Here is a 56,446-nt window from a genome sequence, read left to right on the forward strand (position 1 = left end):
CGATGCAGACCTCGATCGGGCAGGTCGGCGATGTGCGGATCACGGTGACGTCGATGACCTTCGGCGCGGGGCAGCCGGACGAGCAGGCCGTCGCGGAGATGTTCGCGACCGCCGTGCGCCGGGTGCGCGAGGCCTAGCACGCGGGGGTGACAAGTCCGGTCCGGGCGCGACGCCGGGACCGGGATCGCTCCACAGCCGCGACGCCGTCAACAGGGCGGCGGAATGCCCAGGTCGGCTGTCCGGCGCCGACGACGGCCCCGGGCACGGTGGAGCCATGACACCTTCGACGAACTCCACCCGCCGGGCCACCCGCTCCGGACCCTTTCCCCGGGCGCTCACCTGCGCCGAATCCACGCCCGGCTATCCCGCGCGCCTGCCGCAGCCGTCGCTGCGGGTGGACGATCCCGGCGAGCTCATCGCCGCCCTGCCCGCCATGCTCGGTTTCGTTCCCGAACGCTCGCTGGTCGTCGCGGTCCTGCGCGGCGCGGGTGGGGGCGATGCCACGGCGATCGAGGCGGTCGTGCGCTTCGATCTGGACGCACTGGCCGACCCGCACCGGATCGGCCAGTTCACCGCCTGTGTCGGGTCGATCTGCCTGCGTGAGCACGCCGGCGGGGTGCTGGCGGTCTTCGTCGACGAGGCCGGGACCGGGATGATGCCTGCGCTGCGGGCGGCGTCGCTGCTCGAAGCGCTCGGTGACGAAGGCGTCGCCGTATGCGGGGCCTGGTCGGTGCCCGCGATCGTGGCGGGGGCACGGTTCCGCGACCTGTTCCAGCGCGGTGCGGGCGGGGTCGTCGGGGACCCGGCGGCGTCGATGGTGGCGCTCTCGCACGTCCTCGACGGCAGGCAGATCCGCGGCTCCCGCAACGAACTGACCGCCCTGGTCCGGCCCGACCGGCACCTGTGCGCCCGGGTGCAGACCCGGCTCGGGCCCGCGGTCGCGCGCTATCGCGAAGGCCTGTCCGCGGCGGCGCGCGCCGGGCACGCGGTGGCCTATCAGCGCCGGGCGCTGGAATGGGTGCTGTGGCAGATCGCCGACGCCGCCTCCGGAGCGTCGCGCGCCGATCGCGAACTCGCGCAGCTGGCCGCCACGCTGCGCGACCGGCCGATCCGCGACGCGATGTACGGGCTGGCGCTGGGCGATCACGCCGAGGCCGCCGAGCAGCTGTGGGCCCAGCTGGCCCGGGCCACTCCCGGCGCCGATCGCGCCGAAGCCGCCGCGCTGCTGGGATTCAGCGCCTACCTGCGCGGGGACGGCCCGTTCGCCGGCGTCGCCCTCGCCGCCGCGGTGGACGCCGACGCGACCCACCCGATGGCCGTGCTGCTGGAGACCTCGTTGCAGAGCGGTTTGCGGCCGGAACGGCTCCGCAAACTCGCGCACTGCGGTCACCAGATCGCGGCCGATCTGGGGGTCGACATCGGCCCACTCCGGTCATGACACCGGCGATCGGCGGAACTCAGCGCGCGCTGTGCGCCTTGTCACCGAGCGAACGCAGGAATTCCCAGGCGTCGGAGACGATCTCGTCGAGATCGTTGTGCGCGGGCTGCCAGCCCAGCTCGGCGATCGCCCGGTCGCTGGAGGCGATGAGGACCGCCGGATCGCCCGCGCGGCGCGGCGCGTCGATCGCCTCGATCGGCAGGCCGGTCACCCGCTCGCACGCCGAGATCACCTCGCGCACCGAGAAACCGGTGCCCGAGCCGAGATTGAGGATCCGGTGGCTGCCCGGCTGCGACGAGGACAGGGCGAGCAGATGCGCCTGCGCCAGGTCGCGGATGTGGATGTAGTCCCGCACGCACGTGCCGTCCGGTGTCGGCCAGTCGGTGCCGTAGACGGAGATGGCCTTGCGGTGGCCCAGCGCCACCTGCAACACGAGGGGGATCAGATGCGTTTCCACGACCCGGTTCTCGCCGAGACCGGCGTAGGCGCCTGCCACGTTGAAGTAGCGCAGGCTCGTCGCGGCCAGACCGTGCGCCACCGCGTAGGAGGTGATGGCGTGGTCGATGGCCAGCTTGCTCGCACCGTAGGGGTTCGTGGGGCGGGTCGGCGCGGCCTCGGTGATCGGCACCTGCTCCGGTTCGCCGTAGGTCGCGGCGGTGGAGGAGAACACCAGGCGCGGGGTGCCGGTCTCGCGGATCGCCTCGAGCAGGGTCAGCGTCTTGACGACATTGCCCTGCCAGTACTTCTCCGGCTGCTCCACCGACTCGCCGACGAGCGACTGTGCCGCGAAATGCAGGACGCCGTCGAAGGATTCGGCGCGCAGCAACTCCGGTGCCGCGACGGCGATGTCACCCTGGACGAAGCGGGCGCCGGCGGGGACGCCGTCGGCGTTACCGGTCGAGAGGTCGTCGACGACGACCACCTCGTTGCCGGCCTCGAGCAGGACGGCGGCGCAGACACCACCCACGTAGCCGGCGCCGCCGGTGACCAGAAGTTTCACGGATCAGACCAGCCTCACCTGGACGGCGTGCGCCATCTCTTCGGACAGTTCGAAACCACTGTGCCCCGGCACCGTGATCAGCACCGCACCCGGCTTGGTCTCGACGGTGACGCGCGCGTCGGGCACCACACCCGCCTCGCGCAGCCTGCCGATGACCTCCGGGTCGGTCTGGATGTGCTCGGCCAGCCTGCGCACCACGACGGCGTGCAGCGCGCCGTTGGGCAGGTCGGACAGCCGCACGAGCGTCTCCTCGGCTGCGGGGGTATCGCCGAGGCCGAGCTCGTCCAGCCCGGGGATGGGATTGCCGTAGGGCGAGGTGGTCGGGTGGTTGAGCACCTCGATCAGGCGCCGTTCCACCTCCTCGCTCATCACGTGCTCCCAGCGGCACGCCTCGGCGTGCACGTTCTGCCAGTCGAGGCCGATGATGTCGACCAGCAACCGCTCGGCGAGCCGGTGCTTGCGCATCACCGCGACCGCCATGGCGCGGCCCTTGTCGGTCAGCTCGAGGTGGCGGTCACCCGCGACCAGCAGGAGGCCGTCGCGTTCCATCCGCGCGACCGTCTGGCTCACCGTCGGACCACTCTGCTCGAGCCGCTCGGCGATACGCGCCCGCAGCGGCACCACGCCCTCTTCCTCGAGGTCGTAGATGGTACGGAGATACATCTCCGTGGTGTCGACCAGATCCTTCACCTGTTACCCCTTCGTCGGCACGAATTCTACCCACGCGCGAACGCCCGTCCGCCCGCCGGACCGGCGGCCCTATTTCTACTGCATGTCAACGCGTCACGGGGGTCGCTGCTTCCGACTAGCGTGGCGAGCATGGTCACGCCGCCGCGCAGCGAAGAGCCCGGGACCGTCGTGTGGACCGAGCGATTCCTCGGCTACACCTGGAGTCCGGAGCACCCGATGAAACCGGCGCGTCTGCAGTTCACCATGTCGCTGGCCGAAAGTCTGGGCGTGCTCGACGGTGTCGAGCCGTTGGCGCCGGCCGCGGCCACCCGGGCCGACCTGTTGCGGGTTCACAGCAGCGCCTACATCGAGGCGGTGCGGCGGGCCGGTGACGGCCCACCGACGCCCGAGGACACGGTGTACGGCTTGGGAACCGCCGACAACCCCATCTTCCCACGCATGCACGAGGCGGCGTCGGTCATCGTGGGCGGAACCCTCGCCGCCGCCGGGGAGATCGCGGCCGGGCGGACCCGGCGGGCGGTGAGCATCGGTGGTGGCATGCATCACGCCATGCCCGACGCGGCGGCGGGCTTCTGCATCTACAACGATGCCGCGATCGCGATCTCGTGGCTGCTCGATCACGGCTTCGATCGCATCGCCTACCTCGATGTCGACGTCCATCACGGCGACGGCGTGCAACGCGCCTTCTACGCCGATCCGCGGGTGCTGACGATCTCACTGCACCAGCACCCGGCGACGTTGTGGCCCAACACCGGCTGGCCCACCGAGACCGGCATCGGGGCGGCCGAGGGCACCTCGATCAACCTGCCGCTGCTGCCCGGCACCCGGGATGCCCAGTGGCTGCGCGGATTCCACGCGGTGGTGCCCGGCGCGGTGGCCGCGTTCCGGCCGCAGATCATCGTCAGCCAGTGCGGCGTGGACACCCATCGGGAGGACCCGCTGGCCGATCTCGAACTCACCGTGGACGGTCAGCGCGCGGCCTTCCTGGCGATGCGTGATCTGGCCGACACGTATGCCGAGGGGCGCTGGCTGGCCATCGGCGGCGGCGGATACGGGGTGGTCCGGGTGGTACCCCGGGCCTGGACACATCTGCTCGCCGCGGCCCTGGACCGGCCGCTGGCACCGGAGACCCCGGTCCCGGCCGACTGGATCGAGCAGGTGCGCGCCGCCGCGCCCCGGGTCCAGCCGCCGACCAGCATGGGTGACGGTGGCGACACCGCCTACCGGCCCTGGGACGGTCCCGGTGGCACCCCCGAGCTCGGTGACGCCGGCCAGATCCGCGCCCAGCGGGCCGTCGACACCGCCATCACGGCCACCCGGCGGGCGAGTTTCGCCCTGCTCGGGCTCGACCCGGAGGACCCTCGTGACTGAGCCGCTGCTCCCCGACACCCCCGATACGCCCGCGAATCCGCCTGCGCCACCCCAGCACTGGTACGGCGACGTGCTCGCCTCCGACGGCGGCGTGGTCCGGGTGCGCCCGATCGTGCCCGCCGACGCGCCCGCGCTGGCCGTGTTCCACGCCGCGCTGTCGGATCGCACCCGGTATCTGCGCTATTTCGGTCCGTACCCGCGGATCTCGCCCAAGGACATGTACCGCACCACCCACGTGGACTACCGCGACCGGGTGGGACTGGTCGCCCTGCTCGGAGACGCGATCATCGGCGTCGCCCGCTACGAGCTGCTCGACCGGCAGGGCCCGCGCGCCGCCGAGGTCGCGTTCGTGGTCGCCGACGAGCACCAGGGCCGCGGGCTCGGCTCGGTGCTGCTCGAGCACCTGGCGGGGGCGGCGGCCGAGAACGAGGTGGTGGCCTTCGTCGCGGAGGTGCTCGCCGAGAACGAGGCGATGATCACCGTCTTCCGCGATGCCGGCTATCAGCTGCAACGCAGTCGCGACGGCGCCGAGGTGCATCTGGAGTTCGCGATCGACCCCACCGAAGCGCTGCGCACCGTGCGGGATTCGCGCGAGGCCGCCTCGGAGGCGCGCAGCGTCGGCAACCTGCTCGCACCGGGCTCGGTGGCCGTGATCGGCGCGTCGCCGGAGGCCACCAGGGTCGGCGGCGCGGTACTGGCGAACCTGCTCGCTGGCGGCTTCAGCGGCCCGGTGTTCCCGGTGAACCCGCACCGGCGCTCGGTACGTGGGGTGCGCGCCTACGCCACGGTGCGCGAGATCCCCGACGAAGTGGACCTGGCGGTCGTCGCGGTACCACCGGCCGCCATCGGGTCGGTGCTCGACGACTGCATGGCCAAGGGGGTCAAGGGCCTGGTGGTGCTGACGGCGGGTTTCGGCGAGACCGGACCCGAGGGCCTGGCCGCCGAACACGAGCTGGTCGCCGCGGCCCGCGGCCACGGCATGCGCGTGGTCGGTCCCAGCGCGCTCGGCATCGCCAACACCGACCCGGCGGTGGGGCTCAACGCCACCCTGGCCCCGGTGCTGCCCGAGCGCGGGCGGATCGGGTTCTTCTGCCAGTCCGGCCCGCTGGGCGCGGCGATCCTCGGGGAGGCGGCGGCCCGCAATCTCGGCCTGTCGACGTTCGTGTCGGCGGGCAACCGCGCCGATGTCTCCGGCAACGATCTGCTGCAGTTCTGGGACACCGCAGCCGATACCGAGGTGATCCTGCTGTACCTGGAGAGCTTCGGTAATCCGCGCAAGTTCTCCCGGCTGGCCCGGCGGGTGGCGCGCGGCAAGCCGATCGTGGCGGTGAGCAGCGGCCGCCTGGCCGCCGGCGCCGATATGGATCGCACGGTGGTGCGTGACCTGTTCGCCCAGGCCGGGATCATCCAGGTCGACTCCATCTCGGAGCTGTTCGACTGCGCCGCGCTGCTGGCCAGTCAGCCGTTGCCGCGCGGGCCACGGGTGGCGGTGGTCGGCAACAGCGCCGCGTTGAACTGGCTGGCCATCGACGCCGCGCACAGTGAGGGCCTGCGCGTGCACCGGCCCGCCACGGCGCTGGATCGCGGTCCCAGCGCGCGGCCGACCGAGCGGGCCGCCAGCGCGCCGGTCGACGGGCCGGTGGATCTGGGGCCCGAGGCCACCCCCGCCGACTATCGGGAAGCGGTGCAGGCCGCGCTGCGCAGCGATGAGGTCGACGCGGTGATCGTCGTCGTCGCCCCGCCGGTGCCGGTGCCGATGACCGGCTTCGCCGACGCGCTCCGGGCCGCGGCCGCCTCGGCGCCCGGCAAGGACAAGCCGGTGCTGACCACCTTCGTCGCCGAATCGGGCATTCCGAAGCTGCTCGCGGTCCGCACCACCGGCGGCGCGCCGGCCAGAGGCTCCATCCCCTCGTATCCGGACCCGGAGCGCGCGGCCAGGGCGCTGGCCAGGGCCGAGCGTTACGCCCGCTGGCGGGACCGGCCGGTCTCCCCGGTCGTGCGGCCGCCCGGTATCGACACCGCGGCCGCGTCGGCCCTGGTGGCGGGGTGGGTGGCGGAATCGGGCGGGCGCTGGCTCACCGACGAGGAGACGGTGCGGCTGCTGAGCTGCTACGGCATCGACGTGGTCGAGTTCCGGGCGGTGCACGACGCCGAACAGGCGGTCGCCGCCGCCGAGGAACTGGGCTATCCGGTCGCGGCGAAGGCCACCGGGGAGCTGTGGCGGCGCAGGCCGGACCTGCTCGGGGTGCGCCTGGACCTGTGGACCCCCGACGCGGTCCGCCAGGCTTACACCGACCTGGTGGAGATCTGCGGCGATCCGCTGCTGCACGTGCAGAAGATGGCGACCAAGGGCATGGGGTGCGTGCTGCGGGTCACCGACGACCCGTCGTTCGGGTCGGTCATCGAGTTCGGGCTCTCGGGCCTGATCATCGAGCTGCTCGGCGACCGCGCCTTCCGCGCGCTGCCACTCACCGCGGAGGAATCCGTGGCCCTGATCGAGGCGCCACGGGCCGCGCCGCTGCTGTCCGGGGGTCAGGCCGGGCCCGCCGTCGACAAGGCGGCGCTGGCCGAGCTGGCGCAGCGCATCTCGGCCCTGTTCGACGACATCCCGCAGATGCGCGAGCTGTCCTGCGATCCGGTGCTCGCGGCACCGTCCTCGGCCGAGATCATCTACGCCAGGGCCCGGATCGGCCCGGAACCGAGCCGCTTCGACACCGGTCCGCGCAGGCTGGCCTGAGCGGGTCCCCGACGAACAACGCCGACCGGCTCGCGACCCCGGAGGGGTGAGGTCGCGGACACCGGTCGGCGTTTCGGCAGACGACCCCGCGGGGCCGTCGGGTTCTCGGGATCAGCTGGCGTAGGCGCGCAGCCGGTCGGCGCGCTCGCCCTTACGCAGCTTGGACATGACCTCGCGCTCGATCTGGCGGACCCGCTCGCGGGACAGACCGAACAGCTTGCCGATCTGGTCCAGGGTGCGGGGCTGGCCGTCGTCGAGGCCGAAGCGCAGGCGGATGACCTGCTGTTCGCGCTCGTCGAGGGTGGCCAGGACGCTGCGCACGTCGTGGTGCAGCAGGCCGGCGATGACCGCGCTCTCGGCGGAGGTGGCCTCGGAGTCCTCGATGAAGTCGCCCAGCGGGGCTTCCTCGTCGTTGCCGACCGGCATGTCCAGGCTGACCGGGTCGCGGCTGTGGTCGAGCAGGTCGGCGATCTTCTCCACCGGGATGCCCGACTCGTTGGCGAGTTCGGCGTCGGTGGCCTCGCGACCGAGCTGCTGGTGCAGCTCACGCTTGATCCTGGCGAGCTTGTTGACCTGCTCGACCAGGTGCACGGGGAGCCGGATGGTGCGGCTCTGGTCGGCCATACCGCGGGTGATGGCCTGGCGGATCCACCAGGTGGCGTAGGTGGAGAACTTGAAGCCCTTGGCGTAGTCGAACTTCTCCATCGCGCGGATCAGTCCGAGGTTGCCCTCCTGGATCAGGTCGAGCAGCGGCATGCCGCGGCCGGTGTAGCGCTTGGCCAGCGAGACGACCAGACGCAGGTTGGCCTCGAGCAGATGCGAGCGGGCGGCCTGCCCTTCGCGGACCAGAATCGCCAGATCACGCTTGCGGGTCGCCGATAACCGCTTACCGGTCTCGAGCAGGTGCTGGGCATACAGGCCCGCCTCGATACGCTTGGCCAACTCGACCTCGTCGGCCGCCGTGAGCAGTGCCGTGCGGCCGATTCCGTTCAGGTACACGCGTACCAGGTCGGCGGCCGGGCTCTGGGCGTCGATATCGGACTCGCTGGGGCGCACACGAGTAGTGGCGGGGCTTGTCATGACTTGCCTCCTGTCGGTGGTGTCTCACTCCGATCAACGGACCCGACTTAGAGAAAGTTCCCGATCGCGCCGGTGATAAACCGCTCTGAGCTGCGGGTTCCCACCGGTACGGCTGAGAAGTTCCTGAGAAGAGCACCGTGCCCGGAACTCGGCCCACCACCGGGCGGCTTACACGGGTCGGACCAATCCGTGGCGCACCAGACCGGCCACGACGCCGAGTGCCTGGGCGGCGAACTCCGGGGTCACCTCGTCGGCGCCCTCGGCGAGGGCCAGCAGTTCGAGCAGTTCGTACAACGGCAGACCATCCGGTCGCATTCCCGCGACCAGGGCCACCGTCGACTCGTCGACCTCGTGCTGCCAGCGCGGACCGTCGCCGCGATGCAGCCGCGCGACCTGCTCGGCCCAGCCGTGCTCACCGGGCAGATACACCCGCTCCAGCGCGGTGGCCGGGCTCGGCGCGAAGCGGGAGGTCCAGGCGAGGGTGTCGTCGGCGGCCACCGCGCGCAGCCACGCCGAGCGCGCGAAGTAGGCGGGCGCCTCGTCACCGAGCGGATCGTCGAAGCCGTGGGTGAGGTCCTCGGCCATCAGCTCGGTCGGTCCGTCGATGGCGTGCAGGTAGACGAACCCGAACCCGATGCCCTCGACGTCGGCGGCCTCGAACGCCGCCAGCCACGCCTCCGCGCGGGCCTGAGCGGCCGGGTCACGCGGGTCCAGGCCCGCGTCGCGCAGCCAGGTGCCCACGTAGAGCGCCGGATCGGCGACGTCGCGCTGCACGACCCAGGCGTCGACGCCGTGGGCGGGCAGCCACGACGACACCCGCTGCCGCCAGTCCTGGCCCTCGACGTGCACCCAGGCGGCGAGCATGGCCGCGGTGCCGCCGGGGGCCAGCAGGCCGGGCGCCTGCCCGATCACCAGTTCGCTGGCACCGTCCAGGGCCAGCCCGGAGTCTCGATAGGTGTGCTCGATGCGCGCCGGGCCGACCACGAACGGGGGATTGGCCACGATCTGATCGAACTTCCGGCCCGCCACCGGTTCGAACCAGGACCCTTCCCGCAGTTCGATGTCGAGTTCGTTCAGCGCGGCGGTGGCCTGGGCCAGCCACAGCGCCCGCGCGTTGACGTCGGTGGCGGTGACCCGGCCCGCGTAGCTCGCCGCGTGCACGGCCTGCACCCCGCAGCCGGTGCCCAGGTCGAGCAGGGTGCCCACCGGTTCGGTCGGTGTGGCGCGCAGCAGCGACAGCGACGCGTGCCCGACACCGAGGACATGGTCCTCGGTGAGGGTGCGCCTGCGCATCGAATCGTCGAGGTCGGACAGGATCCAGCGGGTGCCCGCGCCGGTGTCGAGCGGGCGCAGATCCAGTGCGGCCCTGAGGTCGTCGCCGTCCTGGGCCAGCAGCCCCGCCGCGACGGCGTCGTCGATCCGTACCGGCGACAGCGCGGCGGCGACCTCGCGTTCCGGCAGCGCGTCGCCGAGCAGCAGCAGCCGGATCAGTGTGCCCAGCTCCCCGGCCGCCCGCGCGGCCCGGCGCACCGGCACCGGCTCGGACCGGCCCAGCGCGGCGTGCACGTCGGGGCCGAGCGCGTCCACCAGCGTGTCGGCGTCGTAGCCGACCCGGATCAGCGCCGCGCGCAGGTCCGGGCACAGGGCGGTGAGCAGGGAACCGGTGGTCGTGGAGTTCGTAGGCACCCGCCTACTCTGCCAGGGCAACGCGCGCCCGGATCGACCAGCTACAGGCGCGTGTCGTACGGCACTGCACGCGCCCATCGCTGGAAGGGCCGCCTCCGTGCCGACGGTGCTGGCTGGCGGTCCCGGCGGGTGGTTCAGCCGGTGTACGGGTCGCGGCCGGTGACGCAGTAGAGCGCGGAACCGGGGTCGCGCAGGACGATCCAGCGTTCGCCGTCCGCGACCCGGGTGGCGCCGAGGGATTCGTGCCAGGCGGCGGTGGCGGCGAGGTCGGAGGAGGCCAGGTCCGGATGGGCATCGGCGGGACGGGCCTCGTCGAGGCGCTGGAGCAGGAAGTGCAGCGGCTGGTCGGGGCCGCGCAGGCGGGAGAATTCGGGGCGGCGGCCGGGCCGGTGAGTCCAGCCGGTCAGCGCCTGCCAGAAGGCGGTGTCGGTCGCGATGTCGGCGGGGGACAGGTCGAGGCAGATCTGATCGAGGCGGGTCACGGTGCCGTCGGGCGCGGTCGACACGACCACCGGTGGCGGGGGCGCGTCCTCGGGCGCTGCGGCGACCTCGCGGACCGGGGTGAAGCAGAACGTCTGTCCGGCGGGCGATTCCAGCACGGTGTAGTCGCGCTCGACGGTGACCACCCGGGCGCCGAGATCGGTGGCGGTCGCCACCGCGGCGGGAATGTCGTCGACGTCGAGGTCGAGGTGGATGCCGCCGCCGTCACCGACGCGCTGCATCTTCAGCCAGGCGGGACCGGTGGCGGGCAGCAGGGTGACGAATTCGCCCTCGGCGCCCCGGGGTTCGGACACGGTGGAGCCGGTGATCGTCGCCCAGAATCGCACGCAGTCGTCGAAACCGGTGGTGGGGCGGTCGAGAAAGGCCCACGTCCAGCGAATCATGCTGTCTCCGTTTCGGTGTGGATCGGGTCCCGGCGCGGCCGACCGATCGTCGGCGCGGGGGCGGAGGTCCTGTCCGCACGGTAGGCGGCAACGGGCGCGCTGTCGACCGCGATAACACCGGGCGGCGAGTTGGCAGGATGTCGACGAAAGATGTCATCGCGGCCACTCGTTCGTGCCGCGAAGTTCCGGCACCCTGTTCCGGTGACCGATCTCCGCGCGCCCCTGCCGCCCACCGGCGACGACCCGGCCGACCGCGCCACGCCCGTCCCCGGCGACGCGGAGGCCATCGATCGGCCGACCGACGCCGCGCCGGTGACCGCCCGGCGTGGTCGCGCCCCGCATCCCGCGTGGATCGTGGCTGGTGTCGGTTTCGTCGCCCTGCTCGGCGCCGCCGCCTTCCGCTCGGTGCCCAGCGTCCTGATCGACCCGCTGCACGCCGAATTCGGCTGGTCGCACGCGACGATCTCGGCCGCCATCTCCCTGAACATGCTGCTCTACGGCGTGATCTCGCCGTTCGCGGCCGCGCTGATGGACCGCTTCGGCATCCGCCGGGTGGTGTGTTCGGCGCTGGTGCTGATCGCGGCGGGCAGTGGCCTGACGGTGTTCATGACCCAGGCCTGGCAGCTGGTGGCGACCTGGGGCCTGCTGGTCGGGGTGGGCGTGGGATCGATGTCGATGCCGTTCGTCGCCACCATCACCGGCCGCTGGTTCGTGCGCAGCCGCGGCCTGGTCACCGGCGTGCTGACCGCCGCGGGCGCGACCGGTCAGCTGGTGTTCCTGCCGCTGGTGTCGATGCTGGCGCACGAGCACGGCTGGCGGCTGCCGTCGGTGCTCGTGGCGGGCGTCGCGCTGGCCGTGGTGCCGCTGGTGTGGCTGTTCGTGCGGGATTACCCGAGCGATGTCGGCGTGCGGGCCTATGGAGCGCCGGAGGGTTCGGACGCGGGGACGCGCGTCGCGGTCGCCGGGGGCGCGAGCCGAGCGTTGAAGGTCCTGGCCTCGGCCGCGCGCAGGCCCGGGTTCTGGCTGCTGGCAGGCGGTTTCGCGGTGTGCGGCGCGTCGACCAACGGCCTGGTCGGCACGCATTTCGTGACCGCGGCCCACGATCACGGCATGCCGCCGACCACCGCGGCGGGGCTGCTGGCGCTGGTCGGGGTCTTCGATGTGGCGGGCACGATCGCCTCGGGCTGGCTCTCGGACCGGGTCGATCCGCGCTACCTGCTGCTCGGCTACTACTCGCTGCGCGGGCTCTCGCTGCTGATCCTGCCCTCGCTGCTGGGTCCGCACACCCAGCCCAGCATGTGGGTCTTCGTGATCTTCTACGGCCTGGACTGGATCGCCACGGTCCCGCCGACCGTGCTGCTGTGCCGGGAGCTGTTCGGCGCCGACGGGCCGATCGCGTTCGGCTGGGTGTTCGCCGCCCATCAGGTCGGCGCGGCGATCGCGGCCACCGGCGCGGGACTCATCCGCGACCTGCAGGGTTCCTACGATCTGGCCTGGTATCTCGCCGGCGCGCTGTGCGGCCTGGCGGCGCTGATGTCGATGCTGGTGCGGCGCCCGCGGGCGTCAGCCGTCGATGGCCTTGTGCGGGCGTGAGTCCAACGCGATCTGGTTGGCCCGGCCGTCCCAGCGGCTCGGCTCGTCCTTGCTGCGCGGCGGCCGGTCGTTGGCGATGAGCACGGCGATCCACGGCAGCGGCACCGAGGCCACGATGATCAGGATCGAGATCAGCGGGTTCTCGAACGCGCTGTAGGCGATCGCGGCCAGGATCAGGCAGGGGATGCGGAAGGCCATGATGATCGTGTAGCGGCGGACGCGGGCGCGATGCTGGTCGTCGAGCGACGGCGCGGCCTCGGTGATGAGCACCGGGTGCTTGGCGTCGGCGCCGGGGAAATAGCCGCGCGAGGAACTCTGCGCGGCGGGCATCGTCACCTCCGGGGCCGGTGTCGGCTCGTCGGCGCCGGGGGTGTCGCCGTGGGACTGCATACCCCGAGTCTTCCACTCGACGCCGGCGAACGCACACGCGGCTGGTCAGCGGTACGCGCCCGGGATGCGGCATCATGGAAGGCGTGAGTACAGACACTCTGGTACGCCCGGAAACCACGACCGACGAGACGACCGGCGACGACGTCCCCAAGTTCTTCCACTACGTGAAGAAGGACCGGATCGCCGAGAGTGCCGTGATGGGCACCATGGTCGTCGCGCTGTGCGGCGAGGTCTTCCCGGTGACGCGTTCGCCCAAGCCCGGTTCGCCGGTCTGCCCGGACTGCAAGAAGGTCTACGACGGCTTGCGCAAGGGCGACTGAACCGGCTCCGCGTTCGGTGCGGTCGATGCCTCCGCCGAGGCGTCGGCCGCCTCGTCGCGTTCGTCGTCACCGCGCACCTGGTTGCTGAGCCACTCCTTGACCTGCTCCATCCGGGTGGCCCTGGCCGGCCAGAACTCCTGCACCGCGGCGTTGAACTCGGCGCCGAGGATCACCGCGAAGCCGAGGAAATAGGTGAACAGCAGGAACGCGATCGGCGTGGCCAGCGCGCCGTAGCTCACCCCGGTGGCGGTGATCCAGGCCAGATACCGGCGCAGCAGGTCGCTGGCGGCCAGGAAGAACACCCCCGCCACCAGCGCGCCGCCGAAGAGCCGGTGCCATGGCAGCGATCGGTGCAGCGCCAGCTTGTAGAGCGTGGTCAGCCCGACGATCAGCAGCAACCCGACGATCGGGTAGTAGAACGTGTCGATCAGGCGCAGGCCGGGTTCGCGCCAGGTGTCGGGCAGCACCCGGCCGATCCGGGTGGGCCCGAGCGCGATCACCGGCAGGATCAGCACCGCCGCCACCAGGAACTGCACGTACAGCAGCAGCGCGAAGATCCGCTGCCAGACCGGGTGCCGGGCGTCCTGCTGATCGTGGGCCTCCACGATCGCGTCGACGAAGGTCGCCATCGCCGAGGACCCGGCCCACAGCGACAGCACGAAGCCCACCGACACCACCGCGCCGCGTCCGCGGCCGAGCACGTCGTCGACGGTGGGTTCGATCAGGTCGGAGACGACCGACGGGCTGAAGAACTCCCGGCTGAACGCGATGATCTTGGATTCCACGATCTGCACCGTGTCGGGGCCGAAGAGCCCGCCCACGTAGCCGAGGCTGCCGAGCAGGCCGAGCAGCAGCGGTGCGAGCGAGAGCGTCTGCCAGAAGGCGGCGGCCGCCGATTTGGCGAAGATCGAGTTGTTCCAGCACTTCTGGGCCACCCGGACCACCAGCCGCCACGCCATGAGCAGCCACCGCGTCACCCGGGCGTGTTCGCGGGGACGTTGCCCGGCGGCCGCGGGCGGCGCGGGCGGACCGCCGGGCAGGGGTGCCCGCGGCGGGTGTGCCGCGTCGGCTGCCCGGATCTGGTCGTTGCTCATGGTGTCTCCAGCATCCCGCACGATGGTGGTCCGTGTGGTGCGGGCCGGGCATCGTGTCGGCGGGTAACAGGTAAATGGCCGGTGACCTCGGGCTCGTTTGTGATGCCTGTCGCCCACCCCGCGTCGGTTTGGCGACACGCCGCATCGGGCGGCTAGGGTCGTCTGCGTGACTGGGTCGGGTGGCGTCGCTGCGGCGAGAGAAGCGGGTACACCGGGCGATGCGGCCGCGGGGGGTGCGTCGGGGGGTTCCCTGCGCGCCTGGCAGCGGCGCGCGCTCACGAAATACCTGGCCACCAAGCCGCGCGACTTCCTCGCGGTCGCGACCCCCGGCGCGGGTAAGACCACCTTCGCGCTGCGGGTAGCCGCGGAGTTGCTGGCCGATCGGACAGTCGACCAGGTGACCGTCGTCGCGCCGACCGAGCACCTCAAGCACCAGTGGGCCGCCTCGGCCGCCCGCTCCGGCATCCAGCTGGACTCGCGCTTCTCCAACAGCACCGGCGGCACCTCCGGCGACTACCACGGCGTCGTGGTGACCTACGCCCAGATCGCGGCCCACCCCGCGCGGCACCGGGTGCGCACCGAGAATCGCCGCACCCTGGTGATCCTCGACGAGATCCACCACGCGGGCGACGCCAAGAGCTGGGGCGAGGCCACCGAGGAGGCCTTCGGCGACGCGACGCGCAGGCTCGCGCTGACCGGAACCCCGTTCCGCAGCGACGATTCCAAGATCCCGTTCGTCACCTACGAACCCGACGAGGCCGGTTTCCCGCGCTCGCGCGCCGACCACTCCTACGGCTACGCCGACGCCCTGGCCGACGGCGTCGTGCGCCCGGTGGTCTTCCTGGCCTACTCCGGTGACGCGCACTGGCGCGACAGCGCGGGCGAGGAGCACACCGCTCGCCTCGGTGAACCGCTCAGCGCCGAACAGACCGCGCGTGCCTGGCGCACCGCGCTGGATCCGGCGGGCGACTGGATCTCGGCGGTGCTGCGCGCGGCCGACACCCGGCTGCGCCAGCTGCGCGCCTCGGGCATCCCCGACGCGGGTGGCCTGGTGATCGCCACCGATCAGGAACGCGCCCGCGACTACGCCGAACTGCTCGAACACATCTCGGGGGAGCGGCCCGCGGTGGTCCTCTCCGACGACCCGCAGTCCTCGAGCCGCATCGACGAGTTCGCCAAGGGCACCCAGCCGTGGATGGTCGCGGTGCGCATGGTGTCCGAGGGCGTCGACGTGCCGCGCCTGGCCGTCGGCGTGTACGCGACCAGCGCGTCGACGCCGCTGTACTTCGCCCAGGCCATCGGCCGGTTCGTGCGTGCCCGCAAGCCGGGGGAGACGGCCAGCGTCTTCCTGCCGTCGGTGCCGGTGCTGCTCGACCTGGCGGCCCAGCTCGAGCTCCAGCGCGACCACGTGATCGGCAAGCCGCATCGCGAGAAGAACGCGCTCGACGACGAACTGCTGATCGACGCGAACAAGACCAAGGACGAGCCGGGCGAGGAGGAGAAGTCCTTCGTCGCCCTGGCCGCCGACGCCGAGCTCGACCAGGTGATCTACGACGGCTCCTCCTTCGGCACCGCCACCATCGCGGGCAGCGACGAGGAAGCCGACTACCTGGGTATCCCCGGCCTGCTCGACGCCGACCAGATGCGCGCGCTGCTGCGCGAACGGCAGACCCGTCAGCTCGCCGACCGCAGCGCCCAGGACGGCGCCGTCCCCGCGCCCGCCGCGGTCGTCGAACGGGTCGCGACGTCGGACAAGCTGGGGGAGCTGCGCCGCGAACTCAACAGCCTGGTCGCGATGCACCACCACCGCACCGGCAAGCCGCACGGCGTGATCCACGGCGAGCTCCGGCGCGAATGCGGCGGTCCGCCCACGGCTCTGGCGACCGCCGACCAGCTGACCGAGCGCATCGCGGCCCTGCGGCGCCAGTAGCGCGCGGACGCTACGTCGTCGACGCCGCGAGCACGTGCAGCGCGCTGTCGACGGCGGCGCTGAGCTCGGCATGGCCGACGTCGTCCCTGGCCTGGATCGAGAGCCCATACAGGACGGTGCTGTACAGCGTCGCCAGCGCGGCGGTATCGGTGCCGGGCCGCAGATCGCCGTCGGCGACACCGCGGTCGAGCCGAGCGTGGATGTCGGCGGTGGTGTGCCGGCGGGCCTCGGCGAGGAACTCGCGGACCGAGGCGTTGCGCGTGGTGTAGGTCGCGCCCGCCAGGACCACCATGCAGCCGTGCGGCAGCCCGGGGTCGGTGTAAGTGGTGATGTTGTCGCGCAGCATCGCCTCGATGGCGGCGTAGGCGGTGGATTCCTCGCGCAGCGCCCGTGCCGTGCGTGACCCCTCGGTCCGGCCGTAGAGCTCGACCGCGGCGCGGAACAGGGCTTCCTTGTCGCCGAAGGCGGCGTAGAGGCTGGGGGAGTTGATGCCCATGGCGGTGGTGAGATCGGCCATCGAGGCGCCGTCGTAGCCGCGTTCCCAGAACACCTCCATGGCACGCCGCAGGGCGACGTCGCGATCGAAACCGCGTGGGCGGCCGCGTTCTGCCATGGCGAACCTTTCTGTGTCGATCGACAAACATACCGCGTCGACCCCTCGTCCGTAAATTCTGTATCGATCGATAAGAAACTCTTGACGCGGCTCGGCGTCGTGCGCTTGGCTATTTGTGTATTGATCACTACACAAAGGAGCGAACCGATGACGAGCAGCACCGTGGCCCTGGTGACCGGTGGCAGCCGGGGGATCGGCGCCGCCATCGCCCGCAAGCTGGCGGGCGCCGGCGCCGACGTGGCGTTCACCTACCAGCGCGACGAGAGCGCCGCGAAGGCCGTCGCCGCCGACATCGAGGCGCTCGGCAGGCGGGCGCTGCCGCTGCGGGCCGACAGCGCCGACGCGGGGCAGATCGCCGCCGCGGTCGACCGGACCGCCCGGGACCTGGGCGGGCTGGACGTGCTGGTGAACAACGCGGGCATCTTCCCGGCCAAGCCCTACGAGGAATTCGGCCTCGACGAGATCGACCGGGCGCTGCACATCCACGCGCGCGCCCCGTTCGTCGCGGGCCAGGCCGCGTTGGCCCATCTGGGCGAGGGCGGGCGGATCATCTCCATCGGCTCGAACCTGACCGACCGCGCGCTCTTCGGCGGCCTGGCGCTCTACAACCTGAGCAAGTCCGCGCTCAACGGCTACACCAAGGCCCTGGCCCGCGAACTGGGCCCGCGCGGCATCACCGTCAACCTGGTCCAGCCGGGACCCACCGACACCGACATGAACCCGGCGGGCAGCGATCACGCGCCGGTCCAGCGGGAGTTCAACGCGCTGGGGCGCTTCGGCGCGCCCGAGGACGTCGCCGATCTCGTCGCCTTCCTCGCCGGTCCCGCCGGGCGGACCATCACCGGCGCGGTCATCACCATCGACGGCGGCACCAACGCCTGAGTGCGCCGGGGCACCGCGCGGCCGCGGTGCCCCAGCGCGTCAGACCGCGAAGAAGCGCGTGGGATCGAGTGCGTTGATGCTGGTCCAGCGCTGTTCCTGGACGGGCGCCGCGGTGTCGGTGGTCGCGTCGAAATAGCCCTGGAGTTCCAGGGCGAGCCGCGGATTCTCGTCGACCTGCCGGGCGATCGTGTACAGCACCGCGAGCACGTGCACGCACCGGTCGGTGCGCGCCGAACACGAGCAGTCGGTACTGGCCAGGGTCGGCGCGGGCGCGTGACCCGCGTCGAGCAGCGCGCGGTGCATCTCGTCGGTGACCACCGAGGAATCGGGCAGCGCACGCGCGATCGTGGTCACCTCGGCCCGGGTCAGCGGCACCACCTCGACATGGGCGATCGAGGCTTGCCCGCCCCGATGCAGATGCGCGCGGACCGTGCGTCCCTCGATCTCGGTGCGCACGCCGTGATTGCGGGCGATGCTGCGGGCGCGGGGCAGCAGCGGTTCCGGCTTGGTCTGGCGCAGCGGCTCGGCCAGCCGGACCCAGTCCTTGCCCCAGGGCGTGTAACCGAATTCGTTGTCGGCCATCAGTTCTCTCGCTTCCGGCGCAGGATGTCGACGAGGGCGTCGTCGTCGAGGCGGGCCAGTTCGGCGATGCCCGCCGCGTCGGACAGATCGGTCAGCGCCGATTTCCGGGTGTGCATCGCGGCGATGTGCTCCTCGACCGTGGTCGAGCTGGTCAGCGTGGTGACCGTGACGGTGCGGGTCTGCCCGATCCGGTGCGCGCGGTCGGAGGCCTGCGCTTCGACGGCCGGATTCCACCAGCGATCGAAGTGGATCACGTCGGCGGCGCGGGTGAGGGTCAGGCCGGTGCCCGCCGCGCGCAGGCTCAGCACGAGCACCGGCGGGCCGTCCGGTGATTGGAACGCGGTGACGATCCCGGCGCGCTGGTCGGCGTCGAGCCCGCCGTGGAAGAACGGCGCCGTCACCCCGAACTGTTCGGCGAGATGCCGCACCAGCAGCTCACCGGTCGCGCGGTACTGGGTGAAGATCAGCGTGGGGTCGCGGGTGTCGAGATTGGTCGCCACGATGTCGGTGCAGAGGTCGAGTTTGCCGGAGCGCCCGGCCAGTTCGTCCAGGTCGCCGGAGACCAGGCCGGGATGGTTGCAGACCTGTTTGAGCCCGGTCAGCGCCGCGAGCACGCGCCCCTGGCGTTGCAGCCCGGAGCCGAAGCCCTCGTCGAGCGCCTCGGCGAGGACCGCGTCGTAGACCCGTTCCTGTTCCTGCGTCAGGTCGCACAGCAGATCGCTGTGGATCTTCGCCGGCAGCGAGGCCGCGACCTGGATCTTCTTGCGGCCGAGGAGGACCGGTTCCACCGCGTCCCGCAACCGGGCCGCCGCCGTGGCCGACCCCTCCTCGATCGGTTTGACGAACCGGCGCCGGAACTGGGTGCGGTGGGCGAACAGTCGCGGCACGGTGAGGTGCAGCAGTGCGAACAGCTCGTCGAGATGGTTCTCCACCGGCGTGCCGGTCAGGGCGACCTTGGCGTCGGCGGGCAGGGCCTTGGCGGCCCGCGACACCTGCGTGCGCGGATTCTTCAGCGCCTGGGCCTCGTCGAACACCACGGTCGCCCACCGGGTCTCGGTCAGGGCGGTCCCGTGCAGCCGCAGCGTCGGATAGCCGGTGACCACGATCGTGCCGGGCGCGGCGGGCACCGCGCCACCGCGCCAGGACACGGCCGTCAGAGCGGGCGCGAACCGCGTGATCTCGTGGACCCAGTTGCCGACCAGCGAGGTCGGGCACACCACCAGTTGCGGGCCCGCGGACCGGCCGCGCAGGAATCCGATGGTCTGCACGGTCTTGCCGAGCCCCATCTCGTCGGCCAGCACCGCGCCGCCGTACGCCGCGACGGTCTCGTGCAACCAGCTCACGCCCCGCACCTGATACGGGCGCAGCGTGGCGTCGAGCAGGCCGGTGAGTTCGGTGGCGGCGAGCTCGGTCTCCCGCAGCACCCGCGCCGCCCGCTCCGCCGAGAAGATCGCGGTGCCGACGGCGTCGGGGACGGCGTGGGCGGCGATCGGCAGGGTGTCGGGCCGGACGTCGGTGTCCTGGGCGAGCACCGCGCGCCACGCCAGCGTCGACGGCGCGAGGTCGTCGGGAGCCAGTCCGGCCAGCTCGGCGGGCGTCACCACGGCGGCCGGGATCTCGGTCGGCTCGATCGCGCCGCGCTCGCCGACCGGCAGCGCGAGCGTGAGGTGTTCCCGATCGCCGAGGTCGGTGGGCGCGGGGCCCGCACCGTGACCGGTCCACGTCCACAGGGCGAACAGGTGGCGGTCGGGGAGATAGGTGGCCTGGGTGGCGGGCAGAGCGGTCTCCTCTGATCGGGCAGCGCGAACGACCTAACAACGTACACTGTACTGAGTTTGTTCCCGACCGCCAGAAAGGACCGCGCGTGCCCACCGACGGCGACGAGTCCACCGCGCAGGCCACCCGCATCCTCGAGCTGCTGTGGCGGCACGCGCTGCCCGCCAGACCGGGCGCCCGCGGCCCGAAACCCGGGCTCACCGTCGACGCCGTGGTCGCCGCGGGCATCGCCCTGGCCGATCGCGACGGGATCGACAAGCTGACGATCCGCGCGGTCGCCGCCGACCTCGGGCTGCGCGCCATGAGTCTCTACACCTATGTGCCCAGCAAGGAGGCGCTGCTGGTGCTCATGGTCGACGCCGTCGCCGCCGACGACCCGCCGATCCCGGCCGACCTGCCGATCCGCGACCGGATGATCGCGGTGGCCACTCGGATCCGGGCCGAGCTGATCGCGCACCCCTGGCTGCTCGAGGTCTCGCCGTGGCGGCAGGTGCTCGGGCCCGCCCGGATGCGCCGCTACGAAGGTCAGCTCGCCGCGATCGAGGGCATCGGGCTCGACGACCTCGCGATGGACCGCGCGATCGCGGTGCTCACCGACTTCGCCACCGGCAATGCCCGCCTCGCCATCGCGGCCGCGGGTGCGACGGCCCAGCTCAGCGACGCCGACTGGTGGCAGGTGCACGGCCCCTTGCTGGCCCGGGTGATGCCCGCCGCGGAGTTCCCGCTGGCAGGCCGGGTCGGCGCGACCGTGGGCGAGCACTACCAGGCACCGGCCGATCCCGACGGCGCCTTCGCCTACGGCATCGCGACCCTGGTCGACGGCATCCTCGCCGACGCGGCGGGCTGACCCGGAGACGGCGACAGCGGGCGTCCGGATTCCGGATCGCCCGCTGTCGGGGTGTTCTGTTGTCAGATGTTGTTGTTTCGGACGCGAGGAGTGGTCAGAGGGCGGGAGCGGATTCCGTGTCGATCACGGCTTCGAGCTCGCGCAAACGGTCCATGTGTTCATTCGCGTGGTGCTGGCAGAAGAGCAACTCGCCACCCGCGGGAAGAACGGCACGCACTCGGGCAGCCGCCCCGCAACGATCGCAACGATCGACCGCGGTCAGTGGGGTGCTGGTCAGGGTTCCTGGCATGACTCCTCCGTCCCGGCTCCCGGCGCTGCGTGGCCGTTCGCCTAGGTGTGGGCCCCGTGGTCACTCCACGTGGCTCGCGTCCGCTACTTCCCAGCAGTGGTACGACTACTCTCTCAGACGTTCGGGGTTCAGGCTTTGTTCCCGGAAGTGAATCTTTGTGTTTTCGATAACAGACCTGCGGTTTCGCTGAAAGCGAACACGTGCTGGTCATGCTCTCGAGCCCACGCCGACCACTCGCGGTGCCGTCGCTGCCACCTCCCACTCGCTCCCTGTCACTCATCGATATGTCGCTCGCTGCGGTGTTGCTCGTTACGTACCGGGCCGACCGCGTCTCGAGGGAGTTCCGATGATCCTGTGGCAGGGTCTTGAACGTCCGATCCTGTTGTCTACCCGGAGATTACCCGTGACGTCCGACACCCACACGCTTGTTCACCTGTGTTCTTCCCAAGAATGGGCCGACGCCCGACGGGTAGGTGAACGCCGACCGCCCTCGCTGTCGGAGAGCGGGTTCGTGCATCTGTCCACCCCGACGCAGGTCCACCTGCCCGCCAACCGGCTCTTCGCCGGACGCACCGACCTGGTGGTGCTCTGGCTCGACCCGTCCCGGTTCACCGGCGAGGTGCGCTGGGAGCCGGGGGTGCCGACCGATCCGGCCTCGATGCTGTTCCCGCACCTGTACGCGCCGCTGCCGGTCGCCGCCGTGCTCGAGGCCGTCGCGTACCTGCCCGGCCCGGACGGGCGCTTCGATACGCCCCGGCGCGGCACAGTGGCGTAGGCCACATCCGCGGTGGCGGCGCGACTACTGTGGAAGGTGTGAACGTCGACGTCACAGCGCTACCGGGAATCGGAGTGCGCAAGGATTTCGAGGTCAAGTCGGGTCGCCGGGTCGGGGTGGTCGCCCACCGCGACGGCGACATCGACCTGATCGTGTCCAAACACGACGACCCGGACGCGATCGCGGCCCAGGTGCCGCTGTCCACCGACGAGGCGTCGGTGCTGGCGAACCTGCTCGGCGCGCCGCAGCTGGTCGCCAAACTCAACGACGACCATCGCGATCTGCCGGGCATCACCACCCGCCAGCTCGCGATTCTCGACGAATCACCGTACGCGGGACGCACACTCGGCGAGACCGCCATGCGCACCCGCACCAAGACCTCGATCGTCGCGGTGATGCGCGCCGGTCAGCTGCACCCGTCGCCGGGGCCCGACTTCACCTTCACCGAGGGTGACCTGCTCGTGGTCGTCGGCACTCCGGACGGCCTCGACGCGGCCGCGAAGATCCTCGCGCACGGCTGACCGCCGTGACCTCGCAGGCCCTGGCTCTGCTCGAGCTCGGTGTGATCTTGTTCGCGCTGGGGATCTGCGGGCGGGTGGCGGCCCGGTTCGGCATGTCGCCGATCCCGCTGTATCTGCTGGGTGGTCTGGCCTTCGGGCGCGGCGGCTATCTGCAACTGGAGGCGGCCACCGAGTTCGGGCATCTGGCGAGCGAGATCGGCGTCGTGCTGCTGCTGTTGCTGCTCGGGCTCGAGTACACCGCCCCCGAACTGATGACCGGTCTGCGGCGCTCCTGGGCGGCCGGCGTGGTGGATCTGGTGGCCAACGCGCTGCCCGGCGCCGCGGTCGCGCTGATCCTCGGCTGGGGCGCGACCGGGGCCGTCGTGCTCGGTGGCGTCACCTACATCTCGTCGTCGGGGATCGTCGCCAAGGTGCTCGACGACCTCGGCCGGCTCGGTAACCGCGAGACCCCGGTGGTGCTGTCGATCCTGGTGCTCGAGGACCTGGCGATGGCGGTGTACCTGCCGATCCTGACCATGATGCTGGCCGGGCTGAGCCTGCTGAGCGGGCTGGTGTCGCTGGCCGTCGCACTGGCCACCATCTCGGTGGTGCTGGTGGTGGCGCTGCGGTTCGGCCGGGTGGTCTCGGCCGTGCTCGACAGCGCCGACCGCGAGGTGTTCCTGCTGCAACTGCTCGGTGCCGCGCTGCTGGTGGCCGGCGCGGCCTCGGCGCTGAACGTCTCGGCCGCGGTCGGCGCGTTCCTGCTCGGCATCGCGATCTCCGGGTCCACCGCGCGCGAGGCGGCGAAGCTGCTCGAACCGCTGCGCGATCTGTTCGCCGCGATCTTCTTCGTCGCCTTCGGGCTGTCCATCGATCCGGCCGCGATCCCGCCGGTGTTCGGCTGGGCGGTGGCGCTGGCGGTGGTCACGGCGGGCACCAAGATGGCGGTCGGCTGGTGGGCGGCGAGCAGGCAGGGGATCCGCCGGATGGGCCGGGCCAGGGCGGGCGCCGCGCTGGTGGCGCGCGGCGAGTTCTCCATCGTCATCGCCGGGCTGGCGGTCACCTACGGCAAGGTCGATCCCCGGCTGGCCGCGCTCGCCTCCGCCTACGTGCTGCTGATGGCGATCCTCGGGCCGATCGCGGCCAGGGTCGTCGAGCCGGTCGTCGAATTCACCCGGCGCCGTGCGGGTCTGGCGCCGAGCTGAGTCAGTCCACCACCCGGCGCGGCCAGGCGCCGACGCCGTCGTAGACCAGCTCCTCGGTGTGGTGTTCCACGTAGGGATGCGGCGGCATCGGTGCCACCGGCGCGACGTCCCGCTGCGGGCGCGACCGGGGCCCGCGCCGGGAGGTCAGCCACATCCGCGGCAGCGCCTCCTCGTTCTCGATCTCGGTGAGGCTCACGCTGATCAGCACCAGCATGGTGACGATGCTGCTCACCCCGATCAGCGGGGCCAGCAGGTCCATCGCGCCCGAGCCCGCGGGCGGTGCCGCGTGGTGATCGGAGTGGGCGTGCATGGCGGCCATGCCGGTGTAGTGCATACCGCAGACCGCGACGCCCATGATGATGGCCGCGCCGACCGTCGCCAGAAAACCCTTGACGCGCAAGGTGAACCAGAGCGCCACGATCGAGGCGACCACCGCGATCACCATCGACAGCGCGACGATCTTCGCGTCGTAGCTGACCGTCGCCGTCGACTTCATCGCGTACATGCCGGTGTAGTGCATGGTGCCGACGCCGAGCCCGGTGATCGTCCCGCCCGCCAGCAGCGAGCGCAGCGTGGGCTGGGGCTTGTTCACCATGAACAGCCCGATCCCGACGACGACCATCGCGGTGAGCGCGCTGAACAGCGTCAGCGGAATGTCGAAGCGGATCTCCGCGCCGCGGATCGAGAAGCCGAGCATCGCGATGAAATGCATGACCCAGATGCCGGTTCCGCCGATCGCGATCGCGGCGCCGACCAGCCAGCTGACCCGCCCCTCCACCGCGTTGCGGCCGCGGGCCGCGCACTGCAGGCCGAGCAGACATCCGGTGACGGACATGAAATACGCGAGAACGGGAGTGATCCACCCGTAGCTGAAGTGATAAATGTCGAGCACGCCGCGAAAACCCTCAATGCCAAGTACCGCGAACCGGCGGCGGTAGAACGAAAAACTGGGTGTGACGATACGGCGAAGATCGCGAATCCGTGTCGTTCACAGCGCAATCCGGCACTGTGGGTTTGGTCACGAAACGGTTACCGAGTCCGGTTTATTGGGAATACCGACCGATCGGAATGTGTATTCGGAAACAAAAAAGCCCGTGCCCATCCGAAGATGGACACGGGCCTCCGTGTCGAAACGCGCTAGTCGAGGTAGTCGCGCAGCACCTGCGACCGGCTCGGGTGGCGCAGCTTGCTCATCGTCTTCGACTCGATCTGACGGATGCGCTCGCGCGTCACGCCGTAGACCTGGCCGATCTCGTCGAGGGTGCGCGGCTGGCCGTCGGTGAGGCCGAAGCGCAACCGCACCACGCCCGCCTCACGCTCGGACAGCGTCTCCAGCACCGACTGCAGCTGATCCTGCAGCAGGGTGAAGCTCACCGCGTCGACCGCGACGACGGCCTCGGAGTCCTCGATGAAGTCGCCGAGCTGGCTGTCGCCCTCGTCGCCGATGGTCTGGTCCAGCGAGATCGGCTCACGCGCGTACTGCTGGATCTCCAGCACCTTCTCCGGCGTGATGTCCATTTCCTTGGCCAGCTCCTCCGGGGTGGGCTCACGGCCCAGGTCCTGGAGCAGCTCGCGCTGGATGCGGCCGAGCTTGTTGATGACCTCGACCATGTGCACCGGGATACGGATGGTGCGGGCCTGGTCGGCCATGGCGCGGGTGATGGCCTGGCGGATCCACCACGTCGCGTAGGTCGAGAACTTGTAACCCTTGGTGTAGTCGAACTTTTCGACCGCGCGGATCAGGCCGAGGTTGCCCTCCTGGATCAGGTCAAGGAACGCCATGCCGCGACCGGTGTAGCGCTTGGCCAGCGAGACCACCAGGCGGAGGTTGGCCTCGAGCAGGTGGTTCTTGGCCCGGTTGCCGTCGCGCACGATCCAGTTGAAATCGCGGCGGGTGGTCACCGACAGCTTCTCGCCCGCCTCGGCGAACTCGCGCATCTTCTCCGCGGCGAACAGGCCGGCCTCGATCCGCTTGGCGAGCTCGACCTCCTCCTCCGCGTTCAGCAGCGCGACCTTGCCGATCTGCTTGAGGTAGGCGCGCACCGAGTCGGCGGACGCGGTGAGCTCGGCGTCCTTGCGCGCCTGACGCAGCGCCTCGGACTCCTCCTCGTCCCACACGAAATCGCCGGAGGCCTTGTCCTTCTCGGACGGCTCCTCGGTCTCGGCTTCCTCGGTGGTGTCCTCGGCCACCTCTTCGACCAGGGCGTCACCGTCGGTGAGCTCGTCCTCGGAGACCTCCAGGTCGCCGAGATCGTCGAGCTCGATCGACTCGTCGTCGAGCTGTTCCTCGCCACCCTCGGCCGCCGTCGCCTTCTTGGCGGCGGCCTTCTTGGCGGGCGCCTTCTTGGCGGCAGCCTTCTTGGCCGGAGCCTTCTTGGCGATGGCCTTCTTCGCCGGGGCCTTCTTGGCAGCGGCCTTCTTGGCCGGAGCCTTCTTGGCCGGGGTGGTGGCGTCGGCGTCGGCGTCGGCCGAGTCGGCGGTCTGACGGGTATTCGTGGCTACCACGTACGCCCTTTCGTGACGGTCTCGTGCGGCGTCACGCCAGAGTGGTTTTCCGGCGGAGCGGTCGGTCGGGTTGCACCGGCGGTGCGTCGGTCGGGTGGAGCCGGTCTGTGCACCGGTCCGCGCGACCGGCCGCGGCCGGAAGGTTTCACCGGCTCACCGCCGGACGTGTTCCATTGTAACGATCCAACCAGGGTACTCATGGCACGATGCCACCCAGGCGTTGCGCCGACCTCCGCGCCGGGCTACGGCGCGATGCCCTTGTCGATGGCCATGGCCGCGCCGACGATACCCGCGGTGTTCTTCAACACGGCCGGGATCACCGGAGTTCGGTTGGTGAGCAACGGTATCCACTGCTCATGGTCGCGGCTGATGCCGCCACCGGCCACGATGACCTTCGGCCAGAACAGATCCTCGAGGTGCCGCAGCACGGTGCTCACCCGCTCGGCCCACTGCGGGTAGCTGAGTTCCTCGCGGTCCTTGACCGACGCCGCGGCCAGGTGCTCGGCCTCGTCGCCGGCGACCACCAGGTGGCCCAGCTCGGAGTTGGGCACCAGGGTGCCGTCGTAGAGCAGCGCCGAGCCGATCCCGGTGCCGAAGGTCAGCAGCAGCGTCAGCCCGTCGAGCTCACCGGCGGCGCCGTAGCTGTCCTCGGCCAGCCCGGCGGCGTCGGCGTCGTTGAGCACGGTCACCGCGCGCCCGCCCAGCGCCTTCGAGAACAGCTCGCGCGCGTCGGTGCCGATCCACGCGTGGTCGATGTTGGCGGCGGTCCTGGCGTGGCCGTCGAGCACCACGCAGGGCAGGGTGATCCCGACCGGGCCGTCCCAGTCCGCCAGCGCGACCAGTTCGGCCACCGCGGCCGCGACGGCGTCCGGCGTGGCCGGCTGTGGCGTGGCGATCTTGAGGCGCTCGTGGGTTAGCGTGCCGGTCGCCAGGTCGACCACGGCGCCCTTCACCCCGCTACCGCCGATATCGATGCCGAATGCGTGCCCCCGAGCGGACATGGTTCAACCCCTTGCTGACGCGCCGATGTGCCTGACAAAGAGTAGCGGTAGTCACCCTGCGCGCGAGGTGTCGCCACATGTGATCCGATGGAGTCGTGCCCGAACCCATCGTGTCCGAGACCGTCCTCGCCCCGACCGCCGCCGACCACGAGGAGTTGCGGCTGCTGGCCGTCGAACTCGCCGAGGCGGCGGCCGCGCACGTGCGTGCCCGCAGACCCGAAGTGTTCGCCGCCGACGGCCCCGTCGAGGGCGCGGTGGCGACCAAGGGTCACATCACCGATCCGGTCACCGTCGTCGACACCGAATCCGAGCAGCTGATCCGCGCGCTGCTGGCCGAGCGCAGGCCCGCCGACGCGATCCTGGGCGAGGAGGGCGGCGGCGATGTCGGCGCCACGGCGCCGGGGGCGATCACCTGGGTCGTCGACCCGATCGACGGCACCGTGAACTTCCTCTACGGCCTGCCCGGCTACGCGGTCTCGGTGGCCGCGGTGCGCGACGGCGAACCGGTCGCGGGCGCGGTCGTCGACGTGGCCGCGGCGACCACCTACAGCGCCGCGCGCGGGGCCGGCTCCTACGCCGTGCGCGCCGACGGCACCCGCGTGAAACTGGCGTGCGCGCAGGAGGATTCGCTGACGGTGGCGCTCGTCGGCACCGGCTTCGCCTACGGCAGGCAGCGGCGCGCGGCGCAGGCGCGCTTCCTCACCGAGGTGCTCCCGGAGATCCGCGACATCCGCAGGCTCGGTGCCGCCGCCATGGACCTGTGCCACGTCGCGGCCGGCGAACTCGACGCCTACTACGAGCACGGGCTCAACGCCTGGGACTGGGCCGCGGGCGCGCTGATCGCCGCCGAGGCCGGTGCCGTGGTGCACGTCCCCGACGTCACCGTCGGTGGCGCCGCGGGGGAGCTGACGATCGTGTCCGCGCCGGGCGTGGCGACCGAGCTGACCGCCCTGCTCACCCGGGTCGGCGCGACGACCGCCCTGCCCGACTGACGCGCACGCGCCGCGGGCCGACAGACCCGCGGCGCGTGGCTCGGCTCAGCACTTGACGGTGCGGGCGGCGTCCAGGAGTTCGGGATCGATGGAGGACGAGCTGGCGCCGGGCGCGAGGTTCTTCAGCGACCGCAGCACCTCCTCGGCGTCGGCGCCGGGGCGCAGCGATTCGCCGAAGGCCAGGCCGAGCACCAGGTCGACGGTGTCGTCGGTGCGCGGATCCTCGATCAGCTCGGCGCACGGCGCGACCAGCTGCACCGACGCGGCGGCGGGCCGCCCGTTGACGCCGTAGCGGATCTGACCGGTGCAGTTGAGGTCGCCGCTGACGTAGACCGGATCGTTACCGACCTGTGTCCCCGGCGCGCCCGCGAACCCGAGGTCGCCCAGCGCGGCCGCGATGTGGCCGGCCTGGCCGCTCTTGCCGTTGGCGTTGAAGACCCGCACCTTCGACTCCGAGAGGGCCGCGGGATCGACGTCGTCGAGCCGGGACGGGTTCATCCGGGTGCCCAGCGCGGCGGGCTGGGCCGCGTTGGTGGCCGTCGGCGTGCTCGGGGCGTTGCAGGCCATCGGCTCGTTGCTGTCGTCATGGGTCCGAAACGCCGTGATCCAGACGAACAGGCTCACCAGAGCCAGCACGAGGACGAGCGCGAGCCAGAGCTCGGGCCGCCGTCGCGGGAAGGGTTTGCCGTCGCGATCGGTCGCGCTGCCTTCGGTGATCAGTGAAACCACGCGCTCACTCTACGAGTCCGGTGGCGATGCGCGAGTGCGGGAGGTCTCGGCGAGTTTCCCACCAGGTGAAGATTCGTCGTCGGTTTCGACTCGGCCGGGTTTTGATTGCGACATTTGTCCGTAGGTCCGCTATTGTCTGGCCGCCCAGATCGAATAATCACCGGTGAAACGGTGGTCGGTCGCGGGAACAACAAGGGCATGTCCTGCGTTAACCGAACGCTGTCGGAGTCATCGATCCTCGATCGACGCTGATAGGCGGCCGGTGTACGTGTGAGGTGCACCACCGGCGGGGCGGTACGAACGCCGGACCCCAGTGGGGTACGGCTAACGAACCGATCCGGGATATACGGAGTAAGGACTGAGGGGAAGACGACATGGCAACCGACTATGACGCACCGCGGCGCACCGAATCCGACGAAGTGTCGGAGGATTCGCTCGAGGAGCTGAAGGCCCGCCGCAACGAGGCGCAGTCCGCCGTCGTGGACATCGACGAGTCCGATACGGCGGAATCGTTCGAGCTTCCCGGCGCGGACCTGTCCGACGAGGTACTCAGCGTTCGGGTGGTCCCGAAGCAGGCCGACGAGTTCACCTGTTCGAGCTGCTTCCTCGTGCACCACCGCAGCCGACTGGCCAGCGAGAAGGGCGGCCAGCTGATCTGCATGGACTGCGCCGCCTGACGCGACGCGAGACGGGTCAGCCCGCGCTCGGGAGCCCGAGCGCGGCCAAGACCCGGTCCGGCCTGCGCGTACTGATCAACCAGTACGGCGTCGGGTCGTCCGGGTCGTCCAGAACGAGCAGCGCCATCGGACCGATCCAGGCCCGGTGCTGCACATACGCGGCGGGGTCGAGCTGTCGGCCCAGCGCCGCACTCTTGGCCGTCGGTGCGACGGCCGCGGCGCGCGCGACGAAGCTCACCGGCAGGTGGGCACGGTCGACGCGCAGTTCCGCCGTACCGTCGGACGCGACGGTGACCTCGAGGCGATGCCGCGACATCCACAGCAGGATCCAGACCGGGATTGGCGCCAGCAGCACGTAGGGCAGCCAGGCTCGCAGACCCGGCGCGCCCATGTGGATCTCGGCGGCCAGCAGGCCCGCGATGGCGAACCCGATCGGCCACCACCACAGCGGCACCCAGAGGCGTTCGCGGTAGGGCGAGGCACCGTGTCCCGAGGACGCTGAGCGCTCGGTGTCGGCGGTGTCGGTGGTCGGCGAATGGGGCTGGTCGGGCACCCCTCAACACTAGGTCACCGCACCAGGGCGGCGACGAGAAGGTCCGGCGCCGACCGCGTAGGCTCGACCGATGTGAACGCACTTGCACCGATTCCGCTGCGGCGGCTCGATCCCGGCATCCCCGTGCCGACGCGTGCCCATCCGGGTGACGCGGGCGTCGATCTCTGTACCACCGAGGACGTGATCATCGAACCGGGCGAGCGGGTGCTGGTCGGCACCGGGATCGCGATCGCGCTGCCGGTCGGCACGGTCGGGTTGATCCATCCCCGGTCCGGGCTGGCCGCGAAGGCGGGATTGTCCGTGGTCAACACGCCCGGCACGGTGGACGCGGGCTATCGCGGTGAGATCAAGGTGTGCCTGATCAACCACGATCCCCGCACGGCGATCGAGCTGCGGCGCGGCGATCGCATCGCGCAGTTGCTGGTGCAGCGGGTCGAGCTGGTCGACTTCGCCGAGGTCGACGATCTCGACGAGACCGCGCGCGGCACCGGCGGATACGGGTCGAGCGGCGGGCATGCCAGCCTGGCCGGCGAGGAGGCGTAATGGGTCTGTTCGGGAAGAAGAAGCGCGCGCCCCGCGAGGACGCGGCCTACGACGACGCGGAGTACGCGGACGCCGACGACTACACCGATGCCGACGGCTTCGACGAGTTCGAGGACGAGTACGACACCGACGAGTTCCAGCGCCCCGACTTCGCGCACCTGGACTTCGACGACGCCCCGACCGACGAGCGCATCTACGGCAACTTCGACCACGAGCCGGATGCGGCCGCGGGCCCGTACGACATCAGCGAGGTGTCCGACGAGATGGTCGCGCGCCGCCTCGATCTGGGGTCGGTGGTCATTCCCGTCCCGGCGGGCGGGCAGCTGCAGGTCGAGATGAGCCCCGACGGCACCCCGCAGGCGGTGCACCTGGCCACCGAGCACGGCAGGCTCACCGTCGCCGCCTACGCGGCGCCGAAGTCGGCCGGGCAGTGGCGCACGGTCGCCGCCGATCTGGCCGAGTCGCTGCGCGGTGACGGCGCGAGCGTGGCGGTGGAGAAGGGGCCGTGGGGCCGCGAGGTCAAGGCCATCACCGAGGGCGCCGACCTGCGGTTCATCGGTGTCGACGGACCACGCTGGATGATCCGCCTGGTCGCCGCCGGTCCGTCCGGCGCGGTCGACGAGCGCAGCCCGCTGATCACCGCCGCTCGCGCCGTCCTGGCCGACGCGGTGGTGCGGCGCGGTGACGAGCCGCTGCCGGTGCGCGATCCGCTCCCGGTGGTACTGCCGCAGGAACTGGCCGAACAGCTGGCCGCCGCCCATCAGCAGCAGGTGCTCGCCCAGCAGCAGGCGCTGGCCGCCCAGGCCGCCGCCGCGCAGGCCGCGCCGGCCTCGGCGCTGCCGCCCAAGATGCCCGACGAGCCGCGCCGCGGTGCCGACGGGTCGGCCATGCAGCAGCTCGGCCTGAACTAGCGGCCGGCCCGCCTCTCCGTGACTTCTGCCGGTCGTGGGGAGGTACTCGGCTGCCGACCGGGCCGGCGGTCCGGGGTGGGTGGCGTGCTGGGCGTGCCCGGCGAGTTACCCGTGTGCTCGCGAGATCAGTTGTCCCGCAGGGCTGCCCGCTGCTTGTCCCGCAGCGGGCAGAGCGGGCGCCGAATCGGCCGATATCGCGTCCAGTTCGGCGAAGCCCGCGTGTCCGAGTACCGCAGGATCGGCACCGAGCTCGTCCAGGGTCACTCGACGCAGCCGCGCCTGGGGCAGCGTCGCGGCCCACTGTTCGGCCACGGCGATCGGGTGGATCGGGTCGTCGCTCGCGCCGACCACGGCGACCGGCACGCGGGTGTCCGCCAGCCGCTCGAGTGCCGGCCAGGCGTAGGCGGCGGCCTCGTCGAGCGCGCGGGGCAGGTGCGGCCACTGGCCGCGCCAGGACTGGGTGAGCGCGTCGGCCAGCCAGGCCGGGCTGGAGGCGCGCATCCGCTCGATCACCGCGTCCAGTCCGTCGGCGCGCAGTTGCTCGGCGGTAACCGACGCGCTGAGCGCGGCCGGGCAGGCGGCGGTTTCGGCACCCGTCCAGGCGGGTAATGCCGTGATGACACCGACCACCGCGGTCGGGTGCCCGGCTGCCCAGTCGAGCGCGATCGCGGCGCCGAGGGAGATCCCTGCGGCCAGGACGGGACCGCGGGCCGCGGCGGCGTCCAAAGCCGCGGTACAGCTCGCGATCACGGCCTGGGGGTCCGGTTCGACGGCCTGGAACGCCAGTCCGTGCGCGGCCGCTGCCGGTCCGAACGCACGGGCGGCGAAATCGGCGTCTGAACCGGTTCCGGGCAGGGCGACCACGGTGACCTGGGATGGGGAGCGCAACACGGACCGAGCGTAGCGGCCGATCGTTTGCCCATCTACAGTGGCGGTGTACGGCCAACTAGCGGGAGAAGCGTGCCATGTCGTCATCCACGGGCGGACGCAAGTCGGGATCGGGTCCGGACTCGGGATATTTTCGTCGACTCGGTCGCCGTTTGACCGCGGACATCGATCAGCTCGACGCCGAGGAACTGGCGGAGACCGCCGATGCCTCCGGCGCCCGGCGCGCGGTGGATTGTTGTCGCGGTGAGGAAGCCACCATCCTGGGCAGGCTCCGTAGCGTCGAGGCGTGTCCCAAGGCGGCGGGCGCCACGGTGCAGGCCGAGTTCTTCGACGGCACCGACGCGATCACCCTGGTCTGGATCGGCCGCAGGCGCATCCCCGGTATCGAGCCGGGCAGGCGGATCCTGGTCCGTGGCCGCGTCGGTGACCGCGACGGCCGCAAAGTGATCTTCAACCCCTACTACGAATTGCGCGGGAACAGCTGACGTATGCCCTCCAGCGACGACTACCGCATCGAGGCGGACCCCGAGCCCACCGTGGCGCTGCCGGTGGCGACCGATGAACCGGTCGACCCCGCGGTGGACGCCGAGGTCGAACAGGCCGAGCAGACGCTGCTCGAGCAGCTCGGCGGCATCAGCGGCCTGATCTACTCCACCCTGCCCGTGCTGGTGTTCGTCCCGGTGAACACCTTCGCCGGGCTCACCGTGGCCATCTGGGCCGCCCTCGGCGTCGCCGCGGGCGTGCTGGGGTGGCGGCTGTACAAGCGCAGCCCGGTGCAGCCCGCGATCTCGGGCTTCCTCGGCGTCGGCGTGTGCGCGTTCATCGCCTACCGGATGGGCGAGGCCAAGGGATTCTTCCTGTTCGGCATCTACACCAGCCTCGTGTACGGCGGGGTGTTCGCGCTGTCGATCCTGTTCCGCTGGCCGCTGGTCGGGGTGATCTGGGGTGCGCTCAACGGGCACGGCACCGGCTGGCGGGCCGATCGGCGCATCCGCAGGCTCTACGACCTGGCCACCGTCGTGTGGGTGGTCGTCTTCGGTGCCCGCTATCTGGTCCAGTCCCAGCTCTACGACACCGACCACACCACCTGGCTGGCCGTGGCCAGGATCGGCATGGGCTGGCCGCTGACCGCGGTGGCCCTGGTGGTCACCGTGTGGGCGGTGCGCCGGGCCGGCCACCTGCCGATCGAGAAATCCGGCGCCGGAACGGATTCCGCCCGCCCCTGAGGCGTGACCGGCCCCACTGTCGGAGGTGGGGAAGTACCCACCCTGGGGTGCCTGGTAGCACCGTCGAGTTCGTCGCACGATCAATGCGTACCGAAAAACGCAGTGATCGTGAAAGGACCGGCGACCATGATGGCTACCGAGCACCGCCCCGACGTCTCGAAGAAGTCGAACGCCTCCGTGCTGTCGGAGAGCAAGCGCATCGGAGCCGAACTCGACGCGCTGATCGGCCCCGCCGCGGCCGGTGACCGCGATGCCGTCGCCGAGATCGTGCGCCTGGTGCACCCGCTGGTCCGGCGCTACTGCTCGGCCCGGATGGGTGCCACCGGGCATCTCACCGTCACCGCCGACGATGTCACCCAGGAAGTGCTGATGGCCACCGTGACCGCCATCCCGCGCTACCGCGATCAGGGCAAGTCGTTCCTGGCCTTCGTCTACGGGATCGCCGCCAACAAGGTCTCCGACGCGTTCCGCCGGGCCAAGCACACCGCCTACCCGATGGCCGAACTGCCCGACGCCGCGTGCGGCGCCGCGGGCCCCGAGGAGTGGGCGCTGGCGCTGGAGCGCCGCGCGGCCACCCGCGACCTCATGCAGGTGCTCGCGCCCAACCACCGCGAGGTGCTGGTGATGCGGATCGTGCTCGGCTGGAGCGCGGCCCAGACCGCCGAGGCCATCGGCACCAGCCCCGGCGTCGTCCGGGTGATGCAGCACCGCGCGCTCAACAAGCTGCGCGCGGAGCTGAAGGTCGCCTGAATCGTCCGCGCCGCCCGCGCGCCGGGAACCGTATCGGGGAGTTACGGTTTGATGCCGTGGGTGGCCAGGGTGAGGCGCAGGTCCTCTTCGGCCTCCACCGAGGTGACGAACAGCAGTTCGTCGTCCCCCTCGAACGGGTCGTCGGGCTGGGGCACGATGACCCGGCCGCCGCGCAGGATGGTCACCAGGGCGGTGTCGCGCGGCATGACCAGGCTGCGGACCGGCTTGCCCGCGAGCTGGGTGTCGGCGGGCAGGGTGATCTCGACCAGGTTGGCCTGGCCCTGCCGCAGCGTCATCAGCCGCACCAGATCGCCGACCGAGACGGCTTCCTCGACGAGCGAGGCGAGCAGCCGCGGCGTCGACACCGCCACGTCGACGCCCCACGACTCGTTGAACAGCCACTCGTTGCGCGGATCGTTGACCCGCGCGACCACCCGGCGCACACCGAACTCGGTCTTGGCGAGCAGACTGTGCACCAGATTCGCCTTGTCGTCGCCGGTGGCGGCGATGACGACCTCGTAGGTCTCGAGCCCCGCGTTCTCCAGCAGCGACAGCTCACAGGCGTCGGCGTGCACCCACACGGCGTCCGGGATGGCGGGCGGGTCGATGTGGTCGAGCTGACGCTCCAGCAGCATCACCCGATGCCCGCCGCGTAGTAGTTCCCTGGCGATCGAGCGCCCGACGGCGCCCGCTCCGGCGATGGCCACCTTCATGTTCTTCAGTCCTCGCTCGTGGGAGCCTTGGCGGCCATGGCGACCGCCTCACCGACGCTGCCGGAGGTCGCCGCGACGTAGACCACGTCGTCGGCCTGGACGATGGTCTTGGACTCCGGCAGCAGACCCTGGCCGAAGCGCAGGATGAACGCCACGCGGACCCCGAGCTCGCGCTCCAGATCGCGCACCGTGCGGCCGGACCAGTCCTCGTGCAGGGTGAGCTGGGTGACCGCCACCGCGCCCGTGGGGTCGCGCCAGGTGGTGGTCGAGTTGTCGCCGATGAGGGTGCGCAGGAACCGGTCGGTGGTCCACGGGACGGTCGCGATCGTCGGGATGCCGAGCCGCTCGTAGACCTCGGCGCGCTTGGCGTCGTAGATCCGGGCGACGACCCGCTCGACGCCGAACATCTCCCTGGCCACCCGGGCCGAGATGATGTTGGAATTGTCACCCGAGGACACGGCGGCGAAGGCGTCGGCGCGTTCGATTCCCGCGCGGGTCAGCACATCCCGGTCGAAACCGACGCCGATCACTTCCTGCCCGGTGAAGCCCTCACCCAGCCGGCGGAACGCGCTGGGATCGCGGTCGATCACCGTGACCTCGTGTCCCACCCGGACCAGAGCGCGCGCCAGCGACGAGCCGACCCGTCCGCACCCCATGATCACTACGTACACCGTGCACCCTCGTTCCTGGCCAACCCGTGGCATCCGGCTTGGACCGTACCCGCCGGATGCTCCCATCGCCCATTTTCCCCCGGGCGACGCGGCACAAACAATCACGACACCGCCCTCGTGCGCCGCCGACGTGCGCGCGAAGGCGGCCGCGATCTCCTCTATGCTCAGCCCGGTGTCCAAGTTGACGACGGCAGCCAAGCGATTGCTGCTCGGCAGGCCGTTCCGCAGCGATTCGCTCGGCCACACGCTGTTGCCCAAACGTATCGCTCTCCCGGTGTTCGCCTCCGACGCGATGTCGTCGGTGGCCTACGCGCCGGAGGAGATCTTCCTGGTCCTCTCGGCGGCGGGTATCTCGGCCTACATGTACGCCCCCTGGGTGGGCGTTGCCGTCGCGTTCGTGATGGCCGTGGTGGTCGCCAGCTACCGGCAGAACGTGCACGCCTACCCCTCCGGCGGTGGCGACTACGAGGTCGCGACGAAGAACCTGGGCCCCAACGCCGGACTGACCGTCGGCAGCGCGCTGCTGGTCGACTACGTGCTCACGGTGGCGGTGTCGATCTCCTCGGCGGCCTCCAACATCGGCTCGGCGATCCCGTTCGTCGCGACGCACAAGGTGCTGTTCGCGGTGGTGGCGATCGCGATCCTCACCGCGATCAATCTGCGCGGTATCCGCGAATCCGGCACCGCGTTCGCGATCCCGACCTACGCCTTCATCGTCGGCATGTTCGTCATGCTGGGCTGGGGCATGTTCCGGATCTTCGTGCTGGGCGACGACATCCAGGCCGAATCGGCCGGGTTCGGGCTCAACGCCGAGGACGAGCACCTCTACGGGCTGGCCTTCGCCTTCCTCATCGCCCGCGCCTTCTCCTCCGGCTGTGCCGCGCTGACCGGTGTCGAGGCGATCAGCAACGGCGTGCCCGCCTTCCGCAAGCCCAAGTCGCGCAATGCCGCGACCACGCTGCTCATGCTGGGCACCATCGCGATCGTGCTGCTGATGGGCATCATCATCCTGGCGCAGAAGATCGGCATCGTCTACGCCCACGACACCGCGAACCTGGTCGGGGCGCCCGCCGACTACCACCAGAAGACCCTGATCGCGCAGATCGCCGAGAGCGTCTTCCACGGCTTCCCGATCGGCTTCTTCTTCATCACCATCGTCACCGCGCTGATCCTGGTGCTGGCCGCCAACACCGCGTTCAACGGTTTCCCGGTGCTCGGCTCGATCCTCGCCCAGGACCGCTACCTGCCGCGTCAGCTGCACACCCGCGGCGACCGGCTGGCCTTCTCCAACGGCATCCTGTTCCTGTCCGGCGCCGCGATCGCGTTCGTCGTGCTGTTCGGCGCCGAGGTGACCAAGCTCATCCAGCTCTACATCGTCGGCGTGTTCGTCTCGTTCGTGCTGAGCCAGACCGGCATGCTGCGGCACTGGACCCGGCTGCTGCGCACCGAGACCGATCCGGCGCAGCGCTCGAAGATGAAGCGGTCCAGGGTGATCAACGCGGTCGGCCTCACCGCGACCGGCACCGTGCTGGTGATCGTGCTGATCACCAAGTTCTTCGCGGGCGCGTACATCGCGATCATCACGATGGTGGCGATCTTCATCGTGATGAAGCTCATCCGCAAGCACTACGACTCGGTCTCGCGCGAACTCGACGAATCCGATTGGGACGGCGTGCTGCCCAGCCGCACCCACTCCATCGTGCTGGTCTCCAAACTGCACCTGCCGACCCGGCGCGCGCTGGCCTACGCCCGCGCGACCCGCCCGGACACGCTCGAGGCGATCACGGTCAACGTCGACGACGCCGATACCCGCCGGCTGGTGCGCGAGTGGGAGAACAGCGAGATCAACGTCCCGCTGAAGGTGATCGAATCGCCGTACCGCGAGATCACCAAGCCCGTGCTGGACTACGTCAAGCGGGTCCGCAAGGACGCGCCGCGCGATGTGGTCACCGTGTTCATCCCCGAGTACGTCGTCGGGCACTGGTGGGAGCAGGTGCTGCACAACCAGTCCGCGCTGCGGCTCAAGGGCAGGCTGCTGTTCGAGCCGGGCGTGATGGTCACCAGTGTGCCGTGGCAGCTCAGTTCCTCCGCCCGCGCCAAGCAGGCCGCCGAGGGGAACGCGCCGGGGTCGGTGCGGCGCGGGTTCGAAGAGCCGGGTCGTCGCCGATGAGCGAGTGGCGCGGACAGGAGTTCGAGATCCGGCTCGGGCCGCCGGGACACGGCGGATTCTGTGTCGGCAGGCACGAGGGCCGCGTGGTGTTCGTGCGCCACGGCCTGCCGGGCGAGCTGGTGCGCGCGCGGGTCACCGAGGATCGCGGCGGATCGTTCTGCCGGGCCGACGCGGTCGAGATCATCGAGGCGTCGCCGGATCGGGTGCCCGCCACCTGCCCGGTGTCCGGGCCGGGCGGCGCGGGCTGCTGCGATTTCTCCTTCGCGACCCCCGCCGCGCAGCGCGCGCTCAAGGCCACCGTGGTGGCCGAGCAGCTGCGCAGGCTGGCCGGGGTGGACCGGGAGGTGACGGTCGAGCCGATCGCCGGAGACGCCGGCACGGGCACCGGTGGCTGGCGCACGCGTGTGCGGCTGGTCGTCGACGGGGCGGGCCGGGCCGGGGTGCACCGGTTCCGCAGCACCGACGTGATCGCGGACCTGCGGTGCCCGCAGCCGGTGCCGGGCGCGCTCGACGGCATCGCCGACCGGCTCTGGACGCCGGGCTCGGACCTGGTCGTCGCCGTCGACGGCGACGGTGTGCGCCACATCGTGGAACTGGCCGCGGTGCCCGACACCGCGCAGCCCGGCGGCCGCCCGGCGACGCCACGGGGCGCCGGCCGCGGCCGTGGTCAGCGACCGACTCGTCGCCGGGAGTCCGGCGGCCCCGGCGGTGACGAGCGCGGCGCGGTCCGGGACCGGGCCGCCGCCCGCAAGTCGGCCACCAACGCGCCCCGCGAGGAGTGGGTGATGGCGGGCACCGGCCGGGCCGTGGAATACGTGGCGGGCCGGCGCTGGGAACTCTCGGCCACGGGCTTCTGGCAGGCGCATCGCGGTGCCGCGCAATGCTATTCGGACCTCGTCGCGGAGTGGTCGGGGCTGGCGCCCGGCGGCTCCGGCTGGGATCTCTACAGCGGTGTCGGGGTGTTCGCGGCGCGCCTGGCCGAGCAGACCGGGCAGACCGGTGCGGTCGCCGCCGTCGAATCGGCGCGCTCCGCTGTCGCCGACGGTGTCGCCGCCCTGCGCGATCTGCCGTGGCTGGAACTGAGCGCCGACCGCGTCGAACGCTGGGTGCGCACCCGGGGCGACGGGGGCGGGCCCGATGTCGTTGTCCTCGATCCGCCGCGCGCGGGCGCGGGCAAGGAGATCGTGGCCGCGGTCACCGACGCCGATCCCCGCCGGATCGTCCACATCGGCTGCGACCCGGCGTCGTTCGCGCGCGACCTCGGCTTGTATCTCGACGCGGGCTATCATCTGGCCGAGCTGCGCGCCTTCGACGCGTTCCCGGCCACTCACCACGTCGAATGCGTCGCGCTGCTCGACCGCTGAGGAGTCGGTGGACTACCGCGGACAATGGCCCCCGCTGGGCGCTCAGCGGACGCCGCCGCCGGGTACGGCCGGTCCCACGGCCACCGAACCCGGATCAGTCCAGAGCCCAGGTGACCCGGACAGTCGCGCCGATCTCGGTCTCGCCGGGAACCACCGGCACCGGGGAGCTCGCGCGGGCCATGAGCATCGGCGCGCTGTCCATCTCGGCGCTGATGTCGTAGGCGCGGGGGAGCGGCACGGCCGTGTCCTCTGTGATCTGCACGACCGCGCCCAGGCTGACGCCCGCGCGGGCGGCGTACTGCTCGGCCTTGGTCTTCGCGTCGTCGAAGGCGGCGTCGCGGGCCTGCGCGAGCAGCGGCTCGGGATCGGCGATCCCCCGGGTCAGGCCGCCCAGGCGGACATCGTCGCCGCCCGCGGTCACCGCGGCCGCCACGGTTTCGGCGGGCTCGGTGCCGGTGCCCTCACGCAGGGCGATGCTGAGCCCGGTGGTGGCCAGGTAGCCGGAGATCTCGCTGCGTCCCTGATCGGTGTAGACCGTCTCGGTGCGCACGCTCAGCCCGCTGGTGGCCATGTCGGCGTCGCTCACCCCGGCCGCGCGCAGGGCGGCGACGACGGCGCTCACCCGATCACCGGCGCGGCCGTAGGCGGCGGCGACGGTGTCGGCGCGCGACTCCACCGACAGCGTGACCCGGAGCAGATCCGGGACCGCGCGGACCGTGCCGCGCCCGACCATCGTGGTGCTCGCCTGCCAGGTCTTCTTGCCCACCGCGCTACTCCTGTCCGTCGAAGGATGCTGTGCTGCCCAACGCCTCGCGGCGGGCCCGAGTTCCCCGTCAGTAGTTGCCCGCGTTGCCGGACAGGGTCCGCACCGCGGCTTCCATCTGCGCGTACGCGCCCGCGGCGAGGCGTTGCAGCAGGGCCAGTTTCAGCTGCGGGTGGTCGTGGGTGAGCTGATCGAAGATCTCCGGCCGCATCACCGCCACCCGCACCGGCGTCTCGGCGATGATCTCGTTGACGAACGGCTGCCCGAGCAGCATCGGGATCTCGCCGAACGACATCCCCGCCGACAGCGTCACCAGCCGGTGCACGCGCCCGTCGGTGCCGGGGAAGGTCATCCGCACCCGGCCCTCCAGGATCAGGAAGAGTCCGCAGCGCGGGTCGCCCCGCTCGGCGATCACCTCGCCGCGCGCGATGGTCCGCGGTTCGAAGTCCTTGCCCAGCCGGGTGCGATTGTCGGGGTCGAGGCCGACCAGCAGCGGGTGTTCGTCGAGCGGGATCGAGCGTCGGGGATCGGCGCCCGGCGGGCGGTGCCTGGTCAGGATGATGTCCTCGCACCACTCGGTCGCGGTGTCGCGGTCGATGAACACCCGCCCCCGCGGATCCTCGGGGTCCAGGCTCGACGCCTCGTGCCCGAGCCGGGCCTCGGGATCGACCAGCGCGACCCGGCAGCCCCGGCGGACCAGTGCGTTCTGCAGCGCCGCCAGCATCTCGCGCGCCACCGCGCTCACCTCGCCGACCCGGCGCAGGTCGACGACCAGGGCGTCGAGGTCGCCGACCTTGCTCTCGATGGAGCGCACCGTGCGCTCGGCGCCCGCGAAGAGCAGGTCGCCGTGCAGTTCGTAGACCCGGGCGCGGTCGCCGTGGTCGGCCAGCACCGCGGCGTCGGCGGGGGAGCGGCGCAGCCGCGAGGGCACCTGCGCGACCGAGTAGTCGGCCCGGATGGCGGTGCGCGCGGCGCGGGTCACGTGACAGAAGTGCAGTTCGAGCCGCCGGGACAGCTCCCGGCAGGCCGCGACGCCACGCACGCTGTTGCCCTGGGCGTCCAGGCGCGGGGAGTACACCGAGATCCCGAGCTGGCCGGGCAGCACGGCGATGATCCCGCCGCCGACGCCGCTCTTGGCGGGCAGGCCGACCGTGGTCACCCAGTCACCGGCCGCGTTGTACATGCCGCAGGTCGTCATCACGCTGAGCACCCGCTCGGTGAGCGCGGTCGACAGCGCCCGCTCCCTGGTCTTCGGATTCACCCCGTTGTCGGCCAGCGTCGCCGCCATCAGGGCCAGATCGGCGCAGGTGATCTCGATCGAGCACTGCCGGAAGTAGCGGTCGACCGCGTCGTCGGGGTCGACGTCGATGATGCCGACCGAGCGCAGCATGTAGCCGATCGCGCGGTTGCGGTAGCCGGTGCGCGCCTCGGACTCGTAGACGGCCTGATCCATCGTCAGCTCCCGCCCGGCGAAGCGGGAGTAGCAGCGCCGGACCCGCTCGAACTTGTCGGCGGCGTCCCGGCCGCTGATCAGCGAGGCCGCGGTGATCGCGCCGGAGTTGATCATCGGATTGCTCGGGCGCTGGGTGTCGGGCTCGAGGGCGATCTCGTTGAACGGCTCGCCCGACGGCTCGACGTCGATGTGCGCGGCCACCCCGTCCAGGCCGCGATCGGCCAGCGCGAGCGCGTAGGTGAACGGCTTGGAGATCGACTGGATGGTGAACCCGATGTCGGTGTCGCCGACCTGGTAGATCAGCCCGTCCGCGGTGGCCAGGCACAGCCCGAACGAGTCGGGCGCGACCGCGGCCAGTTCGGGAATGTAGTCGGCGGGCGCGCCAGAGGTGTCGTCCCGGCAGACCGCGTACACCTCGTCGAGCATGGCCGCCACCACGCCGGGGTCGATCGTGCGCGCAACACCGTCCGGTTCGGCCACAGCGCCACTCTAGGACGCCGTGTGGCCGGTCCCGTGGGGGCGCGCGGGGGAGATAGTCCTCACAGGCGATCGCGGCCCGTCGTGACGGCGTCAGGTGGCGGCGCGCCCTGTTCAGCGGCGTGCCGCGCCGACCGGCGCCCCGACTGTGATCCTCGGCGCGAGGCGCCCGGAAGGGGCCGCGAGCCGGGGCCGCTCGCGCGGCCAAATACACTGGGCGGATCACACAGTAGTCCGGAGGGAGCGAGTTCAGGTGGGAGTGCTGTCGCGGGTGGATTCACCCGAAGATCTGCGCCGGCTGAGCGTGCCGCAACTGCGGGATCTGGCGGACGAGATCCGCGAGTTCCTGGTGCAGAAGGTCGCCGCCACCGGAGGCCACCTCGGCCCCAACCTAGGCGTGGTCGAACTGACCATCGCGCTACACCGGATCTTCGACTCCCCGGCCGATCCGCTGATCTTCGACACCGGCCATCAGGCCTACGTGCACAAGATCCTCACCGGCCGCAAGGACCGGTTCGACTCGCTGCGCATGCGCGACGGCCTGTCGGGCTACCCGAGCCGGGCCGAGAGCGAACACGACTGGGTGGAGTCCTCGCACGCCTCGGCGGCGCTGTCCTACGCCGACGGTCTGGCCAAGGCGTTCGCGCTGAGCGAGCAGAACCGCACCGTCGTCGCCGTCGTCGGTGACGGCGCGCTCACCGGCGGCATGTGCTGGGAGGCGCTCAACAACATCGCGGGCGCGCCCGACCGCCCGGTGGTGGTCGTGGTCAACGACAACGGCCGCTCCTACGCGCCGACCATCGGCGGCCTCGCCGACCGGCTGACCGCGCTGCGCACCCAGCCCGCCTACGAGCACGCCCTCGACGCCGGGAAGCGTCTGCTCAAGAGCATTCCCGCGGTGGGGGATTCGGCGTACTCGATGGTCCACGCGCTCAAGGCGGGGATCAAGGACGCGGTGAGCCCGCAGGAGCTGTTCTCCGATCTGGGCATGAAGTACGTCGGCCCGGTCGACGGCCACGACCTGGTCGCGCTCGAGGCGGCCATGCGGCGCGCCAAGGACTTCGGCGGACCGGTCGTCGTGCACGTGGTCACCCGCAAGGGCAATGGCTACGAGCACGCCGAGAACCATGTCGCCGACCAGATGCACGCCTGCGATCCGATCGACCCGCTCACCGGCCGCCCGCTCGCGGGCAAGAAGGCCAAGGGCTGGACCGCGGTGTTCTCCGAGGAGCTCATCGACCACGCGTCGCGGCGCGAGGACATCGTCGCCATCACCGCGGCCATGCCCGGCCCCACCGGCCTGGCGCCCTTCGGCGAGCGTTTCCCGCACCGCATGTTCGACGTGGGCATCGCCGAGCAGCACGCGATGGCCTCGGCGGCGGGGCTGGCGCTGGGCGGTATGCACCCGGTCGTCGCGATCTACTCCACCTTCCTCAACCGCGCGTTCGATCAGCTGCTGATGGATGTCGCGCTGCTCAAGCAGCCGGTCACGGTGGTGCTGGACCGCGCGGGCATCACCGGCCCCGACGGCGCCAGCCACAACGGCATGTGGGACTTCTCGCTGCTCGGCATCATCCCCGGCATCCGGGTCGCCGCCCCGCGCGACGGCGCCACCCTGCGCGAGGAACTCGCCGAGGCGCTGGCGATCTCCGACGGCCCGACGGTGCTGCGGTTCCCGAAAGGCAGTGTCGCCGAGGACATCACCGCGGTGGAGCGGCTCGACGGCGTCGACGTGCTGCGCCTGGCGGTCCCGGCCGCGGGCTCGGCGCAGGCCCAGCACGGCGATGTCCTGCTCGTGGCGGTCGGCCCGTTCGCCGAGACCGCCATGCGGGTCGCCGAACTCCTGGAGCCGCAGGGCATCTCGGTCACCGTCGTCGACCCGCGCTGGGTCATCCCGGTGTCGGACACGCTGGTCAAGATGGCCGAGAACTACCGTCTCGTCGTCACCGTCGAGGACGGCGGCCTGCACGGTGGCATCGGGTCCACGCTCTCGGCGCGTCTGCGCGACGCCGGTCTCGACGTGCCGACCCGCGATCTCGGTGTGCCCCAGCAGTTCCTGGACCACGCCTCGCGCGGGGAGATCCTCGAGGAACTGGGACTGACCGCCGACGCCATCGCCCAGCGCATCGGCGGCTGGCTGCAGTCGCGCTGACGCCCGCATCCCGCGCGCCCGGTGAGTGCCACCGGGCGCGCGGCGCGTTCAGGGCCGCCGGGCGACGACGGCGAAGTTCAGCGGGATGCGCGGCGCCCCCGGCGGGAGCGTCCAGCCCCGTTCGTCGGCGACGAGTTCGTCGAACGGGCGCCAATCCATGTACGGCAGTTCGTGTAGCGCCTCGATCCGCAAGCCCGCGCCGAGCAGCGCGCCCACGACCTCGCCCAGGTCGTGCCGCCATTCGTGATTGGTGGTGTGGGTGATCGAGCCCGCGGAGTCCTCGGTGTAGGTGCCCGCGTCGGAGTAGGTGCGGGTACCGCCGCCGGCGAGATAGTCGTCGTTGATCTCCCACGGCCCGAACTCCATCGCGCCCAGGATCGGGTGGTCGTCACGAAGGACGAACACGCCGCCGGGGACGAGCAGGTCGCGGATGGAGCGGGCCCACGCGGTCAGCTCCGGCAGCCAGACGATGGTGCCCGCGCTGGTCACGATGGTGTCGAAAGTCCGGTCGAGCACCGAGGAGGCGTAGCGCGCGTCGCCCTCGACCCAGGTGATGTCGCGACCGTCGGTCGCGGCGATGCGCGCCGCGTGCCGCAGCGAGTTCGGCGACAGGTCGAGCCCGTGCACCTCGATCGCGCCCAGCCGGGCCCAGGACACCGTGTCGGTGCCGATGTGGCATTGCAGGTGCAGCAGCGAGCGCCCGGTGATCCCGGTGCCGGGCAGATGGGGCGCCAGGACGGCGAGGTCGTTGCGCACCACCGACGAGATCGCGGCCGGATCGGCCAGGAAGGCGTCGACGTCGTACATCCGCGAGCGCGCGTGCACATCGGCCCGGTCGTCCCAGTTCGCGCGGTTGGCGGCGATGGCCTCGGCTTCGGACACGGCGGTTCCTCTCGACGGTGACGGCGGGCGAGGAGCCACGCTAGCGCCGAGTGGTCGCCGGGTCGAGGGAATTTCGGTCAGTACGCGGGCCGCCGGTGCGCCAGCCAGCGGCCGGTGCTCGGCAGGAAGGTCAGGACCAGCAGCGCGATATTGAACAGGAACCCGATCGCGTTGAGCACGCTCAGGTCGGAATCGAAGGACACGGTGACCGACGTCGCGTCGTCGGCCTGCGCGTCCAGATGGTTGTACAACGCGATCGTCGTGATCACCGACAGCGCCAGCGTGCCGGCGCCGCCCACCCCGATCAGGACGCGGGCGATCTTCTTGCGCGCCAGCATCAGAATCCCGCCGATCAGCAGGACCAGCGAGCACAGTGCCGAAATCCCCAGCAGCACTTGGATCTTGCTCCAGAACCCGGTCGGGTCGAAGTCGGCGTCGGTGTTCAGGAACGGGATGGCGACGGCGCCGAAAACGCCGCGCAATCCGCCGAGAATGCCGAGGATGCCGGCGAAGATCGCGGTGACGGCACTCGGTTCCGGCCGGCCCGGCGGGAATCGGGGCGGCTGATAGGGCTGCGGGAAGCGGGGGTCGGTCAAGGCCGTACTCCAAACCGTATGGGGCGTAACCCCGTTCAATACCCGACCGCGACCGTTCCTACACCTCGAGCTCGGCGCGACGGCGCGTCGCCGCCGCCGCGCCGACGACAGATCACGGTGTGGTCGCGTCGCTCAGGGGGTGCGGCGGGTGGGGGAGTACTCCTGTTCGGGGCGGCCGGTCGCGCCGTAGCGCAGCCGCATGCGCAGGTCGCCGGTGGTGACGAGGGCGGCGAGGTAGCGCTGGGCGGTGGCGCGGGAGATGCCGATCGCGGTCGCGATCTCGCCCGCCGACATCGGCGCGTCCGCGGCCTGGGCCGCCCGCAACACCAGCTCCCGGGTGGGGGAGGACGCGGTGGTGGCGCGGTCGGGTGCGGGTGGGGCCGGGCGCAGCGCGTCCCAGGCGGCGTCGACGTCGCGGGCGGTGACGTCCGGCGCCGCCAGGATTCGCCGGTAGCGCGCGTATCCGGCCAGCCGCGCGGCCAGCACGGTGTGGTCGAACGGCTTCACGAGGTAGGCGAGCGCGCCCGCCGATGCCGCCGCCCGCACCGTGGCGGATTCGGTGGCGGCGGTGAGCATCATGGCGTCGCAGCGCAGGTCCCGGACCAGGTCGATCCCGGATCCGTCGGGCAGGTACACGTCCACCAGGGCCAGGTCGACGGCGTTCTCGGCGAGCGCCTGCCGTGCCGCGGCCACCGTGTTGACGACCGCGCCGACGGTGAATCCCGGCAGCGCCCCGACGATTCCGGCGTGCATGTTCGCCACCCGGAAGTCGTCGTCCACGACGAGCACGCTGAATTCGGTCCGGCTCACGTCGGCTCTCCCTCGGTCAGCACGCCCGGCAGGCGCGCGATGAACTCCGCCCCGGTCAGCGCCCCGCCGGGCGTCCCCGCCGACGCCAGCCACACATCCCCGCCGAGTGCCCTGGCCACCTGCCTGGACAGCGTGAGTCCCACCCCGCGCCCGCCCGGCACCCCCACCCCCGGCTTGGTCGACACCCCGTCCGCGAACAGAGCGTCCACCAGATCCGGCGCCACCCCGCCGCCACTGTCGGCCACCGTGATGTGCAGCGTCGAACCCTCCTGCACCAGTTCGACTTCCACCACCGCCGCGGAAGCGGCGAAGCGCGAACCGCACTCGGCACGCGATCGGCGGGTCGCGTCGACCGGGGGCAGCGCGGTCACCTCGGGGGCGGGCGCCGCTGTCGTATCGGGGTCGACACCGGCGACATACGGCGAGTTCTGGGTCGCGTCGTCCATGGCAACCGGCGGGGCACTCGGCCGTACCGCGTCGATCGCATTGTCGAGCAGATTGCCCAGGACGGTCGTGACATCCACCGGCGCAGCGAGATTCGCGTCGACCCAGGTGTTCGGCCCCAACCGCAGCTGGACTCCGTTCTCCCTGGCGTGCGCGGCTTTGGCGGCGAGGAACGCTTGCAGGTACGGGTCGCGGACGGCATCGATGCCCGGCATGGCGGCGCCGAGGGGGCCGGAGCCGAGCAACTCGTCGATGTAGCGCGCGGCCTCGCCGGGCCGGTCGCCGTGCAGCAGCCCGCTGAGCAGGTGCAGCCGGTTGGCGAATTCGTGGCGCTGGGCGCGCAGGACGGTGCTCATCGACCGCACGGCGTCGAGTTGGCGGGTCAGCGATTCGACATCGGTGCGGTCGCGCACATCGAGCACCGCGCCCAGCGAGCGCCCGTCGCGGGTGACCATTCGCGCGGTGACCACCACGATCCGGTCACCGACCGCGGCCTGGACCGGGAGCCCGTCGGCGGCCCGGAACGCCGCGAGCACGCGGGCGGTGAGCCCGATCGTCTCCACCGGGCGCCCGCTCTCGCCCTCGATCCCGAGCAGGGCGCGCGCCTCGTCGTTGATCACCGTGGTGCGCCACCGGTCGTCGACCGCGACCACGCCCACCCCGATGCCGTGCAGCACCACATCCTGTTCGCGCACCAGTTCGGCCAGCTCCGCGGGTTGCAGGCCCAGCGTCAGCCCGTGCCAGCGCCGGGCCAGCAGGATCGACCCCGCGATGCCGGCGAAGAGCGCGCCGAGCACCAGCACCCCGGCCTTGCTCAGGTCGCTGCTCAGCTGCTCGCCCACCGCCTCGGTCGAGATGCCGACACTCACCTCCCCGACCACCCGATCCGAATCCGGCGCGCGCACCGGCACTTTCGCGCGCACCGAGTCGCCGAGCGTGCCGTGCTCGCTGATCACCACCTCGGCCCCGCCCAGCGCCTGCGACGGATCGGTGCTCACCATCTCGCCGAGCCGGGTCGGGTCCGGATGGGCCAGGCGCAACCCGGCCTCGTCGGTGATCACCACGAACAGCGCGCCGGTGCGCTGCCGCGCCGCCTCGGCGGTCCGCTCGAGGTCCCCGGCCACGAGCTCGGCGCGCAGTGACGGTCCCGGCGTCAGCGGCAGGGCCGCGTACCGGGCGACCTCCGCGCGCACCACCGGATCACTGGCGACGGTCCGCGCGATCGCCAGCGCCCGCTGCCCGTACTCGGCGGTGAGCCGCTGATCGCTGAGGTAGGCGAACACCCCGAACGCGAGCCCCAGGGTCAGCGCGACCAGCGCGACCTGCAGCAACACGATCTGCGTCCGCAGCCGGACGCCCCGGGGGAACAGCCTCACCGGCTCAGTCTAGGCACGCCCCGAACGCGTGAGCACAATGCGCAGAACCTGCGGAATCGCTGGTTGCGCTGGTTGTGCGCACAAGCGCGCGCCCTGTGACCCAGCCCACTTATCTTTCGATAGCGGCCGCACATCACAGCAGCGGCGCCGGACACAGGAGCAGCAATGAGCAATCCACTCATCGAACTCCGGGGCGCGACGAAGCGCTTCCCCGGAACCGACGGTGGCATCCACACGGCGGTGAAGAACATCGACTTCACGGTCGCGGCGGGCGAATTCGTCGCCGTGGTCGGCCCGACCGGGTGTGGCAAGTCCACCACCCTCTCGCTGGTGTCCGGCCTCGAGCCGACCTCGGCGGGCCGGACGCTGGTGCGCGGCAAGGACGTCGACGGCATCCCCGACGGCATCGGCTACATGTTCCAGCAGGACGCGGTGCTGCCCTGGCGCAGCGTCATCGACAATGTCGCGCTCGGCCCGCGCTTCCGTGGCGTGTCGAAGGCGCAGGCCAAGGCGAAGGCCGCCGAATGGGTGCGCATCGTCGGCCTGGCCGGGTTCGAGGACTACTACCCGCACCAGCTCTCCGGCGGCATGCGCAAGCGCGTCGCACTGGCCCAGACGCTGGTCAACGAGCCCGAGATCATCCTCATGGACGAGCCGTTCAGCGCGCTCGACGTGCAGACCCGCCAGCTCATGCAGGACGAACTGCTGCGCGTGTGGGCCGGCACCGACGCCGCGGTGATCTTCGTGACCCACGACCTCGAGGAGGCCATCGCCCTGGCCGATCGGGTCGTGGTGATGACCGCGAGCCCGGCGACGGTGTGCGGCGACTTCCGCGTCACCCTCGAGCGGCCGCGCAATGTCGAAGAGGTGCGCCTCACCGAGGAGTTCCGCGACCTCTACAAGGAAATCTGGGAAACGCTGCGCGATCAGGTCGAGGCGGCGCGCACGAAGGGAGCGACCCGTGTCGCTTGAGACGATGGACAAGATCGCGGTCACCGTGCCGGAGGTCGAGGCGGAGACCGAGGACCAGATCCTGGCCCGGGTCAAGGCGAGACACCGCAGGTCCAAGCTGCGGGTGTGGGGCCTGCGGGCCGCGCTCATCGCGCTGTGGCTGGGTTCGTGGGAACTGGTCGCCAGCGTGTGGATCGACCCGTTCTTCTACTCCAAGCCCTCGCTCATCTGGGACCGGCTGGTCGAATGGTTCACCGAGGGAACGCAGTTCGGCTCGATCTGGCTGCAGATCTTCACCACCGTGCAGGAAGCCGTGCTCGGTTTCGTGATCGGCACCGTGGCCGGTGTCGTCCTGGGCACGCTGCTGGGCCGCAGCCGCTACTGGGCCGATGTGCTCGCGCCGTTCATCAAGGCGCTCAACGCCGTTCCGCGCATCGTGCTGGCCTCGCTGTTCATCATCTGGTTCGGTCTCGGCCTGGAGTCCAAGGTGGCGACCGTGGTGGTGCTGGTGTTCTTCGCGGTGTTCTTCAACGCCTTCACCGGCGCCAGGGAGGTCGACGGCAATGTCATCAACAACGCGCGCATCCTCGGCGCGAGCAAGCGCCAGATCCTCGGGTCGATCGTGCTGCCCAGCGCCACCACCTGGATCCTGTCCAGCCTGCACACCGCCTTCGGCTTCGCGCTGATCGGCGCGGTCGTCGGCGAATATGCCGGTGCCAGTAAGGGTTTGGGTCTGCTGATCTCCAACGCGCAGGGCACCTTCGACGCGGCGGGCATCTACGCGGGCATGATCATCATCACCGTGGTCGCGCTGATGGCGGAGTGGCTGATCGGCGTCGCGGAGAACCGGCTGCTGAAATGGCGTCCCTCGCAGGCGCAGTCCGGGCACGGGGTGTAGGCGATGAGGTACCGCAAGACTCTCGCCGTCGCCCTGCTCGCGATCAGCTCGCTGCTGCTGGCCACCGGCTGCCGTGACTCGCGCACCATCCCGATGGCCGACGGCAGGCCCCAGATCACCATCATGGTGGGCGGCTTGGAGAAGGTGATCTACCTGCCCGCCATGCTGGCTCAGCAGCTCGGCGCCTTCGATGCCAACGACCTCGACGTGAAGCTGCTCGGCGAACAGTCCGGCGCCAGCGCCGAGACCGCGCTGCTCACCGGCGACGTGCAGGCCGTGGTCGGCTTCTACGACCACACCATCGACCTGCAGGCCAAGGACCAGTGCCTGCAGACCGTGGTCCAGTTCGCCGATGTGCCGGGGGAGGTGGAACTGGTCGCCACCGCCGACGCCGAGGACATCCGTACCCCGGCCGACTTCCGTGGCCGCAAACTCGGCGTCACCTCGCTGGGCTCGTCCACCGACTTCCTCACCCAGGCGCTGGCGGGCCAGGCCGGCCTGGGCACCTCCGACTACACCCGGGTGAAAGTCGGTGCGGGCCAGACCTTCATCGCCGGCATGAACCACGACGGCATCGACGCGGGCATGACCACCGACCCGACCGTGGCCAAGATGGTGCAGTCCGGCGACGCCAAGATCCTCACCGACATGCGCAACGAGGAAGGCACCCGCGCCGCGCTCGGCGGCCTGTACCCGGCCTCCTCGCTGTACATGAAGTGCGACACCGTCGCCGCGCATCCGGAGATCGTGCAGAAGCTGGCGAACGCGTTCGTGCAGACCCTGCGCTGGATCGACACCCACACCCCGGAGGAGATCGCCGCGACGATGCCCTCGCAGTACGCGGGCAGCGATCCGGCCCTCTACGTGCAGTCGATCCGGGACTCGATCGGCATGTTCAACGGTGACGGGCTCATGAAAACCGAAGGCGCCCAGAACGTTCTGCGCATCCTCGGTCAGTACTCGCGCAATGTGGCCCCGGTCCGCGACCGGATCGACCTCGCGGCCACCTACACCAACCGGTTCGTCGAGCAGGCGCAGCCCGCTCCCTGATCGGTGTCCGGCGCCCTCGGCCCTGCCGCGTCCAGCGGTGGGGCCGAGGCGCTAGGCGTCGGGGGTCAGCGCCTTGGTCAACGCGGGCACGGCCAGCGCGCGCTGCCACGGCCGGGCGCCGCCCGCGCGCAGGAACTCCTCGATCGTGGCCGACAGCTCGTCGGGCTCGCCGACGTTCTTGTAGTCGGGCAGCCCGTCCCAGCACAGCCTGCGGACCAGATCGGGGGAGAGCAGGTTCTCGACCGGGATGGCGTACTCGGTAGACAGCTCGCCCATCGCGCCGCGCGCGGTGGTCAGGCGGGCCGCGGCGGCGGGGTCGCGGCGTTCCCAGCGGTTGACCGGGGGCGGACCGTCGAAGGGCAGCGTCAGCGGGGGGAGTTCCTTGTCCGGCAGGGTGCGGCCGCGTTCGACCGCGGCCAGCCAGTCACGGGAGTAGCGGCGCTGGCGCGGGCCGCCGAAGACCGGCAGGGTGCGCAGCTGGGCGATGCTGCGCGGTTCGCCGGTGGCCGCGGCCACGATCGCCGCATCGGGCAGGATGCGGGCGGGCGCGACATCGCGGGCGCGGGCCAGCTCGTCGCGGGTGGTCCACAGTTCCCGCACGATCGCCAGCTGACGCGGGCGCCGCAGGGTGTGGATGCCAGAGGTGCGCCGCCAGCGATCGGCCTTCGGCGCGGGCGGGTCCATGGTGCGGACGTGCTCGAATTCCTCGGCGGCCCACTCGATCTTGCCCTGGTCGGTGAGATCGGCGGCGACGGTGTCGCGCAGTTCCAGCAGCAGTTCCACGTCCAGGGCGGCGTAGTTGAGCCATTCGTCGGGCAGCGGGCGGGTCGACCAGTCGGCGGCGCCGTGTCCCTTGCGCAGCGAGCGGCCCAGCAGGTTCTCCACCATCGCGGCCAGGCCGACGCGCTCGTAGCCGGCGATCCGGCCGCCGAGCTCGGTGTCGAACAGCCGGGCCGGGCGCAGCCCGAGTTCGGCCAGGCCGGGCAGATCCTGGTCGGCCGAGTGCAATACCCATTCGAGCGGGTTGATCGCCTCGGCCAGCGGGGTCAGCGCGTCGGTCACCGGGATCGGATCGATCAGGAAGGAGCCCGCGTCCGCGCGGCGCAGCTGGATCAGATACGCCCGCGCCGAGTAGCGGAAACCGGACGCACGCTCGGCGTCGACGGCCAGCGGACCGGTGCCGGCGGCCAGCGTGCGGGCCGCCGCGGCGACCTCGTCGGCGGTCGCCAGCACGGGTGGCACCCCCTCGGCGGGGGCGAGCAGGGGCTCTGCTGCGGTTGGATCCTCGGCGACCGGCATAAACGTGAACTCTACGTGGCGATCAAGGGCGATCGGTGCGGGTATAGGACTCCGGTCGCAAATGGGTGATCCCGGCGGGCGGCAGCCCGGCGGCGAAGGCCAGGACCTCGCAGAACGCCTCCACGTGCCGCCGCATCTCGGTGTTCATCGCCGTCCAGGAGGCGCGCAGCTCCAGCTGGTGGGCCCGCGGCGGGCCCGCGATGTCGCCGTAGCGGACCGAACTGGTGGCGGTGACGGTGCCGCCGAGGGCGGTGAACGGCTCGCCGCGCGACTCCAGGGAGTCGACCAGCCAGCTCCACGCCACCTCGGGCAGCAGCGGGTCGGCGGCGAGCGCGGCATCGATGTCGGCCTGGATGTAGGCGACCAGCCGGAACACACCGTGCCAGGCCTCGTCGCCGTCCGGATCGTGCAGCAGGATCAGCCTGCCGAAGGCGTCGCCCTCGGAATCGATCGGCACGATGGCGCTGTCGGGGTGGGTGACCTCGGCGCCGAGCGCATAGGAGAACGGCGCCAACCGTTGCGGGGGACGGATAGGCGCCAGCTCGATTCGAGGGTGCACGGTTGCGGTGCCCATCGCATCGACCGCCGCCCGGAAAGAAGCAGGCTCGCGGGGCGTTCCCCCGGTCGGTGCGGCGCCGTCGCGGATGTCGAGCGGTGTCACGAGGAGAAACGGTAGACCGTGCGTGCCCGGCGTCGTCGGAGGCGCGCCGCCTGTGCGCGTCGTGCGCGGGCTGTGTTGCGCAGGGCGCATTCTCGGCGTCGATGGGATGCGCGATACGCGACGCGGGGGATTTCCGTCGGCGATCCGTGGTCGTGGCGGGATAGCCCACCCGATCGGGGTGAGGTGGCGCTCCGGAGCCGGCATCGATGGCCGCTTAGGATGGGCGGTGATGAGCACTTACACCCGCCGCCGGTTGACCGATGCCCCCTTCCTGGCCGCCGCCACCGGCGCGACGCCCAGCAGGCGCCCCGTGTGGTTCATGCGCCAGGCGGGCCGCTCGCTGCCCGAGTACCGGGAGCTGCGCAAGGGCATCGGCATGCTCGAGTCCTGCTTCGACCCCGAGCTGGTGTGTGAGATCACCATGCAGCCGATCCGCCGCCACGGCGTCGACGCGGCAATCCTGTTCTCCGACATCGTCGTTCCGCTCAAGGCGGCGGGCATCGACCTCGACATCGTGCCGGGCGTCGGCCCCGTCGTCGCCTCGCCGGTGCGGACCGAGGCCGATGTGCGGGCCCTGCCGCGGCTGCGGCCCGAAGAGGTCGGCGCGGTCGCCGAGGGCGTGCGCCTGCTCACCGACGCGCTCGGCGACACCCCGCTCATCGGGTTCGCCGGCGCGCCGTTCACCCTGGCGTCCTACCTGGTCGAGGGCGGGCCGAGCAAGCAGCACGAGCGCACCAAGGCGATGATGCACGCCGACCCGAAGACCTGGCACGCCCTGCTCGGCACGCTCACCGACATCACCATCGCGTTCCTGCAGGCCCAGCTGGCCGCCGGGGTCGACGCGGTGCAGCTGTTCGACTCCTGGGCGGGCGCGCTGTCGCTGGCCGACTACCGCGAGTTCGTGCTGCCGCATTCGGAACGGGTGTTCGCCGAGGTCGCCGCCGCCGGCGTGCCGCGCATCCACTTCGGAGTCGGCACCGGCGAGCTGCTCGGGGCGATGGGCGAGGCGGGCGCGGACGTGGTCGGCGTCGACTGGCGGGTGCCGCTCACCGAGGCCGTGCGCCGCGTCGGCGCCGGAAAAGGCTTGCAGGGCAACCTGGATCCGGCGATCCTGTTCGCCGGGTTCGACGCGGTCGAGGCCGAGACCCGCCGCATCCTGCGCGAGGCCGACGACGCCATCACCCTCGGCGCGACCGGCCACATCTTCAACCTCGGCCACGGCGTGCAGCCCGAGACCGATCCGGGCGTGCTGACCGCGCTCGTGGACCTGGTGCACTCGCTGTAGTTTCCCGTCGCGCCCGCCCCGTCCGGTGGGACGGGGTCGGGCAGTCGCCGGCCGCCGGTCCACAGCTCGATGGCCGCGCCTTGGTACTTCCTGCTGGTTCCGGCGTGGATGCCGCTCGCGGAGATCCGGGGCGTGGGTGGTGATCCCGGTGACAGCGTCGAGGGTGTGAGTTCCGGCGGTCGTCCCCGCGCGACTACGGTCGAGGCATGCGGATCGCGATCATCGGTGGCGGCATCAGTGGGCTCGTCGCGGCGTATCGACTGCGGCAGCGGCTGGGCGCCGAGGCCGACATCGTGGTGCTCGAGCAGCGCGCGCGGGTCGGTGGGGTGCTGCACACCGGCGAATTGGCCGGGGAGCCACTGGATCTCGGCGCCGAGGCGTTCGTCGGGCGCAGGCCCGAGGTGATCGAGCTGATGACCGAGCTCGGCATCGCCGACCAGCTCGTGCGCCCGGCGGGCAAGCGGCCGCTGGTGTGGGCGCAGGGGGCGGCGCATCCGCTGCCGGGGCGCACGCTGATGGGTATCCCCTCCGACGCCGAGTCCCTGCGCGGGCTCGTCGACGACGCGACGTTGGCACAGGTGGCAGGCGAGCCGCAGCGGGCCTTCGACTGGACGCCGGGTGCCGACGTCGACGTGCACAGTCTCGTCGCCGATCGTTTCGGGCCGCAGGTCGTCGAGCGCAGTGTCGACCCGCTGCTGGGTGGCGTCTACGCGGGCACCAGCGCCTCGATCGGCGTCCGCGCCGCGCTGCCCACCCTCGCCGCCGCCCTCGATCGTGGCGCCCGCAGCCTCACCGACGCGGTCCGCGAGGCCCTGCCGCCGCCGAGCACCGCGCCGGTCTTCGGCGGCCTGCGCGACGGCTACGGCGCCCTGCTCGCCGCCCTGATCACGGCGTCGGCCGCGCGCCTGGTCACCACCCTCGCGGCCACCCGGGTGGCCACCGCGCCCCGGGGGTGGGTGGTCGACCCGATCGGCCTCGTCGACGCCGTCGTCCTGGCGACCCCGGCCCCGGTCACCGCCCGGCTGCTGCACCACGTGTCGCCGGTCGCCGCCGCGGCCGCCGGGGAGATCGACCTGTCCTCCTCGGCGCTGGTCGCCATGGCGCTGCCGCTCGCCACCGGCCTGCCGGACAACTCGGGCATCCTCGTCGCCACCGGAGAACCCCTGCGCGCCAAGGCCTTCACCCTGTCCAGCAGGAAGTGGCCGCACCTGGGCGCCCGCGAGGTCGCCCTGGTCCGCGCGTCCTTCGGCCGCTTCGGCGACGAAGCCCCGCTGTCCTGGTCCGACGAGGAACTAGTCGCCGCCGCCGTCGCCGACCTGACCACGGTGACCGGCACCGAGATCACCCCCATCCAGTCCGTCGTCCAGCGCTGGCCCGGCGGCCTGCCCCAGTACGCCCCCGGCCACACCGACCGCATCGCCACCCTGGAGACCGCCGTCGCCGACCTCGACGGCCTCGCCGTGGCGGGCGCCTACCTCCACGGCGTCGGCGTCCCCGCCTGCGTCGCCTCGGGCACTGCCGCGGCCGTCCGCATCGCGAGCGCCCTCACCTCCACCGTCGAGTAGGGTCGCCGCGGACACCGGCTGGGTCGACGACCACTGCGCCGATCCACGGGGCTGGACATGTCTCGACGCACTCACCCGGCGTGTCCCCGACCGGGTTCGATAGCGATGCTGCATGATCGCGCGCTGTGACGACCACCGGCGACCAGCCCACCCGCACCCTGATCCTCGACCCCGAGCTCGGCCCGGTCGAACTGCACGCGGGTGCGGCGACCACCGTGACCTCCGTTTTCGGCAGCGACGAGACCTCGCCGTGGCGGGCGGGCAGGCCGGTGGCCGACTGACCGGCCGCGTTCACCCGGCAATTCCGCTCGGACACAGCCACACTGGGGCGATGCAGACTTTCGATGCCGTGCTGTGCGACCTGGACGGCGTCGTCCGCCGATTCGACCACGATCGGCAGCGGCGGATC

Annotated in this window: 56 protein-coding genes (2 of these 56 running past the window's edge); 29 read left to right on the plus strand and 27 right to left on the minus strand. The window is 71.4% G+C overall.

Annotation, left to right across the window (positions count from 1 at the left end; all coding sequences use genetic code 11):
• Positions 1-137: the 3' end of a sensor domain-containing protein gene (locus tag ACFVW6_RS21275; RefSeq protein WP_378831156.1), read on the plus strand. The gene continues 604 nt to the left of window position 1, outside the view; 137 of the gene's 741 nt are visible here — the last part of the coding sequence; its start codon lies beyond the left edge, outside the window; its stop codon occupies positions 135-137.
• Positions 138-274: 137 nt separating this feature from the next.
• The gene (locus tag ACFVW6_RS21280; protein ID WP_378831154.1) at positions 275-1,438 is read left to right on the plus strand and encodes a DUF4192 domain-containing protein; all 1,164 of its coding nucleotides are present in this window, start codon (positions 275-277) and stop codon (positions 1,436-1,438) included.
• Positions 1,439-1,457: 19 nt separating this feature from the next.
• Here ACFVW6_RS21280 and galE read toward each other — a convergent pair whose 3' ends face one another.
• On the minus strand, positions 1,458-2,438 hold the full coding sequence (gene galE / locus ACFVW6_RS21285; RefSeq protein ID WP_378831152.1) for a UDP-glucose 4-epimerase GalE: 981 nt from the start codon (positions 2,436-2,438) through the stop codon (positions 1,458-1,460).
• Between the two features lie 3 nt (positions 2,439-2,441).
• On the minus strand, positions 2,442-3,128 hold the full coding sequence (locus ACFVW6_RS21290) for a metal-dependent transcriptional regulator (RefSeq protein ID WP_355277572.1): 687 nt from the start codon (positions 3,126-3,128) through the stop codon (positions 2,442-2,444).
• A 129-nt stretch (positions 3,129-3,257) separates the two neighbouring features.
• Here ACFVW6_RS21290 and ACFVW6_RS21295 point away from each other — a divergent pair, with 129 nt between their 5' ends.
• Together ACFVW6_RS21295 and ACFVW6_RS21300 are read left to right on the plus strand one after the other, a co-directional pair.
• Positions 3,258-4,499, plus strand: a complete 1,242-nt coding sequence (locus ACFVW6_RS21295; RefSeq protein WP_355277569.1) for an acetoin utilization protein AcuC — start codon at positions 3,258-3,260, stop codon at positions 4,497-4,499.
• Positions 4,492-7,236: a GNAT family N-acetyltransferase gene (locus ACFVW6_RS21300; RefSeq protein WP_378831149.1), complete on the plus strand. Its 2,745-nt coding sequence runs from the start codon at positions 4,492-4,494 to the stop codon at positions 7,234-7,236. The genes ACFVW6_RS21295 and ACFVW6_RS21300 overlap by 8 nt, the downstream gene beginning before the upstream one ends.
• Positions 7,237-7,347: 111 nt before the next feature.
• Here ACFVW6_RS21300 and ACFVW6_RS21305 read toward each other — a convergent pair whose 3' ends face one another.
• The 3 genes from ACFVW6_RS21305 to ACFVW6_RS21315 all read right to left on the minus strand — a co-directional run bounded on the left by ACFVW6_RS21305 (position 7,348) and on the right by ACFVW6_RS21315 (position 10,886).
• Positions 7,348-8,316: a sigma-70 family RNA polymerase sigma factor gene (locus ACFVW6_RS21305; protein WP_022566390.1), complete on the minus strand. Its 969-nt coding sequence runs from the start codon at positions 8,314-8,316 to the stop codon at positions 7,348-7,350.
• Positions 8,317-8,484: 168 nt separating this feature from the next.
• The gene (locus ACFVW6_RS21310) at positions 8,485-10,002 is read right to left on the minus strand and encodes a methyltransferase (RefSeq protein ID WP_378831147.1); all 1,518 of its coding nucleotides are present in this window, start codon (positions 10,000-10,002) and stop codon (positions 8,485-8,487) included.
• A 134-nt stretch (positions 10,003-10,136) separates the two neighbouring features.
• A complete protein-coding gene (locus ACFVW6_RS21315; protein WP_378831144.1) occupies positions 10,137-10,886 on the minus strand; it encodes a VOC family protein in 750 nt (249 codons plus the stop codon).
• A gap of 201 nt (positions 10,887-11,087) precedes the next feature.
• On the opposite strand from ACFVW6_RS21315, the gene ACFVW6_RS21320 reads away from it, so the two are divergent.
• Positions 11,088-12,479, plus strand: a complete 1,392-nt coding sequence (locus ACFVW6_RS21320; protein WP_378831142.1) for an MFS transporter — start codon at positions 11,088-11,090, stop codon at positions 12,477-12,479.
• Here ACFVW6_RS21320 and ACFVW6_RS21325 read toward each other — a convergent pair.
• On the minus strand, positions 12,450-12,809 hold the full coding sequence (locus ACFVW6_RS21325) for a DUF3099 domain-containing protein (RefSeq protein ID WP_378831328.1): 360 nt from the start codon (positions 12,807-12,809) through the stop codon (positions 12,450-12,452). The genes ACFVW6_RS21320 and ACFVW6_RS21325 overlap by 30 nt on opposite strands.
• 143 nt (positions 12,810-12,952) lie before the next feature.
• Between ACFVW6_RS21325 and ACFVW6_RS21330 the strand changes: the two genes are divergently transcribed.
• The gene (locus tag ACFVW6_RS21330; RefSeq protein WP_355277558.1) at positions 12,953-13,189 is read left to right on the plus strand and encodes a DUF3039 domain-containing protein; all 237 of its coding nucleotides are present in this window, start codon (positions 12,953-12,955) and stop codon (positions 13,187-13,189) included.
• Here ACFVW6_RS21330 and ACFVW6_RS21335 read toward each other — a convergent pair.
• Entirely contained in the window at positions 13,162-14,283 is a 1,122-nt protein-coding gene (locus ACFVW6_RS21335; protein WP_378831139.1) for a YihY/virulence factor BrkB family protein, read from the minus strand. The genes ACFVW6_RS21330 and ACFVW6_RS21335 overlap by 28 nt on opposite strands.
• 250 nt (positions 14,284-14,533) lie before the next feature.
• Here ACFVW6_RS21335 and ACFVW6_RS21340 point away from each other — a divergent pair, with 250 nt between their 5' ends.
• On the plus strand, positions 14,534-16,213 hold the full coding sequence (locus ACFVW6_RS21340) for a DEAD/DEAH box helicase (RefSeq protein WP_378831325.1): 1,680 nt from the start codon (positions 14,534-14,536) through the stop codon (positions 16,211-16,213).
• Positions 16,214-16,223: 10 nt separating this feature from the next.
• Here ACFVW6_RS21340 and ACFVW6_RS21345 read toward each other — a convergent pair whose 3' ends face one another.
• Positions 16,224-16,826 (minus strand): TetR/AcrR family transcriptional regulator, encoded by a 603-nt coding sequence (locus ACFVW6_RS21345; RefSeq protein ID WP_378831136.1) that lies wholly within the window; start codon positions 16,824-16,826, stop codon positions 16,224-16,226.
• A gap of 147 nt (positions 16,827-16,973) precedes the next feature.
• Between ACFVW6_RS21345 and ACFVW6_RS21350 the strand changes: the two genes are divergently transcribed.
• A complete protein-coding gene (locus tag ACFVW6_RS21350) occupies positions 16,974-17,708 on the plus strand; it encodes an SDR family NAD(P)-dependent oxidoreductase (protein WP_378831134.1) in 735 nt (244 codons plus the stop codon).
• A gap of 39 nt (positions 17,709-17,747) precedes the next feature.
• On the opposite strand, the gene ACFVW6_RS21355 is transcribed toward ACFVW6_RS21350, so the two are convergent.
• Both ACFVW6_RS21355 and ACFVW6_RS21360 read right to left on the minus strand, forming a co-directional pair.
• Entirely contained in the window at positions 17,748-18,290 is a 543-nt protein-coding gene (locus ACFVW6_RS21355) for a hypothetical protein (protein ID WP_378831132.1), read from the minus strand.
• The gene (locus ACFVW6_RS21360) at positions 18,290-20,029 is read right to left on the minus strand and encodes a DEAD/DEAH box helicase (RefSeq protein ID WP_378831323.1); all 1,740 of its coding nucleotides are present in this window, start codon (positions 20,027-20,029) and stop codon (positions 18,290-18,292) included. Before ACFVW6_RS21360 ends, ACFVW6_RS21355 begins: the two co-directional genes overlap by 1 nt.
• A 125-nt stretch (positions 20,030-20,154) precedes the next feature.
• On the opposite strand from ACFVW6_RS21360, the gene ACFVW6_RS21365 reads away from it, so the two are divergent.
• Positions 20,155-20,913: a TetR/AcrR family transcriptional regulator gene (locus ACFVW6_RS21365; protein ID WP_378831130.1), complete on the plus strand. Its 759-nt coding sequence runs from the start codon at positions 20,155-20,157 to the stop codon at positions 20,911-20,913.
• Between the two features lie 94 nt (positions 20,914-21,007).
• Here the strand turns inward: ACFVW6_RS21365 and ACFVW6_RS21370 are convergent, their stop codons facing one another.
• Positions 21,008-21,202 carry a hypothetical protein gene (locus ACFVW6_RS21370; RefSeq protein WP_029903635.1) on the minus strand — a complete coding sequence of 65 codons (195 nt, stop codon included), beginning with the start codon at positions 21,200-21,202 and terminating at the stop codon, positions 21,008-21,010.
• A gap of 346 nt (positions 21,203-21,548) precedes the next feature.
• Here ACFVW6_RS21370 and ACFVW6_RS21375 point away from each other — a divergent pair, with 346 nt between their 5' ends.
• Genes ACFVW6_RS21375 through ACFVW6_RS21385 form a run of 3 tightly spaced genes read left to right on the plus strand, consistent with a single transcriptional unit; the run spans position 21,549 to position 23,682 of the window.
• On the plus strand, positions 21,549-21,977 hold the full coding sequence (locus ACFVW6_RS21375) for a DUF952 domain-containing protein (protein WP_378831128.1): 429 nt from the start codon (positions 21,549-21,551) through the stop codon (positions 21,975-21,977).
• A 38-nt stretch (positions 21,978-22,015) separates the two neighbouring features.
• Positions 22,016-22,498 (plus strand): TrkA C-terminal domain-containing protein, encoded by a 483-nt coding sequence (locus ACFVW6_RS21380; protein WP_355277544.1) that lies wholly within the window; start codon positions 22,016-22,018, stop codon positions 22,496-22,498.
• 5 nt (positions 22,499-22,503) lie between these two features.
• A complete protein-coding gene (locus ACFVW6_RS21385; RefSeq protein ID WP_378831124.1) occupies positions 22,504-23,682 on the plus strand; it encodes a cation:proton antiporter in 1,179 nt (392 codons plus the stop codon).
• A gap of 1 nt (position 23,683) precedes the next feature.
• Here ACFVW6_RS21385 and ACFVW6_RS21390 read toward each other — a convergent pair whose 3' ends face one another.
• The 3 genes from ACFVW6_RS21390 to ppgK all read right to left on the minus strand — a co-directional run bounded on the left by ACFVW6_RS21390 (position 23,684) and on the right by ppgK (position 27,188).
• A complete protein-coding gene (locus ACFVW6_RS21390; RefSeq protein WP_355277538.1) occupies positions 23,684-24,574 on the minus strand; it encodes an MHYT domain-containing protein in 891 nt (296 codons plus the stop codon).
• 245 nt (positions 24,575-24,819) lie between these two features.
• A complete protein-coding gene (locus ACFVW6_RS21395) occupies positions 24,820-26,187 on the minus strand; it encodes an RNA polymerase sigma factor (protein WP_378831121.1) in 1,368 nt (455 codons plus the stop codon).
• A 242-nt stretch (positions 26,188-26,429) separates the two neighbouring features.
• Positions 26,430-27,188, minus strand: a complete 759-nt coding sequence (ppgK, locus tag ACFVW6_RS21400) for a polyphosphate--glucose phosphotransferase (protein WP_355277537.1) — start codon at positions 27,186-27,188, stop codon at positions 26,430-26,432.
• Positions 27,189-27,283: 95 nt separating this feature from the next.
• Between ppgK and ACFVW6_RS21405 the strand changes: the two genes are divergently transcribed.
• Positions 27,284-28,180, plus strand: coding sequence for an inositol monophosphatase family protein (locus ACFVW6_RS21405; protein ID WP_355277535.1), 897 nt, complete (start codon positions 27,284-27,286; stop codon positions 28,178-28,180).
• A gap of 45 nt (positions 28,181-28,225) precedes the next feature.
• On the opposite strand, the gene cei is transcribed toward ACFVW6_RS21405, so the two are convergent.
• Positions 28,226-28,909: an envelope integrity protein Cei gene (cei, locus tag ACFVW6_RS21410; protein ID WP_355277532.1), complete on the minus strand. Its 684-nt coding sequence runs from the start codon at positions 28,907-28,909 to the stop codon at positions 28,226-28,228.
• Positions 28,910-29,283: 374 nt separating this feature from the next.
• Here cei and ACFVW6_RS21415 point away from each other — a divergent pair, with 374 nt between their 5' ends.
• Complete coding sequence (locus tag ACFVW6_RS21415; RefSeq protein WP_218716942.1) at positions 29,284-29,586, plus strand: DUF4193 domain-containing protein; 303 nt, start codon at positions 29,284-29,286, stop codon at positions 29,584-29,586.
• 16 nt (positions 29,587-29,602) lie between these two features.
• Here ACFVW6_RS21415 and ACFVW6_RS21420 read toward each other — a convergent pair whose 3' ends face one another.
• The gene (locus ACFVW6_RS21420) at positions 29,603-30,139 is read right to left on the minus strand and encodes a DUF3093 domain-containing protein (RefSeq protein ID WP_378831117.1); all 537 of its coding nucleotides are present in this window, start codon (positions 30,137-30,139) and stop codon (positions 29,603-29,605) included.
• A gap of 72 nt (positions 30,140-30,211) precedes the next feature.
• Between ACFVW6_RS21420 and dut the strand changes: the two genes are divergently transcribed.
• Both dut and ACFVW6_RS21430 read left to right on the plus strand, forming a co-directional pair.
• A complete protein-coding gene (gene dut / locus ACFVW6_RS21425; protein ID WP_218716944.1) occupies positions 30,212-30,682 on the plus strand; it encodes a dUTP diphosphatase in 471 nt (156 codons plus the stop codon).
• Positions 30,683-30,687: 5 nt separating this feature from the next.
• Complete coding sequence (locus tag ACFVW6_RS21430) at positions 30,688-31,593, plus strand: DUF3710 domain-containing protein (RefSeq protein WP_378831321.1); 906 nt, start codon at positions 30,688-30,690, stop codon at positions 31,591-31,593.
• Positions 31,594-31,698: 105 nt separating this feature from the next.
• On the opposite strand, the gene ACFVW6_RS21435 is transcribed toward ACFVW6_RS21430, so the two are convergent.
• On the minus strand, positions 31,699-32,484 hold the full coding sequence (locus ACFVW6_RS21435) for an alpha/beta fold hydrolase (protein WP_378831114.1): 786 nt from the start codon (positions 32,482-32,484) through the stop codon (positions 31,699-31,701).
• A gap of 74 nt (positions 32,485-32,558) precedes the next feature.
• Between ACFVW6_RS21435 and ACFVW6_RS21440 the strand changes: the two genes are divergently transcribed.
• The 3 genes from ACFVW6_RS21440 (at position 32,559) to ACFVW6_RS21450 (ending at position 34,457) form a co-directional block, all read left to right on the plus strand.
• The gene (locus ACFVW6_RS21440; protein ID WP_355277522.1) at positions 32,559-32,966 is read left to right on the plus strand and encodes an OB-fold nucleic acid binding domain-containing protein; all 408 of its coding nucleotides are present in this window, start codon (positions 32,559-32,561) and stop codon (positions 32,964-32,966) included.
• Positions 32,967-32,969: 3 nt separating this feature from the next.
• Entirely contained in the window at positions 32,970-33,707 is a 738-nt protein-coding gene (locus ACFVW6_RS21445) for a DUF3159 domain-containing protein (protein WP_378831112.1), read from the plus strand.
• A gap of 129 nt (positions 33,708-33,836) precedes the next feature.
• Positions 33,837-34,457, plus strand: coding sequence for a sigma-70 family RNA polymerase sigma factor (locus tag ACFVW6_RS21450; protein ID WP_355277519.1), 621 nt, complete (start codon positions 33,837-33,839; stop codon positions 34,455-34,457).
• A 41-nt stretch (positions 34,458-34,498) separates the two neighbouring features.
• On the opposite strand, the gene ACFVW6_RS21455 is transcribed toward ACFVW6_RS21450, so the two are convergent.
• Both ACFVW6_RS21455 and ACFVW6_RS21460 read right to left on the minus strand, forming a co-directional pair.
• Complete coding sequence (locus tag ACFVW6_RS21455; protein WP_218716949.1) at positions 34,499-35,170, minus strand: TrkA family potassium uptake protein; 672 nt, start codon at positions 35,168-35,170, stop codon at positions 34,499-34,501.
• Positions 35,171-35,175: 5 nt separating this feature from the next.
• Positions 35,176-35,841: a potassium channel family protein gene (locus ACFVW6_RS21460; RefSeq protein WP_378831108.1), complete on the minus strand. Its 666-nt coding sequence runs from the start codon at positions 35,839-35,841 to the stop codon at positions 35,176-35,178.
• 172 nt (positions 35,842-36,013) lie between these two features.
• On the opposite strand from ACFVW6_RS21460, the gene ACFVW6_RS21465 reads away from it, so the two are divergent.
• Together ACFVW6_RS21465 and ACFVW6_RS21470 are read left to right on the plus strand one after the other, a co-directional pair.
• On the plus strand, positions 36,014-38,011 hold the full coding sequence (locus ACFVW6_RS21465; protein ID WP_357344751.1) for an APC family permease: 1,998 nt from the start codon (positions 36,014-36,016) through the stop codon (positions 38,009-38,011).
• Positions 38,008-39,375: a class I SAM-dependent RNA methyltransferase gene (locus tag ACFVW6_RS21470; RefSeq protein WP_378831104.1), complete on the plus strand. Its 1,368-nt coding sequence runs from the start codon at positions 38,008-38,010 to the stop codon at positions 39,373-39,375. Before ACFVW6_RS21465 ends, ACFVW6_RS21470 begins: the two co-directional genes overlap by 4 nt.
• A gap of 94 nt (positions 39,376-39,469) precedes the next feature.
• Here the strand turns inward: ACFVW6_RS21470 and ACFVW6_RS21475 are convergent, their stop codons facing one another.
• Together ACFVW6_RS21475 and glsA are read right to left on the minus strand one after the other, a co-directional pair.
• Positions 39,470-40,141 (minus strand): SIMPL domain-containing protein, encoded by a 672-nt coding sequence (locus tag ACFVW6_RS21475; protein ID WP_378831102.1) that lies wholly within the window; start codon positions 40,139-40,141, stop codon positions 39,470-39,472.
• 67 nt (positions 40,142-40,208) lie between these two features.
• Positions 40,209-42,017 (minus strand): glutaminase A, encoded by a 1,809-nt coding sequence (glsA, locus tag ACFVW6_RS21480; protein ID WP_378831318.1) that lies wholly within the window; start codon positions 42,015-42,017, stop codon positions 40,209-40,211.
• Positions 42,018-42,321: 304 nt separating this feature from the next.
• Here glsA and dxs point away from each other — a divergent pair, with 304 nt between their 5' ends.
• The gene (gene dxs / locus ACFVW6_RS21485) at positions 42,322-44,220 is read left to right on the plus strand and encodes a 1-deoxy-D-xylulose-5-phosphate synthase (RefSeq protein ID WP_378831099.1); all 1,899 of its coding nucleotides are present in this window, start codon (positions 42,322-42,324) and stop codon (positions 44,218-44,220) included.
• A gap of 48 nt (positions 44,221-44,268) precedes the next feature.
• Here the strand turns inward: dxs and ACFVW6_RS21490 are convergent, their stop codons facing one another.
• From ACFVW6_RS21490 to ACFVW6_RS21505, 4 genes are all read right to left on the minus strand, one after another.
• The gene (locus ACFVW6_RS21490; protein WP_378831097.1) at positions 44,269-45,102 is read right to left on the minus strand and encodes a class I SAM-dependent methyltransferase; all 834 of its coding nucleotides are present in this window, start codon (positions 45,100-45,102) and stop codon (positions 44,269-44,271) included.
• Between the two features lie 77 nt (positions 45,103-45,179).
• Positions 45,180-45,698 carry a hypothetical protein gene (locus tag ACFVW6_RS21495; RefSeq protein WP_378831095.1) on the minus strand — a complete coding sequence of 173 codons (519 nt, stop codon included), beginning with the start codon at positions 45,696-45,698 and terminating at the stop codon, positions 45,180-45,182.
• Positions 45,699-45,830: 132 nt separating this feature from the next.
• A complete protein-coding gene (locus ACFVW6_RS21500) occupies positions 45,831-46,508 on the minus strand; it encodes a response regulator (RefSeq protein WP_378831092.1) in 678 nt (225 codons plus the stop codon).
• Entirely contained in the window at positions 46,505-48,328 is a 1,824-nt protein-coding gene (locus ACFVW6_RS21505) for an ATP-binding protein (protein WP_378831090.1), read from the minus strand. The genes ACFVW6_RS21500 and ACFVW6_RS21505 overlap by 4 nt, the downstream gene beginning before the upstream one ends.
• 165 nt (positions 48,329-48,493) lie before the next feature.
• Here ACFVW6_RS21505 and ACFVW6_RS21510 point away from each other — a divergent pair, with 165 nt between their 5' ends.
• The 3 genes from ACFVW6_RS21510 to ACFVW6_RS21520 are packed head-to-tail and all read left to right on the plus strand — an operon-like array spanning position 48,494 to position 51,227.
• Positions 48,494-49,300, plus strand: a complete 807-nt coding sequence (locus tag ACFVW6_RS21510) for an ABC transporter ATP-binding protein (RefSeq protein ID WP_355277492.1) — start codon at positions 48,494-48,496, stop codon at positions 49,298-49,300.
• Positions 49,290-50,177, plus strand: a complete 888-nt coding sequence (locus tag ACFVW6_RS21515; RefSeq protein ID WP_378831086.1) for an ABC transporter permease — start codon at positions 49,290-49,292, stop codon at positions 50,175-50,177. The genes ACFVW6_RS21510 and ACFVW6_RS21515 overlap by 11 nt, the downstream gene beginning before the upstream one ends.
• A gap of 3 nt (positions 50,178-50,180) precedes the next feature.
• Positions 50,181-51,227, plus strand: a complete 1,047-nt coding sequence (locus ACFVW6_RS21520; protein ID WP_378831084.1) for an ABC transporter substrate-binding protein — start codon at positions 50,181-50,183, stop codon at positions 51,225-51,227.
• 51 nt (positions 51,228-51,278) lie between these two features.
• Here ACFVW6_RS21520 and ACFVW6_RS21525 read toward each other — a convergent pair whose 3' ends face one another.
• Positions 51,279-52,526, minus strand: a complete 1,248-nt coding sequence (locus tag ACFVW6_RS21525) for an HRDC domain-containing protein (protein WP_365006850.1) — start codon at positions 52,524-52,526, stop codon at positions 51,279-51,281.
• 22 nt (positions 52,527-52,548) lie between these two features.
• A complete protein-coding gene (locus ACFVW6_RS21530; protein WP_357345715.1) occupies positions 52,549-53,100 on the minus strand; it encodes a DUF3000 domain-containing protein in 552 nt (183 codons plus the stop codon).
• A gap of 316 nt (positions 53,101-53,416) precedes the next feature.
• Between ACFVW6_RS21530 and hemE the strand changes: the two genes are divergently transcribed.
• From hemE to ACFVW6_RS21550, 4 genes are all read left to right on the plus strand, one after another.
• The gene (hemE, locus tag ACFVW6_RS21535; RefSeq protein ID WP_355277481.1) at positions 53,417-54,472 is read left to right on the plus strand and encodes a uroporphyrinogen decarboxylase; all 1,056 of its coding nucleotides are present in this window, start codon (positions 53,417-53,419) and stop codon (positions 54,470-54,472) included.
• A 206-nt stretch (positions 54,473-54,678) separates the two neighbouring features.
• A complete protein-coding gene (locus ACFVW6_RS21540) occupies positions 54,679-56,037 on the plus strand; it encodes a protoporphyrinogen oxidase (RefSeq protein WP_378831080.1) in 1,359 nt (452 codons plus the stop codon).
• A 125-nt stretch (positions 56,038-56,162) separates the two neighbouring features.
• Positions 56,163-56,318, plus strand: a complete 156-nt coding sequence (locus tag ACFVW6_RS21545; RefSeq protein WP_378831078.1) for a hypothetical protein — start codon at positions 56,163-56,165, stop codon at positions 56,316-56,318.
• Positions 56,319-56,368: 50 nt separating this feature from the next.
• Positions 56,369-56,446, plus strand: partial view of an HAD family hydrolase gene (locus ACFVW6_RS21550; RefSeq protein WP_378831075.1) — the start only. 507 nt of this gene lie beyond the right edge of the window; the window shows 78 of its 585 coding nt (coding positions 1-78); the start codon lies at positions 56,369-56,371; its stop codon lies off the right edge, out of view.

Source organism: Nocardia sp. NPDC058244, assembly GCF_042882065.1.
Classification (GTDB): Bacteria; Actinomycetota; Actinomycetes; order Mycobacteriales; family Mycobacteriaceae; genus Nocardia.

Coding starts and splice junctions, on each gene's coding strand:
- ACFVW6_RS21530 (WP_357345715.1), bottom strand. CDS start 53,100: ATGGGCACCGCAACCGTGCACCCTCGAATCGAGCTGGCGCCTATCCGT.
- ACFVW6_RS21355 (WP_378831132.1), bottom strand. CDS start 18,290: ATGGCCGACAACGAATTCGGTTACACGCCCTGGGGCAAGGACTGGGTC.
- ACFVW6_RS21450 (WP_355277519.1), top strand. CDS start 33,837: ATGGCTACCGAGCACCGCCCCGACGTCTCGAAGAAGTCGAACGCCTCC.
- ACFVW6_RS21345 (WP_378831136.1), bottom strand. CDS start 16,826: ATGGCAGAACGCGGCCGCCCACGCGGTTTCGATCGCGACGTCGCCCTG.
- hemE (WP_355277481.1), top strand. CDS start 53,417: ATGAGCACTTACACCCGCCGCCGGTTGACCGATGCCCCCTTCCTGGCC.
- ACFVW6_RS21375 (WP_378831128.1), top strand. CDS start 21,549: ATGATCCTGTGGCAGGGTCTTGAACGTCCGATCCTGTTGTCTACCCGG.
- ACFVW6_RS21335 (WP_378831139.1), bottom strand. CDS start 14,283: ATGAGCAACGACCAGATCCGGGCAGCCGACGCGGCACACCCGCCGCGG.
- ACFVW6_RS21325 (WP_378831328.1), bottom strand. CDS start 12,809: ATGCCCGCCGCGCAGAGTTCCTCGCGCGGCTATTTCCCCGGCGCCGAC.
- ACFVW6_RS21520 (WP_378831084.1), top strand. CDS start 50,181: ATGAGGTACCGCAAGACTCTCGCCGTCGCCCTGCTCGCGATCAGCTCG.
- ACFVW6_RS21305 (WP_022566390.1), bottom strand. CDS start 8,316: ATGACAAGCCCCGCCACTACTCGTGTGCGCCCCAGCGAGTCCGATATC.
- ACFVW6_RS21440 (WP_355277522.1), top strand. CDS start 32,559: ATGTCGTCATCCACGGGCGGACGCAAGTCGGGATCGGGTCCGGACTCG.
- ppgK (WP_355277537.1), bottom strand. CDS start 27,188: ATGTCCGCTCGGGGGCACGCATTCGGCATCGATATCGGCGGTAGCGGG.
- ACFVW6_RS21370 (WP_029903635.1), bottom strand. CDS start 21,202: ATGCCAGGAACCCTGACCAGCACCCCACTGACCGCGGTCGATCGTTGC.
- ACFVW6_RS21470 (WP_378831104.1), top strand. CDS start 38,008: ATGAGCGAGTGGCGCGGACAGGAGTTCGAGATCCGGCTCGGGCCGCCG.
- ACFVW6_RS21455 (WP_218716949.1), bottom strand. CDS start 35,170: ATGAAGGTGGCCATCGCCGGAGCGGGCGCCGTCGGGCGCTCGATCGCC.
- ACFVW6_RS21445 (WP_378831112.1), top strand. CDS start 32,970: ATGCCCTCCAGCGACGACTACCGCATCGAGGCGGACCCCGAGCCCACC.
- ACFVW6_RS21415 (WP_218716942.1), top strand. CDS start 29,284: ATGGCAACCGACTATGACGCACCGCGGCGCACCGAATCCGACGAAGTG.
- ACFVW6_RS21540 (WP_378831080.1), top strand. CDS start 54,679: ATGCGGATCGCGATCATCGGTGGCGGCATCAGTGGGCTCGTCGCGGCG.
- ACFVW6_RS21350 (WP_378831134.1), top strand. CDS start 16,974: ATGACGAGCAGCACCGTGGCCCTGGTGACCGGTGGCAGCCGGGGGATC.
- ACFVW6_RS21295 (WP_355277569.1), top strand. CDS start 3,258: ATGGTCACGCCGCCGCGCAGCGAAGAGCCCGGGACCGTCGTGTGGACC.
- ACFVW6_RS21510 (WP_355277492.1), top strand. CDS start 48,494: ATGAGCAATCCACTCATCGAACTCCGGGGCGCGACGAAGCGCTTCCCC.
- ACFVW6_RS21525 (WP_365006850.1), bottom strand. CDS start 52,526: ATGCCGGTCGCCGAGGATCCAACCGCAGCAGAGCCCCTGCTCGCCCCC.
- ACFVW6_RS21280 (WP_378831154.1), top strand. CDS start 275: ATGACACCTTCGACGAACTCCACCCGCCGGGCCACCCGCTCCGGACCC.
- ACFVW6_RS21315 (WP_378831144.1), bottom strand. CDS start 10,886: ATGATTCGCTGGACGTGGGCCTTTCTCGACCGCCCCACCACCGGTTTC.
- glsA (WP_378831318.1), bottom strand. CDS start 42,017: ATGCTCGACGAGGTGTACGCGGTCTGCCGGGACGACACCTCTGGCGCG.